At 41.2% G+C, this 43,394-nt stretch carries 64 protein-coding genes and 1 pseudogene; 50 read left to right on the forward strand and 15 right to left on the reverse strand.

All coding sequences use genetic code 11. From position 1 onward, the window contains the following. Positions 1 to 164, forward strand: a pseudogene (locus tag PSF31_RS18445) (isocitrate/isopropylmalate family dehydrogenase); the annotation flags it as partial. A 122-nt stretch (positions 165 to 286) separates the two neighbouring features. Here the strand turns inward: PSF31_RS18445 and PSF31_RS18450 are convergent. From PSF31_RS18450 to PSF31_RS18500, 11 genes are all read right to left on the reverse strand, one after another. Further along, positions 287 to 1,420, reverse strand: a complete 1,134-nt coding sequence (locus tag PSF31_RS18450; RefSeq protein WP_272683234.1) for a phage integrase Arm DNA-binding domain-containing protein — start codon at positions 1,418 to 1,420, stop codon at positions 287 to 289. Continuing rightward, on the reverse strand, positions 1,395 to 1,646 hold the full coding sequence (locus PSF31_RS18455) for an excisionase (protein ID WP_181468559.1): 252 nt from the start codon (positions 1,644 to 1,646) through the stop codon (positions 1,395 to 1,397). The genes PSF31_RS18450 and PSF31_RS18455 overlap by 26 nt, the downstream gene beginning before the upstream one ends. Next, complete coding sequence (locus tag PSF31_RS18460) at positions 1,646 to 1,852, reverse strand: hypothetical protein (protein ID WP_129466058.1); 207 nt, start codon at positions 1,850 to 1,852, stop codon at positions 1,646 to 1,648. The genes PSF31_RS18455 and PSF31_RS18460 overlap by 1 nt, the downstream gene beginning before the upstream one ends. A 72-nt stretch (positions 1,853 to 1,924) precedes the next feature. Continuing rightward, positions 1,925 to 2,098, reverse strand: coding sequence for a hypothetical protein (locus tag PSF31_RS18465; RefSeq protein WP_219339415.1), 174 nt, complete (start codon positions 2,096 to 2,098; stop codon positions 1,925 to 1,927). Continuing rightward, the gene (locus PSF31_RS18470) at positions 2,095 to 2,265 is read right to left on the reverse strand and encodes a hypothetical protein (RefSeq protein ID WP_180737767.1); all 171 of its coding nucleotides are present in this window, start codon (positions 2,263 to 2,265) and stop codon (positions 2,095 to 2,097) included. The genes PSF31_RS18465 and PSF31_RS18470 overlap by 4 nt, the downstream gene beginning before the upstream one ends. Next, positions 2,259 to 2,861 carry an HNH endonuclease signature motif containing protein gene (locus tag PSF31_RS18475; RefSeq protein WP_272683235.1) on the reverse strand — a complete coding sequence of 201 codons (603 nt, stop codon included), beginning with the start codon at positions 2,859 to 2,861 and terminating at the stop codon, positions 2,259 to 2,261. The genes PSF31_RS18470 and PSF31_RS18475 overlap by 7 nt, the downstream gene beginning before the upstream one ends. Beyond that, the gene (locus PSF31_RS18480) at positions 2,858 to 3,088 is read right to left on the reverse strand and encodes a hypothetical protein (protein ID WP_105881089.1); all 231 of its coding nucleotides are present in this window, start codon (positions 3,086 to 3,088) and stop codon (positions 2,858 to 2,860) included. The genes PSF31_RS18475 and PSF31_RS18480 overlap by 4 nt, the downstream gene beginning before the upstream one ends. 25 nt (positions 3,089 to 3,113) lie before the next feature. Beyond that, complete coding sequence (locus tag PSF31_RS18485; protein ID WP_272683236.1) at positions 3,114 to 3,293, reverse strand: hypothetical protein; 180 nt, start codon at positions 3,291 to 3,293, stop codon at positions 3,114 to 3,116. 45 nt (positions 3,294 to 3,338) lie between these two features. Next, positions 3,339 to 3,839 carry a siphovirus Gp157 family protein gene (locus PSF31_RS18490; RefSeq protein WP_004912098.1) on the reverse strand — a complete coding sequence of 167 codons (501 nt, stop codon included), beginning with the start codon at positions 3,837 to 3,839 and terminating at the stop codon, positions 3,339 to 3,341. After that, on the reverse strand, positions 3,839 to 5,878 hold the full coding sequence (locus PSF31_RS18495) for a hypothetical protein (RefSeq protein ID WP_272683237.1): 2,040 nt from the start codon (positions 5,876 to 5,878) through the stop codon (positions 3,839 to 3,841). The genes PSF31_RS18490 and PSF31_RS18495 overlap by 1 nt, the downstream gene beginning before the upstream one ends. A 12-nt stretch (positions 5,879 to 5,890) precedes the next feature. Further along, positions 5,891 to 6,223 (reverse strand): hypothetical protein, encoded by a 333-nt coding sequence (locus PSF31_RS18500; protein WP_272683238.1) that lies wholly within the window; start codon positions 6,221 to 6,223, stop codon positions 5,891 to 5,893. A 535-nt stretch (positions 6,224 to 6,758) separates the two neighbouring features. Between PSF31_RS18500 and PSF31_RS18505 the strand changes: the two genes are divergently transcribed. Continuing rightward, entirely contained in the window at positions 6,759 to 6,959 is a 201-nt protein-coding gene (locus tag PSF31_RS18505; RefSeq protein ID WP_272683239.1) for a hypothetical protein, read from the forward strand. 49 nt (positions 6,960 to 7,008) lie between these two features. Here the strand turns inward: PSF31_RS18505 and PSF31_RS18510 are convergent, their stop codons facing one another. After that, on the reverse strand, positions 7,009 to 7,683 hold the full coding sequence (locus PSF31_RS18510; protein ID WP_272683240.1) for an XRE family transcriptional regulator: 675 nt from the start codon (positions 7,681 to 7,683) through the stop codon (positions 7,009 to 7,011). 101 nt (positions 7,684 to 7,784) lie between these two features. On the opposite strand from PSF31_RS18510, the gene PSF31_RS18515 reads away from it, so the two are divergent. The 18 genes from PSF31_RS18515 to PSF31_RS18600 all read left to right on the forward strand — a co-directional run bounded on the left by PSF31_RS18515 (position 7,785) and on the right by PSF31_RS18600 (position 17,264). Next, positions 7,785 to 7,994, forward strand: a complete 210-nt coding sequence (locus PSF31_RS18515) for a helix-turn-helix domain-containing protein (protein ID WP_272683241.1) — start codon at positions 7,785 to 7,787, stop codon at positions 7,992 to 7,994. A gap of 67 nt (positions 7,995 to 8,061) precedes the next feature. Next, the gene (locus PSF31_RS18520; protein WP_004912077.1) at positions 8,062 to 8,517 is read left to right on the forward strand and encodes a toxin YdaT family protein; all 456 of its coding nucleotides are present in this window, start codon (positions 8,062 to 8,064) and stop codon (positions 8,515 to 8,517) included. Between the two features lie 17 nt (positions 8,518 to 8,534). Beyond that, complete coding sequence (locus tag PSF31_RS18525) at positions 8,535 to 8,759, forward strand: hypothetical protein (RefSeq protein ID WP_272683242.1); 225 nt, start codon at positions 8,535 to 8,537, stop codon at positions 8,757 to 8,759. Position 8,760: 1 nt separating this feature from the next. Further along, positions 8,761 to 9,573 (forward strand): helix-turn-helix domain-containing protein, encoded by an 813-nt coding sequence (locus PSF31_RS18530; RefSeq protein WP_272683243.1) that lies wholly within the window; start codon positions 8,761 to 8,763, stop codon positions 9,571 to 9,573. Further along, complete coding sequence (locus tag PSF31_RS18535; protein ID WP_272683244.1) at positions 9,566 to 10,156, forward strand: ATP-binding protein; 591 nt, start codon at positions 9,566 to 9,568, stop codon at positions 10,154 to 10,156. The genes PSF31_RS18530 and PSF31_RS18535 overlap by 8 nt, the downstream gene beginning before the upstream one ends. Next, positions 10,153 to 11,523 (forward strand): replicative DNA helicase, encoded by a 1,371-nt coding sequence (locus tag PSF31_RS18540; RefSeq protein ID WP_272683245.1) that lies wholly within the window; start codon positions 10,153 to 10,155, stop codon positions 11,521 to 11,523. The genes PSF31_RS18535 and PSF31_RS18540 overlap by 4 nt, the downstream gene beginning before the upstream one ends. Positions 11,524 to 11,545: 22 nt before the next feature. Further along, positions 11,546 to 11,719, forward strand: coding sequence for a palmdelphin (locus tag PSF31_RS18545; RefSeq protein ID WP_181468551.1), 174 nt, complete (start codon positions 11,546 to 11,548; stop codon positions 11,717 to 11,719). A 2-nt stretch (positions 11,720 to 11,721) separates the two neighbouring features. Further along, a complete protein-coding gene (locus PSF31_RS18550; protein WP_272683246.1) occupies positions 11,722 to 11,952 on the forward strand; it encodes a hypothetical protein in 231 nt (76 codons plus the stop codon). 113 nt (positions 11,953 to 12,065) lie between these two features. Then, on the forward strand, positions 12,066 to 12,236 hold the full coding sequence (locus tag PSF31_RS18555) for a hypothetical protein (protein WP_165119672.1): 171 nt from the start codon (positions 12,066 to 12,068) through the stop codon (positions 12,234 to 12,236). 27 nt (positions 12,237 to 12,263) lie between these two features. Continuing rightward, positions 12,264 to 12,602 (forward strand): hypothetical protein, encoded by a 339-nt coding sequence (locus PSF31_RS18560; RefSeq protein ID WP_272683247.1) that lies wholly within the window; start codon positions 12,264 to 12,266, stop codon positions 12,600 to 12,602. A 76-nt stretch (positions 12,603 to 12,678) separates the two neighbouring features. Beyond that, positions 12,679 to 13,272 carry a DUF1367 family protein gene (locus PSF31_RS18565; RefSeq protein ID WP_196718782.1) on the forward strand — a complete coding sequence of 198 codons (594 nt, stop codon included), beginning with the start codon at positions 12,679 to 12,681 and terminating at the stop codon, positions 13,270 to 13,272. A gap of 11 nt (positions 13,273 to 13,283) precedes the next feature. Further along, positions 13,284 to 13,598 carry a Ref family recombination enhancement nuclease gene (locus PSF31_RS18570; RefSeq protein ID WP_272683248.1) on the forward strand — a complete coding sequence of 105 codons (315 nt, stop codon included), beginning with the start codon at positions 13,284 to 13,286 and terminating at the stop codon, positions 13,596 to 13,598. Next, complete coding sequence (locus PSF31_RS18575) at positions 13,586 to 14,119, forward strand: antiterminator Q family protein (RefSeq protein WP_272683249.1); 534 nt, start codon at positions 13,586 to 13,588, stop codon at positions 14,117 to 14,119. The genes PSF31_RS18570 and PSF31_RS18575 overlap by 13 nt, the downstream gene beginning before the upstream one ends. 238 nt (positions 14,120 to 14,357) lie before the next feature. Next, complete coding sequence (locus tag PSF31_RS18580; RefSeq protein WP_272683250.1) at positions 14,358 to 15,245, forward strand: hypothetical protein; 888 nt, start codon at positions 14,358 to 14,360, stop codon at positions 15,243 to 15,245. A gap of 248 nt (positions 15,246 to 15,493) precedes the next feature. Continuing rightward, on the forward strand, positions 15,494 to 15,883 hold the full coding sequence (locus tag PSF31_RS18585; RefSeq protein WP_272683251.1) for a hypothetical protein: 390 nt from the start codon (positions 15,494 to 15,496) through the stop codon (positions 15,881 to 15,883). A gap of 101 nt (positions 15,884 to 15,984) precedes the next feature. After that, entirely contained in the window at positions 15,985 to 16,341 is a 357-nt protein-coding gene (locus PSF31_RS18590; protein ID WP_272683252.1) for a phage holin, lambda family, read from the forward strand. Next, positions 16,341 to 16,733, forward strand: a complete 393-nt coding sequence (locus PSF31_RS18595) for a M15 family metallopeptidase (protein ID WP_272683253.1) — start codon at positions 16,341 to 16,343, stop codon at positions 16,731 to 16,733. Before PSF31_RS18590 ends, PSF31_RS18595 begins: the two co-directional genes overlap by 1 nt. An 18-nt stretch (positions 16,734 to 16,751) precedes the next feature. Then, the gene (locus PSF31_RS18600) at positions 16,752 to 17,264 is read left to right on the forward strand and encodes a hypothetical protein (protein ID WP_272683254.1); all 513 of its coding nucleotides are present in this window, start codon (positions 16,752 to 16,754) and stop codon (positions 17,262 to 17,264) included. Positions 17,265 to 17,353: 89 nt separating this feature from the next. Here PSF31_RS18600 and PSF31_RS18605 read toward each other — a convergent pair whose 3' ends face one another. Further along, complete coding sequence (locus PSF31_RS18605; protein WP_272683255.1) at positions 17,354 to 17,692, reverse strand: hypothetical protein; 339 nt, start codon at positions 17,690 to 17,692, stop codon at positions 17,354 to 17,356. Positions 17,693 to 17,890: 198 nt separating this feature from the next. Between PSF31_RS18605 and PSF31_RS18610 the strand changes: the two genes are divergently transcribed. From PSF31_RS18610 to PSF31_RS18755, 30 genes are all read left to right on the forward strand, one after another. Further along, positions 17,891 to 18,901: a terminase small subunit gene (locus tag PSF31_RS18610; RefSeq protein WP_272683256.1), complete on the forward strand. Its 1,011-nt coding sequence runs from the start codon at positions 17,891 to 17,893 to the stop codon at positions 18,899 to 18,901. Between the two features lie 206 nt (positions 18,902 to 19,107). After that, entirely contained in the window at positions 19,108 to 20,721 is a 1,614-nt protein-coding gene (locus PSF31_RS18615; protein ID WP_272683257.1) for a TerL protein, read from the forward strand. After that, on the forward strand, positions 20,722 to 22,251 hold the full coding sequence (locus PSF31_RS18620) for a DUF1073 domain-containing protein (RefSeq protein ID WP_272683258.1): 1,530 nt from the start codon (positions 20,722 to 20,724) through the stop codon (positions 22,249 to 22,251). Further along, a complete protein-coding gene (locus PSF31_RS18625) occupies positions 22,220 to 23,014 on the forward strand; it encodes a phage head morphogenesis protein (protein WP_272683259.1) in 795 nt (264 codons plus the stop codon). The genes PSF31_RS18620 and PSF31_RS18625 overlap by 32 nt, the downstream gene beginning before the upstream one ends. A 12-nt stretch (positions 23,015 to 23,026) precedes the next feature. Continuing rightward, the gene (locus PSF31_RS18630; RefSeq protein WP_272683260.1) at positions 23,027 to 24,211 is read left to right on the forward strand and encodes a DUF2213 domain-containing protein; all 1,185 of its coding nucleotides are present in this window, start codon (positions 23,027 to 23,029) and stop codon (positions 24,209 to 24,211) included. A gap of 9 nt (positions 24,212 to 24,220) precedes the next feature. Beyond that, a complete protein-coding gene (locus PSF31_RS18635) occupies positions 24,221 to 24,706 on the forward strand; it encodes a structural cement protein Gp24 (RefSeq protein ID WP_272683261.1) in 486 nt (161 codons plus the stop codon). 9 nt (positions 24,707 to 24,715) lie between these two features. Next, the gene (locus PSF31_RS18640) at positions 24,716 to 25,711 is read left to right on the forward strand and encodes a DUF2184 domain-containing protein (RefSeq protein ID WP_272683262.1); all 996 of its coding nucleotides are present in this window, start codon (positions 24,716 to 24,718) and stop codon (positions 25,709 to 25,711) included. Positions 25,712 to 25,777: 66 nt separating this feature from the next. Next, positions 25,778 to 26,092, forward strand: a complete 315-nt coding sequence (locus PSF31_RS18645; RefSeq protein ID WP_272683263.1) for a hypothetical protein — start codon at positions 25,778 to 25,780, stop codon at positions 26,090 to 26,092. 9 nt (positions 26,093 to 26,101) lie between these two features. Further along, positions 26,102 to 26,578, forward strand: coding sequence for a DUF4054 domain-containing protein (locus tag PSF31_RS18650; RefSeq protein WP_272683264.1), 477 nt, complete (start codon positions 26,102 to 26,104; stop codon positions 26,576 to 26,578). Next, the gene (locus PSF31_RS18655; RefSeq protein ID WP_272683265.1) at positions 26,571 to 27,122 is read left to right on the forward strand and encodes a hypothetical protein; all 552 of its coding nucleotides are present in this window, start codon (positions 26,571 to 26,573) and stop codon (positions 27,120 to 27,122) included. The genes PSF31_RS18650 and PSF31_RS18655 overlap by 8 nt, the downstream gene beginning before the upstream one ends. Continuing rightward, entirely contained in the window at positions 27,115 to 27,495 is a 381-nt protein-coding gene (locus PSF31_RS18660) for a hypothetical protein (RefSeq protein WP_272683266.1), read from the forward strand. Before PSF31_RS18655 ends, PSF31_RS18660 begins: the two co-directional genes overlap by 8 nt. Further along, complete coding sequence (locus PSF31_RS18665) at positions 27,483 to 27,968, forward strand: phage neck terminator protein (protein WP_272683267.1); 486 nt, start codon at positions 27,483 to 27,485, stop codon at positions 27,966 to 27,968. The genes PSF31_RS18660 and PSF31_RS18665 overlap by 13 nt, the downstream gene beginning before the upstream one ends. A gap of 9 nt (positions 27,969 to 27,977) precedes the next feature. Further along, positions 27,978 to 29,498 (forward strand): DUF3383 domain-containing protein, encoded by a 1,521-nt coding sequence (locus tag PSF31_RS18670; protein ID WP_272683268.1) that lies wholly within the window; start codon positions 27,978 to 27,980, stop codon positions 29,496 to 29,498. Between the two features lie 13 nt (positions 29,499 to 29,511). Beyond that, positions 29,512 to 29,958, forward strand: coding sequence for a phage tail fiber protein (locus tag PSF31_RS18675; protein ID WP_272683269.1), 447 nt, complete (start codon positions 29,512 to 29,514; stop codon positions 29,956 to 29,958). Beyond that, positions 29,958 to 30,368 carry a hypothetical protein gene (locus tag PSF31_RS18680; protein ID WP_272683270.1) on the forward strand — a complete coding sequence of 137 codons (411 nt, stop codon included), beginning with the start codon at positions 29,958 to 29,960 and terminating at the stop codon, positions 30,366 to 30,368. Before PSF31_RS18675 ends, PSF31_RS18680 begins: the two co-directional genes overlap by 1 nt. A gap of 26 nt (positions 30,369 to 30,394) precedes the next feature. Then, entirely contained in the window at positions 30,395 to 30,574 is a 180-nt protein-coding gene (locus tag PSF31_RS18685) for a hypothetical protein (RefSeq protein WP_272683271.1), read from the forward strand. Positions 30,575 to 30,614: 40 nt separating this feature from the next. Further along, positions 30,615 to 33,005, forward strand: a complete 2,391-nt coding sequence (locus PSF31_RS18690; protein WP_272683272.1) for a hypothetical protein — start codon at positions 30,615 to 30,617, stop codon at positions 33,003 to 33,005. A gap of 59 nt (positions 33,006 to 33,064) precedes the next feature. Further along, the gene (locus PSF31_RS18695) at positions 33,065 to 33,529 is read left to right on the forward strand and encodes a hypothetical protein (protein ID WP_272683273.1); all 465 of its coding nucleotides are present in this window, start codon (positions 33,065 to 33,067) and stop codon (positions 33,527 to 33,529) included. A 130-nt stretch (positions 33,530 to 33,659) separates the two neighbouring features. Then, entirely contained in the window at positions 33,660 to 34,106 is a 447-nt protein-coding gene (locus PSF31_RS18700; RefSeq protein ID WP_272683274.1) for a hypothetical protein, read from the forward strand. 243 nt (positions 34,107 to 34,349) lie between these two features. Next, the gene (locus tag PSF31_RS18705; RefSeq protein WP_140182658.1) at positions 34,350 to 35,423 is read left to right on the forward strand and encodes an N-acetyltransferase; all 1,074 of its coding nucleotides are present in this window, start codon (positions 34,350 to 34,352) and stop codon (positions 35,421 to 35,423) included. Then, a complete protein-coding gene (locus PSF31_RS18710) occupies positions 35,401 to 35,790 on the forward strand; it encodes an ASCH domain-containing protein (RefSeq protein ID WP_272683275.1) in 390 nt (129 codons plus the stop codon). Before PSF31_RS18705 ends, PSF31_RS18710 begins: the two co-directional genes overlap by 23 nt. Before the next feature lie 59 nt (positions 35,791 to 35,849). Beyond that, complete coding sequence (locus PSF31_RS18715) at positions 35,850 to 36,593, forward strand: phage baseplate protein (protein ID WP_272683276.1); 744 nt, start codon at positions 35,850 to 35,852, stop codon at positions 36,591 to 36,593. After that, positions 36,590 to 36,862, forward strand: coding sequence for a phage baseplate plug family protein (locus PSF31_RS18720; RefSeq protein ID WP_272683277.1), 273 nt, complete (start codon positions 36,590 to 36,592; stop codon positions 36,860 to 36,862). The genes PSF31_RS18715 and PSF31_RS18720 overlap by 4 nt, the downstream gene beginning before the upstream one ends. Further along, positions 36,852 to 37,739, forward strand: a complete 888-nt coding sequence (locus tag PSF31_RS18725; RefSeq protein ID WP_272683278.1) for a baseplate hub protein — start codon at positions 36,852 to 36,854, stop codon at positions 37,737 to 37,739. Before PSF31_RS18720 ends, PSF31_RS18725 begins: the two co-directional genes overlap by 11 nt. Further along, positions 37,726 to 38,412, forward strand: a complete 687-nt coding sequence (locus tag PSF31_RS18730; protein ID WP_272683279.1) for a Gp138 family membrane-puncturing spike protein — start codon at positions 37,726 to 37,728, stop codon at positions 38,410 to 38,412. The genes PSF31_RS18725 and PSF31_RS18730 overlap by 14 nt, the downstream gene beginning before the upstream one ends. Position 38,413: 1 nt before the next feature. After that, the gene (locus tag PSF31_RS18735; RefSeq protein WP_163762028.1) at positions 38,414 to 38,767 is read left to right on the forward strand and encodes a hypothetical protein; all 354 of its coding nucleotides are present in this window, start codon (positions 38,414 to 38,416) and stop codon (positions 38,765 to 38,767) included. Further along, complete coding sequence (locus PSF31_RS18740; protein ID WP_272683280.1) at positions 38,764 to 39,954, forward strand: baseplate J/gp47 family protein; 1,191 nt, start codon at positions 38,764 to 38,766, stop codon at positions 39,952 to 39,954. The genes PSF31_RS18735 and PSF31_RS18740 overlap by 4 nt, the downstream gene beginning before the upstream one ends. After that, a complete protein-coding gene (locus tag PSF31_RS18745) occupies positions 39,954 to 40,586 on the forward strand; it encodes a DUF2612 domain-containing protein (protein WP_272683281.1) in 633 nt (210 codons plus the stop codon). Before PSF31_RS18740 ends, PSF31_RS18745 begins: the two co-directional genes overlap by 1 nt. A 7-nt stretch (positions 40,587 to 40,593) precedes the next feature. Further along, the gene (locus PSF31_RS18750; protein WP_272683282.1) at positions 40,594 to 42,000 is read left to right on the forward strand and encodes a hypothetical protein; all 1,407 of its coding nucleotides are present in this window, start codon (positions 40,594 to 40,596) and stop codon (positions 41,998 to 42,000) included. After that, complete coding sequence (locus PSF31_RS18755) at positions 41,997 to 42,614, forward strand: tail fiber assembly protein (RefSeq protein ID WP_272683283.1); 618 nt, start codon at positions 41,997 to 41,999, stop codon at positions 42,612 to 42,614. The genes PSF31_RS18750 and PSF31_RS18755 overlap by 4 nt, the downstream gene beginning before the upstream one ends. A gap of 40 nt (positions 42,615 to 42,654) precedes the next feature. Here the strand turns inward: PSF31_RS18755 and PSF31_RS18760 are convergent, their stop codons facing one another. Both PSF31_RS18760 and PSF31_RS18765 read right to left on the reverse strand, forming a co-directional pair. Continuing rightward, complete coding sequence (locus tag PSF31_RS18760; protein ID WP_272683284.1) at positions 42,655 to 42,933, reverse strand: hypothetical protein; 279 nt, start codon at positions 42,931 to 42,933, stop codon at positions 42,655 to 42,657. After that, on the reverse strand, positions 42,930 to 43,175 hold the full coding sequence (locus PSF31_RS18765) for a DinI-like family protein (RefSeq protein ID WP_272518197.1): 246 nt from the start codon (positions 43,173 to 43,175) through the stop codon (positions 42,930 to 42,932). The genes PSF31_RS18760 and PSF31_RS18765 overlap by 4 nt, the downstream gene beginning before the upstream one ends. Positions 43,176 to 43,394: the final 219 nt, after the last annotated feature.

Here is a 43,394-nt window from a genome sequence, read left to right on the forward strand (position 1 = left end):
TGCTGCGCCATATGGGTTGGACTGAAGCGGCTGACTTAATCGTTAAAGGTATGGAAGGCGCAATCGCGGCTAAGACTGTAACTTACGATTTCGAACGTCAGTTAGAAGGCGCTAAATTATTGAAATGTAGCGAATTCGGCGATGCAATGATTAAACACATGTAATTTATTACGTGGTGTGATTAATAACGGGAGCCTAAAAACTCCCGTTTATTTTTTGTTCAATTAAAATCTTCCCCAAAACTCCCCCAAAATCCCTCCCCAAAACGGTTCAAAAAATAGGCTATTCAGATCGCGATAATTTGCCATTCTTTACCTCGGTCATCATTATATTTATCAGTCATTTTCTGTGACTTATGGCCAAGAAGTTTCTGAGTATTGATGCCTTGTTCTCGATAGAGTCTTTCCGATAAAGAACGTTGTTCATGAAATGAAGGTGCTGATCTTTCTGGCCATGTTAACCCGCATTTATCCCTCGCTTTTTTAAAGGTTGTGGTTAATGTGTTTGCTGTAACTTGTTCACCTCGCTGTGCTTGAGAGGTCGTATGGCGATAGTGCACGAGGTATTGACTAAGAACGGCATCACGACATTTTGAAATGACTTGTTTAAGTGTCATATCAATCGCGTCACACTTAATCGACAGAGGAATGGCTAATTTAGAACCAGTCTTTTCCTGCTCTATATGCAACATATCATCCCAAATATCTGAAAATTTCATTTTGGCTATATCACCGATACGCTGACCAGTGACAACAGCCAGCAACATACCACACTGTAAGTAAGGTGGGTGATTTTCAGCTTGTTCATAAATAACCTTCCATTCTTCGAACGTTAGGCGTTCACGTTTAACTCTATTACGCGGCTGTTTTGTTGCTAGTGCAGGGTTATAACCAGGAGGAACGTGGCCTGCATGTTGCGCTTCCTTAAATACGTCGATTAAAACCATACGTACTACTTGAGCCATTCGATCATGGCCTAATGCTTTAACTGAATCAGTTATTTTTGCTATTTCTAACGCGGTGATGTCTTTTAGTGAAAATAACCCGCAATGTTGTTTAAACAAATTAACAGGCTTAATTTTTTGCTTGTATGAATTAAGCTTTAATTCGCCGAGGTCAACGCGCTCTTGTTGTATTTCTAAGTATTTATCTACCCAATTAGAAACGCTGATCCCTACTTTTTTATTTTTGATATTTGATAGGCGATCATTAATGCTTAAAATTTGTTTTGTTTGTTGTTCTGCAATAATTGTGTTTGCCTGTGATGCAACAAGAGCTGCTTCATCGGCATCCGTACCGAGGCTGTGAAATACGCCAGTTAAAGGGTGTTTGTACTGCCAGTATGTTTTTCCATTTCGCTTATCTAATTTTCGGTATAGATTTGGAATGGTGATTTTATGAGAACGTGGTCTTGCTGCCATCTGATAAAATCCTTATTAATTTTTCATTTGCCTGTGTTGGTAATTGAGGTTTAGAAACTAAACCTACGTACCTTGAATCACGATCAATCATCCAACGTTTTCCAACCTTTAAAGCAGGAGGGATCATCATGTTGGCTTTGGCGTATTTAATCAAGACTTGCTGGGTTGGGGCACTATCGCCAAATTCTAATTGCGCCCATGCCTCTAGCTTAATCATTCGAGACATCATAGCCTCCTGTGATATTTTTTCTCATCCTGGTCTTGCCTCATCATAGATAAAATAATTTTATCTGCAGTATCACAAGCATGTTTTATTTCAGCTTCAGTGCATGGTCTATTTTTTACACTTGCAGCTAACTTGCCTAACTTAATATCAAACTCAGTTAATAATTTATCCTCAGGTACCCAAGGGGTTAATTGTGGTTCTTTCATGGTGGTTACTCATTGGTTTTGAATAAACCACCATGCTAATAATAAATATAAAATAAAACTGATTATGCTTAATCAATTATTGGCTCGAATAATTGTATCAACTGGGTAACACTCAGACAGAATACCTTGTTGGGTTAGAGTGTCTTTATCAATCAAACAGTTTTGCTCATCGGGGTATGTATAGCCGTATGGTTTATACAAACAGTCCGCACCGCTGCAAATTAACAGGAACAAGGCATAAATCATGATACTTTCCCTTTAGGCTGAGATTCTTTTACTGGTTCAATTTTGATGTTTTTGGGTAAGTCATAAACGACATAGCAGCGGTCACTTGTTGTTATAAAGCCTACAGAACCATCAGGCATAGTTAATTTAATAGTCGGTCGTTGGTTACTATGAAAATGTCTTAGCATTGGTCTTGCCTCTGTTTGGTCTTTCTAGTTCGGCTAGAAATAGCTAATTTAATTCTGGCCAATTGAACAGTAGTTTGTTTATATTCCGCAGTAGCTCCTGAATAATGTCGATTAATAATTGCATGCTCTTTCATTGTGATAATCATTAAATTTTCAATATCACAATTTTGCTTATCATCATCAATGAATTTAATAACATGATCTTTGGGTACGGGGCCGTTATGTTTTTCCCATATTAGCCGGTGTTTTAACTCCCATTTATTTGGCTCGGCAATTTTTACTTTTATATAGCCATCTTTAGTTAGCGCCTCAGCCCCGATCTGTTGATGATTATGTGGTTTGTGTCCTTTTTGAAAAGAGCCGCTATTTCCAGAAATTAGCCCCTTTTTACCTTTGTTAAAAGGAACATTACCCTTAGAAAACTTACCAGAACGGCCAACACTGAGACCTAACCTTTTTCGAAAGCCATTAATTGCTTCGCGCGAACGTTCAGCTTTAAATTCGCAATTAAAAGCGTCCGTGAGGTGGTCTAGGCGTAACATATAGTTTTTTTTCATCCAAGAAGCCATCGGTACTGTATAAATGAATCTAGTCATTCATTGACCTCCAAATACTTAGGTGCTGTTCTTATTTCGTTATCGCCAAGCATCCTCTTAACAGTAATAGCCAATTTCCCATTCTCTACAATTGATGATGCAATATCAGATACTGCTTTAGCTCGATTGATTTCTTCTTTAAGGTCATCACCTTTTAGATCTTCATCTGATAATCGTTCTAACTGTGCAAATAAATGATTATGTAAATCTTCTAAATTATTTTTCATAATTAATCGCCCGTGACATGTCGCACTAGTGAATAACGGATATTGATGTTGGGTAACCAAGTTGCAGTAAGACTGCTTTTTTAACCATAGATAACGTTTTTTCTTCTTGGCTGGTGGTGTGTTCGGTTGTATCAACAGACCACTCAACGCTACATTTATTGTTAGTTTCATCGTGAGTAATGATGACTTCTAATTTCATGGCCATAAAAATATCTCCTGATAATGCGCCCATTACTGGGCGCTATAGTTATTAACGAACCATTAATGAACGGTCACCAATTTCTAAGTGAGCACCAGGCACTTCAACGCCGTTTTCAATTGCTTCTTTAATGCGTTTTTTATCAGGTGCAGTAATAGTTTGAACATCAACTAATTCGTTAGGGAGAGCATCTTCGTTATCAATAATGACCCGAACCACGCCAGCACGAGCTGTGAATGTATTTTTCGTGGTTTTAAGTTTATCCAAGCCCGATGTTAATAAACAATCTAATGCGTATTTTTTCAGGTTTTTAACTTGGTTTTCGAATGATTTTTTACGGTCAGCCAAGCGTTTAGATTCTTCATCTAACGTTTTTGCTTGTCCTTCCAAATTACGAGCGTAAAGCATGATTGCATCAAGTTTATCGCCTAGCTCACCTTCAATGCCCTCTAGTGTGTCGGCGATATCTTCAGCGGTAAATTCTCCATTTTCGACGAGTAATTGTAATTTGCTGTAGTCAGCAGCCATTGCAATAGCAGTTGTCTTGGTCATTAGATTGCCTCTTCTTTTTGTTTCAGTTGGTCTAAACACTCATTTTCAATTTCTTTTAATCGACGCAGACGGCCGTTTAAATACTTTTCATATTCACTGTCGCCACGTTCTTTGGCTAATTTTGCATGCGTTGCAATTTCACGGGTAAGGGTTGATGCGATACCGCGCAATTCATTCTGTGTAACAGCGCTGCGCATGGTTTCGGTGTGCTTAGTGAATTTCTCATCTAGCTCTTTACGAATGCGTGTCACATCTTCAGCACTATCTGTTGCGGCTTTAATTTCATACTCAAGTTTATTGCTGGCAACATATTCAGGGTTATCATGCATTCCCATGAACACATCAGAACTAAAGCCAAGCATAGATAAGGCTTTTTTGATTGCATCAGTGAGAGATTTTTTAATAGCTTCACCGTCAACTTTCATTCCATAGTTAGTTTGGTACCGATAAGGTGTTGCGCCATAGCTTTCGAATTCGCCACGAGTTTCACACTCAATGATGTACCAAAAGCGAATCTTGATTGAATGGTTTTGTTCACAGAATAATGAGCCATCACCATCACGCAAAAAGCGAGTGGCAACCTGTTTGTTTTGTTCATTTAGGACTGGCTCAATAAGTGGTTTACCATCGATAAACTTTTCTTCGAGTACTTCATAGCCCCAGCCTTCACCTATTGGGCCGAATATTTCAGTGGCACGCATGAACATGTAATTACTGTTTATGCTAGTACCAGCGAATCCCATACCTTCTAAAGGCTTGGTAAAACGTGCGTCAGTGCGTTGTACACGTTTCCAGATGCTGAGATTATCACTATCGCCTTTATTAAGAACTTCATCTAATACAGAGGCGCGGTGTTGGAAATCATCTTGTTGAACATTGGCAATCTCAACTACCGGCTCAACTGGATGGTTAACAACAGGCGCTTGAGCTTGTTCGGTTTCTACAACAACTTCCTTCACTGGCTCTTTTTCTGTTTTAGCCGGCGAATCTTTTTTCTTACTCGTGCGTTTTTGTTTTTCTGGTTTAACGGGGTCAGCTTCTTCTTTTGTTGTTTCATCATTAGCTGGCTTAGCATCTAAATTATCAACAGCAAAACGACCACTACCGAGTGAGGTTACTTTAGGGCTATTGGTACCAAGTTTTGAATCAATAAACGCTTTACGGGCATTAGCATCATCAAATAGCTCTGGTTTCTCTCTTGCTTCGGTCACTAGTGCAAATATGTTTTCACGGGGGATATCTAGAACGCTAGGGAATGTGCGTAAATCCATTGATAAGCGTTTCCATGCTTTTTCATCACTGCTAATTAGCTCTTTAGCTTTGCGGATATCAGCGCTACGGATTGCATCAAAATCTACACCACCAATTAACGCAAGGGCGATTTCGGTATCAAGCATTGCGTAATCACGCTTTAGTATTGGTTCTTCTGGTGTCGTTTCTATTTCAATAGTTTCGACTTTTGGCTCATCCTTCAACCAACTCTCACCGAGTGCGGTAGCTTCTTCGACGGTGACATTATCATCAGCATACTCATAAACTGCCTGCGCAATTTCCATTGTTTCATCGGCATCCATTAATGAAACTTTGGTGATTTCAGCAAGGCCCGTAGCGATGTGTCGAATTTTTGGCGCTTCTTCACTTTCATTGAGATATTTCAATGTCGACGTGTATTCTTTATCAGTAATTTGAGTTTTACCGAACATCAGTAAAGCAGCTACGCGAGGTTTAGTTGCAAGCTTTTTAAATTCTTTATATTTAATGGGGTGCCATTTTTCACCGTCAAATTCATTTTCAACAGCAAATTTTTCATCGAATTGATCGAGTGCAGGGCGGGGGGAGCCTACGGCGTCTTCACAAATGATTGGTTCATCAACGTTGAAGCTATCCATCGAATCAGGAAAAACCTCAGATAGCTTAATCATTGCAGTTGCAGCAGCAATTTTAGCATTTGCAGCATTGAGAGCTATTGTTAACGGTACTGCACCGTTGTTAGTGCGAGCCTCGGTCGTAGGCTCAAATACACAGATAAAAGTTGTCATTGGTCTTGCCTCTTAATAAGGGATTTGTTTGTCAGTTTTAGAAATGGGTTTGCCTTCTAAGCACAGCAGCATTTGGATCTGGTCTTCCAATAAACTTGATTGAACTTGTGCGTCAGCAATAATTTTGTTTTGCTCAGCTTTGAGTGCGTCAATTTCTAACTGAACAAGTTCTGCATTGGTTGGTTCTGTAAAAGGAATTTCTATAACGTGTTCAGCAATAACAAAGCCAAAACCTGACTTCACATCAGATTTAAATGCGTATGTATTATATTGATAAGAACCGTCAAATTGCTTTTGTGCGTGGATATACAGAGTAACGCTTAGGGTTTTAGGTTGTGCTTTCATAGCAGCTCCTTTAAAATAGTGGTGATCAGTGATTTATCATTGGTCTTGCCTCTTCTAGCGTTTGGTCGCGCTAGTAGAACTCTCGGTTAGCTTTGGTCGGCGACCCGAGGTAAAGGAACCCACTTCGGTGGGTTTTTTTACGTCTATAATTTGTTACCCGTCTTTCCGAGCTGTCAGGTCTTGCCTCGAGCGTTGGTCAAAAAGTTTCCCTGGTACTGCTAAAAATTGCCGTTATACCTCGGTAATCACATGAGGGTGACGGTTCCCCTACGACATAACAGCAAACTAAATTTGGTTTGAACACCTATCAAAACACTTACTGTATTTGTTTTGATGCATGCAATGATATGCATTAAGCGCATATGCGTCAAGCGCATATTTGCGTATAAGGCATAATAAATGAGAGATTCATTAGTATCGATATGATTTTCATATAAAAATATTTTCCTTTTAAACGGCTAATATTGTATTTTTACTATTAATTGAACAAAAACTAATCTTAAATAACCAACGAAAAATGTAATCGGAGAAGTGTATGAACTTGGATGAAGAGAGAATAAGGCATGTAGTATCTGAAATAGGTCAGGCAACTATTAAGCTATTAATGAATAGTGAGACTATAAATAAAGAAATGTTAATTGATGAGCTAGAGCGATATAGAAAAGAAGTGACCAACACCTTGCATAAAGGTGCTTTGCGTGATGCGGCTCAGGTAATTAGGGGAATCAAACCATAATGGATAAAATAAAGCCCTCGGTACTATATGCACGGAGGGCGGAAACATCTTACTTCACTAGAGGGGGAACAAGGCTCAACGGTTGTTCTCTATCACATTTGTCTATATATTTTGTAGGCTTAACTATGGCTGAAACATAGTGCATTTTATCTATCAAACTAGGGTCTAGTGTTATTGGTTTATGTGCATTATTAATGCTAGTGAATTGATAGTCACCGTCTCTTGTTTTATTGAAAATTTTGATCATGTTATGACCTTCGGTGGTTCGAACAAATACTTCATCACCAGCTCTGACATTTGTATTCGGCTCAACAACGACATATTCACCAGATTGTATTCTTGGCCACATGCTATCGCCTTTGACTTTCAGCCCATAAGCTTCTTTATCATCGCTGTATATCTTCAACCAGCCATTATGGGATTCAATCATATCTACAGCACCATCAACACCAAGAAACGCCTCACCTATAACTTGAACCATCCCTGACGGAATTTTACCAATATATTCAATATCATCTGACTTAATTGGAGTTTCAGAAAAAAGGTCTGAAACAGTAACGCCTAATGCTGTTGCAATTTTTATTAAGGTGCTTTCGCTATATCCTTGAACATTTCTTTCAAGCCGAGAGATATTGCCCACATCGCTATTAACTGCAGTGGCTAAATCAAGGATTGTCATCCCTTTGCTTTTGCGAATTTCTCTGATCTTTGTTCCGATTTTCATTCTGTTATTCAACTTTATTTATGCGTATCACACAAAGCGTATTGCGCATATTTGATTGTGTGATAATATGCGTAATACGCATTAAAAATTAAGGAGCGTTTATGCAAACACCATTAAGAAGAATTCGCATTGAAAAGCAGCTGACTATTTCTGAGGTTGCAAATGCAATTAATTGCGACGTTGGAAATTTAAGTCGATTAGAACGAGGTACCCAAGCTGCTTCATTAGAATTGGCGGAAAAACTTGTAAAATTTTACGGCGAAAAAATCACAGAAATGCAAATTCTATATCCTAAACGGTACATGAAATGACATTACCAAATAACGATTTTAAAAACTGATTCTTAATAATCAATTTTGCGACAGGAGACGCGAGTAGATGAATTTTGATATCGATATTGTCCGATCCGAAATTGAGGACTGGGCGGCGGAGCAAGGTCAAGAGCATGTAGCTATTGAAGTTAGCCGTGCTTATTTACGCATTGTAAAAAACAGGTCACAAGGGCGTTTGCATGTGATTGAAGACGAATCGGGTAGGGCTGATTGGAAAGCTATTAATAATAACCGGCAACAGATATTTCGTTGGTTGCGTGGTGATTCCCCAGCATCTATCAGAAAAATAGCTGAGTTAATGCCGGCAATAGAAATTGCATTACCGGCTTCACGACTCGCCCGGGTTCGAGGTGATACGAAAAATTACTTAGCTTCAATTGCAATACAGCGATTTGCCGAGGCAATTAGCGAGATTTTATTAGAGGGTCGTGACATGTCACACCATATTAATAATGCAGTCATTGCGTTAAATGCGATACCACGCCAGACCAGCGTACATTAATTCAAGAGGCAAGACCAATGCTAAGAACAATTGAGAAGATAACCTATCGCAATGGTTTTTTGTTGAACGGAGAACCAGCGGATAGAGAGAAAATCGAAGACGTTTTCGAAGGTAGAAGAGCAGCTGCGCTAAGCGTTTGGGAGCAGTATGAAGAACAAAAACAAAAGCTGCTTTCAAAGAAACTCACGCCGGAACAGTACCAGAACGCCTGCCGTGATATAGCTAAAGCACTGGGGGTATGAAATGAGTATGACATTAATGGCTAAAGCCATGTCAATTCGGGTGGGGAATCCATTGCGAAAACTGGTACTTATCAAACTAGCTGATAATGCGAATGATAAAGGGGAATGTTGGCCTTCTTATCAACATATCGCTGATCATTGCGAATGTAGTAAAAGTGCAGTACGTAGTCATATTGAGGCTTTAATCGACATGGGTTTCTTGGTAAAAGAAAATCGATTAGGGGTTAATAATGGTAAAGGTAATACATCAAATATTTACTATTTAGATTTAACTACCCCTGTGTCATCAGAAAGCATAGCCCCTATGCCGCCAAAAAACATAGCTATATCAGGTGGTGATAGCCCTATGCCACCAAAAAGCATAGCTATGCCGTCAGATGACAGACCCCCTATGCCGTCAGATGGCACCAGAACCAGTCACTCTTTTGAACCAGTCAATGAACCTATCATTGAACCTAGTAAATCCCCCCTTACCCCCAAAGTGGAGAAGGGAGATAAAAAAGTAAAATTCGATCCATTGCCAGCTAAACCAGAAAATGTGAGCGAGGAAGTTTGGCAAGATTGGATTAATTTCCGAAAAGAAATCAGGAAACCGCTGACAGAAACCACCTGTAAACAACTGGCTAAAAAACTGGCGGGCTGTAGCGATGCTGATGCAGTGTTGTGTAATTCAATCGCTAATGGTTGGCAGGGTGTATTTCCGGAACGTATTGGAACACCTCCAAAAAAATTAAATTCGCATGTTGGGTTTGCGGATAAACAATACGGCACTCAAGAAATACCTCACTGGCTAACAGGGGGTAAAAATGCCTGAACAAAATTTATTATCTAGCGTGAATATACCCCCGCGTTTTGCTAATGAAACTTTCGAAACATTCAAAGCGACTACGCAGCCGGCTAAACATAATCTCACAGTCTGTCAGCAGTATGTGAATACGTGGGAAGACCGAAAGAATGCGGGTGAGGGGCTTATATTTTGTGGAATACCGGGAACAGGGAAAACACACCTTGCAGTGTCAATCGCTCGTGAGATCGCTGAAGATTTACAAGAATCAGTATTTATCACAACCGCAGCACGCATCATCCGGGCATTTCGTAGAACGTGGTCAGGAAATTCAGAATTTAGTGAACTAGATGTACTAGCGAAATATTGTGATCCTGATTTGTTGATTATCGATGAAATTGGTGTGCAGTACGGTACCGACTCGGAACGCAATATTTTATTTGAAGTGATTAATGATCGTTACGAGTATTTATTACCCACTATTTTAGTTAGCAATTTACCTCTGAATGAACTGGAAGAAATGCTAGGTGAACGTGTTGTAGACCGATTATTACAGGGGGGCACAGTGTTAACGTTCAACTGGCCAACCTATCGCAGAGGTAATCATTCATGATGGATGAACGTGATTTAGAAGGCGCGGTAATCAGTGGTTTTCTTGCTGGAGGGGCTTCTCAAGATGCTTATGAGGTATTGGCCACATTACCTGAAGAAGCATTTAGCTCTGGTTATTACCAACGTGTTTACAAAGAGATTAAAAAACAAGCGTTAAGTAGTTCGCTGATAGATCCTTTTTTTATTGCTGATGCATTAGGTGACAAAGGTGATTTAGCCAACCTGCTAGAGCTGGCCAACTCACCTGTTTGGAAAGCAAATTTAAAAGGGTATGCAGAGAAAGTTCATAGTTACTTTCGTGTGCGTCAAGTGTTGCAGCTCATGAGTAAGTATCAAGGCGCTATTGCGGGGGCGGGTAATCATGAGCAAGCAGAGGAGCTTATAAGCCAGTTTGCAAATCAAGTGGGGCTACTTACCGCAGGTAGCCAAAACCTGTTACCCGTTCATCTAAATACACTCATTGAGGGATATGTCGAAGTCCTCGAGCGCAGAAATTTAGGTGAAGATATCAGCGGTGTGATCAAAACAGGCATAGAGGCCTTAGATGATAAAATCGGGGGTTTTAACCCAACTGATTTGGTATTTATCGGCGGTAGACCAGGAATGGGTAAAACTGAATTAGCGCTAACCATGATAGAGGGAATGACTCGTGATGGCGGTGGGGCATTGTTGTTTTCCATGGAAATGGCTAATCAGCAAATTGCTGAGCGCATGATCGCTGGCTCATCTCAATTATCAGTATCAACATTGAGAAAAGCGCAATTACATGATGAAGATTGGGCGCGGTTAAGTTCAGGTCTAGCACATTTAATGGATCGGGATATTCACATCATTGATGCGAACAATTTAACGGTTGAGCAAATATGCGCAATTAGCGAAAACCATAAACGACAATATCCCAATTTGAAAGGGGTTTTTGTTGATTACTTAGGTTTAATTAAAAAGCCAAAAGCAGAGCGTAACGACCTTGCGATAGCGGCAATTTCTGCGGGGCTAAAAGGGTTAGCCAAGCGACTACACACACCAACAATCGCACTAAGCCAGCTCTCACGTGATGTTGATAAACGTCCATTAAACCAACGTAGACCAGTCGCAGCTGACTTACGAGACTCAGGAAGTTTAGAGCAAGACGCAGATTATATTTTATTTACTTATCGTGATGTTGTTTATAACCCCAATAGCCCTGCTAAAAATTATGCAGAAGTTATTGTAGATAAAAACCGTCACGGTGAAACAGGTACTATTTACCAAGAATTCAAGAAAGGCCACTACATGCCAACCGACCAAATCACAGCGGCTGAAGTGTCCAGAATGCAACAACAATCGCAAAGCACTAAATCAAGGCGCTATGCGGAAAAAGCGTTTTAAAAGACCAAAAGAGGCAGACCAAATGACAATCAAAGACCCAATCACCGGCGAGTCACTCGTCCGGAGTAATCACCCCATATTACCCGATGATGGTTTAGACCATTCTCCGTGCCACATTGAACGCTTTAATTCTGCTGCAAGGGCAAGAACTAAAGCACCTTATCAACCAGAGCCGAAACCTCAAAAGCAGAGGTAATTATGTCGGGTAAATATTTACCTGATGGATTACCGCATAACCGTGCTTTATGGCCAGAGGAATATCGCAAACTGGAGCAACTTGATTTATTCGCTAGCCGGCTAATTCGGCAACTGAAAAATCGAAAAATTCATAGGGAACGAATACTGGTTGAAATTGAAAAAGTACCTGAGGTACATCGGGAATTTTTTAGAGATAGGTTAAATCATTGGCGTGAGGTGATGAAGGTATGAAACGCACACACTTGGAAAAAATAAAATCGTTCCCATCATATAACTACAAGCTTTACAACGGATATAAGGCCGTTTAGTCATAAGGTTATTAAATGTAGTTAGTTGGGGTAAAAATGAAAAAATCGGTTTATAAAGCAAGTGGTTTATGGAACCAAACGTCTTTCATAACTCTTTTTGTCGCAACAAGCGAAAAAGATGTACTTTCAACAATAGCATTTTGGGCAAATCTAGGTGGCGCTAGAGTAGATGAGTTATCTATTGAGCGTTATTGCTCAGTGCATTAACCGAGTTGATATGAAGAGGCAAGACCAATGGCAAAAACAGCAGCAGAACGCAAAGCCGAACAGCGTAAGCGTCAAAAGGAATCAGGTGTTACTAAAATAGAGTTATTTCTTGATGAGCAAGAGTTAGAAATGCTTCAAAGAAATTGCGCATTACGTAGACCAGGAAGAGAGCCATATGATGTCGCTGAATATCTCTCAATGTTGATTAGAATTGATGACCGTTCAGTTATATCGTTAATTACAGAACTAAATAAAAGGTGCTGTAAAAAGTGCAATGAACAACTACCGGTGGCTGAGTGTTGCCTCAATGGTAGCTCTGAATGTTGGACTACACAAGGCTGGCATGAATTGAAACTGGTTATATAACCATGCTTGTTATATAATTTACTTATTGGTCTGAACACCCAATCTTAACACTTGCTGTGTCTACTGAGAGAAACGTATGGCACAGCATAGCTTTATCAAAATGTCTAACGATACTCTTGTACCGGCTAATCCCGCTGCGAGAGATTTTTTGCATTCCAAAATCAAGTGTGGTGATGTGCTTTCGGCTGATTTCAAGAAAGCTCGTAACCCACGTTTTCACCGTAAATACTTCGCTTTACTCAATCTAGGGTATGAATACTGGGAACCAACCGGCGGTACCATTTCGCCTGAAGAAAAAGAATTGGTGCGTGGTTACGTCAAATTCCTCGCTCACTACACCGATAACGATGATGCCCTCCAATCTGCTGCAGATGTTTACCTCAATGAGATAGCACAGAAACGCGCTCACAATATATCAGCAACCAAGTCCTTTGATGCCTTTCGCTACTGGGTAGTTGAACAATCTGGCCATTATGAAACATTTGAAATGCCAGACGGTAGCCTACGCCGTGTAGCCAAATCAATCAGCTTTGCCAAAATGGATGACCTAGCCTTTGGCGAACTCTATAAATCAACCCTCGATGTGCTCTGGAACTTCATTCTATTCCGTAAATTTCCCACTCAAGAAGCTGCTGAAAATGCGGCTGCTCAGTTATTAGATTTTACCTAGAGGCAAGACCAATGACCAAAAAATCAAAGACCAAAGAAGATAAACAGTGGCTATCAGATGTAGCCGAACTAGGTTGTATTTGCTGCCGAAATATGGGGTATGGAGCATCGCCAGCGGAAATTCATCATACGCGAGCAGGGCAGGGTATGGCTCAACGAGCTAGCCACAAAGATGTATTGCCGTTATGTCCACCTCATCACCGCGCTAGCTATGATACTGGCTTTCATGCAGCGCCTAAAACATGGCAAAAAATTCACGGTACTGAAACCGAACTACTTGAGCAAACTAAAAGAGAAGTTATGGAGCTGCGCGCATGTCGAGTATAAAAAATATTTCTGACGGATTAGTATTAGATAAAAATCGTGAAATATGGCTTCAAAATTGGCTGTCTCTATTTGGTGCTTGGGTTTACAGCGGGCGACTAGAAAAGAGACAAGGGAGTATGATCGCCCAGTTTATGGCTACAGTAGAACGAAGAAGTTATCCAGACAGGCCGATGTGTAGTGATGATGATGGGTTATTGATAAATAATGTTTTCAGCATCATTTATCATCTTGATATAGAAGCTTTCAAAATGCTGATTAGTCGTTATGTTTACTGTGCGTCAGATCGGGCGATAGCTAAATGCAGGCATGATAATTATGAGCTTAGAGTTATGGCCCGTCGAAATGGGTTACCAAGAGAAAGAAAACCCTCAATGTCTACCTGTCGACGAGAAGTGAAGGAAATATTAAATGCAGCTGAATATTTATTATACCAACCGCTGGTGGATGCATTTAAAAATAGAGAGAAAGAGGCGATATTGAAGCGAAATAGCAAAAACGTGTTGACTTCTTTGAATCAATGAGCCACTATTTCAGGGTAAGTTGCCTTTTTAGTAACTTCACCAACTAACCCAGCCAATGCGCTGGGTTTTTTGTTGAACAAATCTGATGTTTTTTAAATATTTTTATTTGCATCAAAAAAATATTTTATAGAAAAATTCTTTATTGGCTCCACAAAACCAATTTATATTGATTGCTTGAATACAACTACTTTTATAAAATCCATAAAATTTTTTTGTGATTTAACTTAAGGAAGCTGTAATGCAAGAGAGCAATAGCGTAGCTCCATTAGAAATGGAACGATTTAGTATTTCATACGATGCCGATGATGATGAGCTATCTGTTCATAAAATGGATGCATTCTATCTTGGGCAAGCTATCCAGCAAGTTGCTACAATGGTTAAGCAAGCTGGAAAACTCCTCAATGAAGAAGAGCCAGAAGTTAAAGTAACTACTCCTGCAGGGGAGGGGTCCTTCATTGTTGAGTTTGCTGTTTACGCGGCATCACATCCTAGAGAATTACTAACGACGCTGGGGCTTTTAGGTAGTGGAGCTTTGGCAGTTGCTCATCATATTCGCAATAAAAAAGTCATAAACGTTAACACATCTGATGATAGTGATGAAGCCGTGATTACAGTTGAATCAAGGGGGCGAACTGAAGAGGTGCGTTGCGGTAAGGATGAGGCTCTTTTGGCTACAGACTCTATTATTAGAAAAAGCTACAATGAAATTATTACTCAACCATTATCTAATAAAGATGCTCCTGTTTTTAAAGTTGTGGTAGACGGTGTAGATACACTCCGATTAGATGGTAATGAAAATATTGAATTTTCACCATTACCCAGAAAATCAATGACATTTGAGAATACTGAACATATTGATGCCACTATTTCTTTGACTCAAGTAAATTTTACATCCGTTAGTGGATGGAAAATGACCTACCAAGGAGAAGAGCACTCAGTAAAAATGGAGGATGCTGTATTTATGGAGAAGGTTTTAAGTAATCAGCAATCTTTTGAAAAGGGTGATCTATTCAGTGTTAAGCTGAGAATCAAAACAATAGAAAAACCAGATGCAAGGCCTAATATTACTTATGCAATTGAATATGTTTATCGTCATTTAGCCGATGAGAGCAGGCGTATACAATAGGCACATTAAACTATGACAGATAAAATCATTCATATATTTCAAGAGGTTAGTTGGTGGGTGCTGACTGGCATGTGTATGATATTAATTTATACTGTTATCCGATGGATGTTGAACACTTATTTCCCTCATAGATTTGTAGTTATTAATCATTTTCACAATCAAAAGTTGGTCGTTAGCCATAAGATTGATCTAAAAAGTTCAGAACTACTTGTTAATCAATTAAAGAACAATAAGAATGAGGCAGGCAAATGACTGAACGTTCACCTCCTCAAGCTGGCGTCGGTACTGGAACTACGGTGACAACCACTTTAATTGGTGTGTTAACCAGTATGATTCCACTTTTACCTGATAACTTACAAGAATCATCAAGGCAGCTCATTCCTTACATTAGTCCATTTTTAGGATGGGCACTGGTCTGGATTTATAATAGATATGCAGTTCCTCCAGGAATGGCAAGTGTTGAAGGTAAGCTGAAGAGAGATATTAAATATCTAAAAAAATGTTTGAAAGATAAACATTTATCTGATGAAGAGAAAAATTCATTTAAAGATGACTATATTGAGACAAAGAAAAAACTAGCTAGACTTGGGCGTGATTACAGTGATGGAGTTTATGTCAAAGCAGATGAGTCAATATAGCTAAAAAATTAAACCAACCCTCTAAGGCCGCCATTCAACTGAGCGGCCTTTTTTATTTTCATTTATTTCAAATTAATTCGGACACTCCAATGGGGGTGCGTATGCGTATGCCTGATAAAAATTTCGATATCTGGGCGCAAATCTTGCGCTGGGTGCAAATCAACTTGCCTTTTTTAAGTGGTGTAACGCTAGCGACCTTCATTGCATTTGTTCGTGAGCGCCGTGAAGGAAATACCACACGCCAATCATTTGCTGAAGCTGTTCTATGTGGGGCAATAACAGTTGGTGCAATTCGAGCCCTTGAATGGGGACTGTTATATATGGGCTTCTCTGATGGTTGGTCATCACTAGCTGAGTTTTGCGGCGCCATGGTTGGTTTTCTTGGTACTAAAAAGTTAAGTCGGATCATCGATGCCGTATTCATGTTTATTAAAAACAAGTTTGGAGTAAATAAGTAATGTCGAAATATGTATTCAGTAAACGTAGTGAAGAGAACTTGCGCGGTGTTCATCCTGATTTAGTAAAAGTGACTCGTCGGGCGCTCGAATTAACGACCATTGATTTTATGGTTATCGAAGGTAAGCGAACTGAAGCCCGACAACGTCAATTAGTGAAAAATGGCGCTAGCCAGACCATGAATAGCCGGCATTTAACTGGACACGCTGTAGATTGTGCCCCGTTAGTTGATCGCGAAATACCTTGGAATGATTGGTCTAAGTTCAAGTTAGTTGCTGATGCAATGCTTCAAGCAGCCAAAGAGCTAGGTATTGATCTCGAATGGGGTGGTAACTGGAAAAGTTTTAAAGATGGTCCTCATTTCCAGTTAACACATAAATCTTATCCAGCTTAATGCTTATTGGGGTTTGTAATGAAATTCGATAAGTCATTTTGGCTATTTATCATGGTGGTGGGCTTGGGGTGGTGGGTTGTTACTGTTCACGATGATAATAAGCTGCTGAAAAAAGATAATGACAGGCTTCAAGTCGATAATGACAAACAAAGCAAGTTAATTGCTGAGCAGTCCTTTGAATTCAATCGTATAAATCAAATAACGGGTACCGCTTATCGAAACGGCATTGTGTCTAAAGCAGAGTCACAGGAGAAAATCATTGAATACAGAACGATTCTTAAGAAAGAGCCGACTTGTGATCTTATTGTTCCCCAGTCTTTTACTGATGGGGTGCTCGACGACACATACCGTTTACGAGCCAGCACTTTGTCCGGCGATCCCAAGCGAGTTGACGCAACAGGTGTTGGTTTCACTCCCTCCCGACAATTAACTTATTGTCAGGCTATCGAATGGATACCTTATTTATTAGCAGACCTAAAGCAGGCCAATATTCAATTAGATGCACTCGACCAAATAAGGCAACAAAGATAACTTTCTACAAACGTCATTCTCAGAGTGGCGTTGATAGAACCTCCTCTAAATTACTCGAGCGCGACCACATTTAGAGGAGGGGTAAAAAGCTAGATAGTAAACTCGAATGAATTGTCAATTGTCCCAGCAGTAACTACGCAACTGACAGTAATTGCTGATGATGGAATTTCCAATTCATCCATCAAACCCGAAAAAACAGATTTGATAAGTTTTTTGGCATTCTTTTTCCTTTCATCACTATTGCTACCAGAAGGGCTAAACGTTCCAGTGATATTTGTATCTACTTCATCTGATTTAACGATGTCAGAAAAATTTTTGGAATCGTCTTTAAATGCTTGCTCAATACCACTTCTTAAACTAGCGGCTTGATCATTAAAACGTTTGTTTTCAACGTTGACTGTATAAGATAAATGAAAGTAAGTACTCATAAGTTTAAGTTTTCCTTGGTGATATGAAAAATAACAGCCTGAACAGGCTAATTAGTGATAGGTGCATGACTCTCCTAGCACAGTTTTACTTAATTGGGGCTACATGCTAGTAGTTAAAGGTTGATGCGTTAATTTAATTCAAAAATAAGACATAGATCACTATTTTATGTTGTTAGTGGACAGTGGGAGATAAACACGATGGCTAAACCGGATTGGGGGACGCTACAACAACAGTTCCTCGCCGCTCATGCTATATCAGGAATATCCCCGAAAGAGTGGTGCGAAGACCAAGGACTTAATTACGCAACTGCGCGACGATACATTAAAAGGCCAGCTGCGCAATCTGCGCAAAAAACTGCGCAAAAGAAATTGCGCAATGCGCACGATAAAGAATGCGCAAAAGAGCCAGTGCGCAAAAGTGATATACCAACTGCGCAGAGTAGAGAGCAAGATAATGCGCACAATGATGAAAATACCTTTGATGTGCGCAACTACGGGCTTAACGATATGCAAGCACGTTTCGTAACTGAGTACTTAATTGACTTAAACCGAACTGCAGCATACAAAAGAGCCGGCTATAAATGTGAGGGGAATAATGCGTATATCGCAGCATCAATCCTTTATAGAAATTTTAAGGTTTCAAGAGCAATCGCGGACGCGCTAGCAGAACGAGAGCGCAGAACCGAGATAACCCAAGATGCCGTATTAAAAATGTGGTGGGATATTGCGACTGCAGATGTAAATGAGCTAACTGAATATCGCCGGTTATGCTGTCGCCATTGTTGGGGGGTTGGTTTCAATTATCAGTACCGCGATGCGATAGAGTTTGAAGATGCTGTTACTGAGGCTAGGGCTAAAAAGAAAAAGATACCAAATGACAATGGTGGTTACGGTTATGACAATTCGCTTGACCCTAATCCTGACTGCCCTCGCTGTAGTGGTTTTGGTATTGGCCGTGCGCATTTTCACGATACGCGTGACCTAACCGGCTCAGCTCGTCGCTTATTTGCGGGGGTGAAAGAGGGGAAGTTTGGTGTCGAGGTGATTACTCGTAATCAAGATGATGCGCTTAAGATGGTTGCGCAGCATTTAGGGATGGTGAAAACCCGAACTGAATTAACCGGCAAAGATGGCGAACCTATCAAAACCGAAGTTGCAAACATGACTTCTCAAGAAGCCGCAGACGCTTATAAAAAGCTAATGGGTTAATTGTTAAAAATAACCATTTGAGCGAAAAAATAGGCTATGCAAAATCACACCTATTTTATGCATGATTTATTCACTCTAATTTTCACTAATCCAAGTAGATAACTATGATAAATACCCCATTGAGTGACATTTCTATATTGGTGTAATAATCGCAGGGCACATAAGAGCTCTTATGTTAAATAGCCCTCAAATTTAAGAAATTTACTATGCCTATTCCATTTCCATTTGATTTTAAAAATCCTGACTATACGCAGGTGTTTGAATGGCGAATGGAACGATTAACGCGTATTCGCCAAAATCCCGAAGCTATACCAGTGCTCAATGCATATTACAAAGATAATCCAGCCCAATTCATTATTGATTGGGGTATGACTTATGACCCGCGAAACCCTGAGCGCGGTTTACCTTCTTATATTCCATTTCTGCTATTTCCACGACAAGAGGAGTGGGCCGAATGGTTTATGGAACGATGGAAATCACAAGAACCAGGCATTACGGAAAAAACCCGTGATATGGGGATGAGTTGGTTAACTGTAGGCTTGGCTTGCACAGTATGTAATTTTAATCGCGGTATCAGCGTAGGTATCGGTAGCCGTAAAGAAGAGTACGTCGATAAAATTGGCGTGCCTAAATCGTTGTTAGAAAAAGCCCGTATCTTTATGTCTTATCTACCGGCTGAATTTCGTTTCGGTTGGGATAGGACCAAAGATGCACCACACATGAGAATGAAATTCCCTCATACTGATTCAATTATATCAGGAGAGTGTGGTGATGGTATCGGGCGTGGTGACCGTGCCAGTTTTTATATTGTAGATGAAGCTGCTTTCCTTGAGCGACCCACTTTAGTTGATGCGTCATTGTCAGCGACAACCAACTGCCGACAAGATATTTCAACGCCTAATGGTAACGCTAATAGTTTTGCTATCCGTAGGCACAGCGGAAAAATACCCGTATTTACGTTCCATTGGCGTGATGACCCGCGCAAAGATCAGCAGTGGTACGACAAACAAGTCGAATTGCTAGACCCTGTCACGGTAGCTCAAGAGATTGATATTGATTATAACGCTTCGGTTGAAGGGGTGATCATTCCTTCGGCATGGGTTCAGGCTGCAATAGATGCGCACGTTAAATTGGGTATTGAGCCAACGGGTAAACGCACTGGCGCACTTGACGTTGCCGATGAAGGGATAGATAAAAACGCCTTTGCATCGAGAAAAGGCATTCTGGTGGATGTTTGTGAAGAGTGGAGCGGTAAAGGCTCAGATATCTATCAGACTGTCGTCAAAGCTATCAATATTGCCGATGATTATGGCTGCAATGATGTTCTCTATGATGCGGATGGTATTGGCGCTGGTTGTCGTGGTGACTCTAAGCAGATTAATGATGAACGTAAAAAAGCTGGGAAGAATACAGTTGCCTTCAATGCATACAAGGGTAGCGCGGGGGTATTGAACCCTGACAAAGCTATAATGAGAGATGCGAACGGGCGGGAAATCACGAATAAAGATTTCTTCCAAAACTTCAAATCGCAATCATGGTGGCATCTGCGTAATTTATTTTTAAATACCTATCGTGCAGTAAATGGCATGAAGTACGACCCTGATGAAATCATTTCACTATCATCAAAAATGAAAGCGTTAGCAAGGCTAACCTCTGAATTGAGCCAGCCAACCTATTCTAAAAATCAAACAGGTAAGATTGTGGTGGATAAGAAACCTGATGGCGCATTGTCACCAAACTGTGCCGATAGTGTCGTCATTCTCATGTCGCCATCAAGAAAACCTCTGTATATCGACCCATCAGTATTTTCGGAATTCTAAATGAAACTATTCAAATGGAGAAAACGCCTGTCTGAGCGAGAGGCGGCGCTTGCTATTGAGCGGGAAAAAACAAAGCAGCTTGAACTTGAAGCCAGAAAAGCAGATGCGCAAGAACGTTTAATGCAAATGCTGATGATGGAAGAGAAACAGGAAAAACAACCTGTTATCGTTTCCCCTCCTGTAATCCATCCTAGTGTTGTGCCCGAGGGGCAAATAGCCCCCGTTGCAATGGATAGTGATTGCGCGGGTTCTTATGCCTACGTGAATATGGACCCACAATTTTATTCCAGTTTTATTGGGTATCCGACGCTGGCGGTTATGTCACAGTCTAGTGACTATCGTAGCGTGCCTGAAACCACCGCAAAAGAAATGACGCGCGAATGGGGTAAGGTGAAATCACGCAATAATGGTAAAGATAACAAGGATAAAACAGATAAGGTTGCGCTCATCACCTCTGAATTAGAACGCTTTAAAATTTGCGATTTAATGCGTCAGCATATCGAAATTGAAATGATTTTCGGTCGCTCTCAGTTGGCCATTAATATTCGAGGGCAAGAAGATAAGCGTGATTTACCCTTATTACTTAATAGTAAAAGTATTAAACAGGGTGATTTAGAGGGATTCGCGGTCATTGAGCCGATTTGGTCAACACCTAGCACTTATAACTCTACAGACCCAAGCCGTGAAGATTTTTTCAAACCGTCAAAATGGTTTGTGTTGGGTAAAGAGGTTCATAGCGACCGGTTGTTAACTTTAATCATGCGGCCAGTGAGTGATATTTTAAAACCCGCTTATAACTTCTCTGGTATATCGATACTGCAATTGATGAAGCCTTATGTTGAACGCTGGCAACGCACGGCTGATTCTATTAGTGATTTAATTGTTGCCTTTTCTTTAACTGGTTTAGCGACAAGTATGCAAGATGTACTCGAAGGTGGGAGCGCAGTTAATATCGCTACACGAGCTAAATTATTTTCACAAATCCGTGACAACCGAGGGTTGATGTTAACGGACAAGGATAAGGAAGAGTTTTTCCAGTTTAACACCCCGCTATCAGGACTGGACGCGCTACAGCGACAAGCACAAGAGCAAATGGCCGCACCCAGTCATACACCAATGGTTAAGTTACTTGGGATTACGCCCAATGGCCTGAATGCAAACAGTGATGGGGAAATTCGCGTTTACTATGATTACATTTCATCGTTACAAAATGCGCATTTGTTACCGCAAATAAACGCCATTATTAAGCTCATTCAACTTAATTTGTTTGGTGAGGTAGATGAAGGGATTTATTTCGAGTTTACACCGCTTTATCAACTGGATGAGAAAGAGATAGCCGAAGTTAACAGTACAAATGCTGAAACAACGGAAAGGCTCTTTAATATTGGCGCGATTGATGGTGAAGAGGTCAGGCAGTCGTTATCAACAGATGAATCCAGTAAATTTAGTTTTATTGACCCTGACAAAATAATACCGCCGCCATTTGGAGTGCCTGACTATGAAAGTGATCACAAGGAAGAAACCGAGTGATGCGGTCATGCCAGCAATTAGGGCTTCGGTTGTTATTGAGGGTGAATATTATCAAGCCCTAATGCGCATTGTTGAGGATATTCGTAAAGAGCTCGATAACGCCTTGGTGAGTGAATATCACGATAAAGCCAAACGGGAGCTAGCCAATGACGGTATAGCGGATTGGATTGCTCACGTTGCCGATTACTTGCTGGATAAATGGAACAGGAATCTTAACGGTTTAAGCCAAGAAATTGCCAAACAGTTTGTTGATAAAACTGTTGGCAACTATGACACGCGACTAGCTGGATTACTTAGAAAACGAGGTTTTACGGTGAGAATGCAAAACAGCGAACAAACGCTGGATGCATTACGAGCCGTGATGGGTGAAAACATTGGTTTAATTAAATCCATCGGCACTGAGTATTTAAGTAAGGTTCAAATGCACGTTTGGCAATCCGTTGCTGGCGGTTATGACCTTAAAACGTTAACTGATAATCTTGAACATGATTTTCACATTGCCCGAAATCGAGCGGCATTAATCGCCAGTGACCAAACTAATAAGGCTCATGCGGTTATTGAACAGGCTAGGCGTAAAGAGCTTGGTATCAAAAAAGCTATCTGGCTTCACTCACACGCGGGTAAACAGCCTCGACAACCTCACTTAAAAGCTCACGGCAAAGAGTTTGATATCGAGAAGGGTATGTACCTTGATGGTAAGTGGGTATTACCAGGAGAAGAAATCAATTGTAAGTGCGGCAGTAAGGCCATTCTTCCATTCTAAATAGGGGCAGTCATGACCATGACAGAACGCCTCGCTTTTGACAGATCAATGCGTAGTAAAGACGGTAACGGCCACTTAATTGTGGAGCGGACTGTTTTATCTAAAGCAGCGGTAAATCCGTATCGGGGAAAAGAAATCCCCAATTACGAGCACTTAGGGCTAGACCCTGAAAAAATTTACTACCTACTTCGTGATCCTGTCGAACTTGAGCGGGCAGCAAAGACATTTAGCAAAAAGCAGTTACTGATTAAGCACATTCCTGTAGATGCTGATGAACCTGAAATGGAATACACCATCGGCACAACGGGTTCAGATATTGCTTTTGAGGGTGGGCGGCTATACGGCGATTTAAGTGTATGGGATGGCAATGCAATAGCGATCATCGAAGCAAAGAAGATGGAAGAGTTATCTGCAGGTTACGCCTACATCGCTGATATGACATCAGGTGAGTTCAACGGTGAACACTATGATGGTGTCATGCGCAACATTCACGGAAACCACATTGCGTTAGTTTATCGCGGTCGTATCGGGCGTGACGCAATTATTTCAGACCATCAGACAGTCGATTTGGAGACAGAGATGAAATTAAAAAAAGGCGCACTTCCAGTATTGGCTGCGCAAATCAAAAAGGCGTTGGGGATGGATGCGGATATTCCAGAAAACCAACTTCGTGACATTTTAACTGCAGTCAAGTTAGGGATGGATGTTTCACCCGAAGAGCTCGACGGTGCAAAGGATGAGGAGCAAAAAGCTGCGGAGGCAGCAAAAGCCGCTCAAGATGAAGAAGAGGCACAGAAAAAAGCCACTGACGAAGAAGAGGCCGAAAAGAAAGCCAAAGATGAGGAAGAGGCTAAAAAACAGGCTAATGATAATGAAGAAGCCAATAAAAAGGCGATGGATTCAGCACTCACGGCAACAAAAGATGCCACCATTAAACAAATGACGGCGATGTTTGGCGCATTGCGTGACGTTGAACCGCTGGTGGGAGTCATTGCAATGGATGGCTTTACCAGTGCCGATGATGTTTATGCTTACGCGCTTAAACAAAAGGGCATTGCTTGCGATGGCGTTAATGGTGCTGGTTTGGCTCATATGGTCAGAATGGCAAAAGATAATGCAAGTGCAGTCAAGCAACCTAAGTTTGCGATGGATGCGGATACTTTCGCTGAAGATGAACACACAGCACGTTTTAAATAAGGGGAAATCATGAGCGGTTTTCAAACAAAAATGAATAATGACCTGCCGGTGGGTGTGGCGGGTGACTTTGCTTCGCTGAATCCACACTTCACGATGCTGGCGGGTGAAGGTCAATTAAAAGTTGGTGAAAAGGGTGTTGAGGTTGGTTTATTCGCTTGGGCTGACGAAAAAGGCTTAGTGTCGAATATAAAAATGGATGGCGGGCTAATCGGCTTTGTACATCGTAATAACCAAGCCATTATCGATACCTATATGGCAGAAGCCACAATGAAAATCCCAAAAGGTCGTGAAGTAACCTTAATGACCAGTGGCGACTTTCGTGTCGTACTTAAAGAAGGTGGTAAACGTGGCCAGTTTGTTGTTGCTGATGTGGCAACGGGGGAAGCGAAAGCCGTTGATACTATCGATCCCAATGACACCACCGTAGAAGCAACACCATTTCGAGTTGCTAAAACTGTCACTGCGGGTTTAACCACTATGTCCGCGTCTCTGTAAGGAAAAACCATGCCACTGAATTTTAATGCGTTAGCAAATCGCGCTGGTGTCGTATTTGCAGCAGGTTATCAGCCACAGGAATTGACTGCACAAGTTCGAGCAGCGATTGCGATGGATAGTGAACTTGTTACTGCCCCAAATGCGGGTATCCTGTCCATTTTCACCACCTACGTTGATCCTAAAGTTATTGAAGCCGTTGTTACTCCGATGCGAATGGCCGAAATTTTTGGTGAAAAGAAACAAGGGGATTGGACCACACAAACAGCTGCCTTTCCTATGATGGAAGCAACGGGTGAAGTTTCTACCTATGGAGACTTCAATAACAACGGTCAAACGGGTGTCAACGTTAACTGGCCACAACGCCAACCCTACCATTATCAAACGTTTGTGCGTGTAGGGGAGCGTGAAATGGAGTTAGCCGGCGCGGCTAAACTCGATTGGGCTTCAATGAAACAGCGTGCCGCTGTATTAACGTTGAATAAGTACCAAAATAAATCTTATCTCTATGGGATTGAAGGGCTCGAAAACTACGGTTTATTAAACGACCCGGGCATGTTGCCAAACATGACGTCAGCGGCGTGGGATAATCTGGATGGTGAGGCGGTCTATGAATCCATTCGTAAACTGTTTTCTCAACTGGTTAAACAGACCAATGGCTTAGTTGATCGTCATGAAAAAATGGTGTTAGTGCTATCACCAGAAATGGAGACAAATTTAACCAAAACCAACCAGTATAACGTTAACGTTTCTGACCAGTTGGCGAAAAATTTCCCGAACTTAACTGTGAAAAGCATTCCTGAGTTTTCAACGTCAGCGGGTGAAGTTGTTAAGTTAATTGTGGAAAGTTATGAAGGACAGCCAACGTTAGATCTTGGCTTTACCGAAAAAATGCGCGTTCACGCAATGCTACAAAAAGCCTCGTCATGGGAGCAAAAACGCTCACAAGGTACATTTGGTTGCGTGGTGTATCGCCCACTGTTTATTGCATCGATGTTAGTGTCTTAACGATATTCGATTGCTCACATTAACCGCCTCCGGGCGGTTTTCTCGTTTATAAAAAGGTGATGATTTATGTCTACAGTCACAATCGCATGCAAACTGTCCAACGGTATTTATTTGGACGTTGGCGAACAACGCGAAGAAATTAAAGGTTTCGCAAATGGTATTAATGATGGGAATGGCTTTGGCTTGACCTATGGTGTCGATAAGTCGCTATGGGATGCTTGGTATGCGGAAAATAAAGAGCGTGCTTTAGTGAAAAACGGGCTTATCTTTGCACACGAAAAAGTGAAAGAAACTAAGGCAGAAGCCAAAGATAAAAAAGAGCTGCAATCTAAAACCGAACCTTTACAGCAAAAAGCCGATGGTGTTGAAGCCGCTAAGTAAGGAGCCGTCATGAACAGAATGGCAATGCTTCATTATCGTAGCCAACAGTCTCAGAGTGAACCAACCGGTATTGTGGAGTTAGACACTGCTAGGTTTAAAGACGCTTATCCGCAATTTAGTGCGCTTAATGATATGCAGCTGCAGATGCTCTTTGTGAAAGCGTGTTCTTTACTGAATAACACAAAGTGCAGTTATGTAAAGGATTTGGCTGAACGTGAAATGCTGCTGTTTTTGTTGATGGCCCACATGGCATATATCCAAAGCCAAATTGCGGAGGGCAACAGTGCGGTAGGTCGCGCATCGAGTGCGAGTGAAGGGAGTGTATCGGTTTCTCTGGATTATGGTCAGACAACTAATGCTGAAAAGTGGTACACGCAAACCCCGTATGGTGCTGAGTATTGGCAGATGACCAGTAAGTACCGTTCGTTCCTTTATGTACTCGGTGTCATGCCGATGCCCGTTTGGCGAGGGAGCTATTATGAGTAGTAAACTTGAAGCGGCATTGAGTAAATATTTAGGCGGTAACTTAGAGTTACGCGCGGGGATTCTGGAGGGCTCGACATATGAAGATGGCACCTCGGTAGCACAAATTGGCTATATCCAAGAGTACGGAGCAACGATCAATCAACCGGCAAGAACGGGTACCATTTATCGGCGGATCCGCAAAGATGGCACACTTAGCCGAGGTGGACGGTTTGTTAAGGCCAAAAGCGCTAACTTTGCCACTGACCATCATATTCCAGCACACACCATCAACATTCCACCTCGACCCTTCTTTCGTACTGTTGTAGCTAATGGTAGAACCACATGGCCTACCATTCTTGCGCAGTCTATTGAGCGATACGGAAGTGTTAGAAAAGGCATGGAGTCGTTAGGCAGAGCGATAAAGAATGAGCTGGAAGTATCGGTTTTAACATGGGAAACGCCACCTAATGCTAAATCGACAATAGCGAAGAAAAAATCAGCGAGTCCTTTAGTTGAAACTGGCAAATTACATCACTCATTCAGTTTCGAGGTGAACGATGATTAATGTTCGATCTCTGGCCAATACCGCGATTCAAATCGTTAATAAAAATATTCCTGCTGTTTTGATGGCCAACGAAGGTTACCAAACAGACGATGCGGGTGTGAATACAGCAAAATTTGTTAATTACGATATTTCAGTACAACTGCAAAGCTTGAGTACACAAGACCTCGAACACCTTGGCGTGATTAACCAGCAAGGACAATTTATTTATGGTTATGCAAGAGGGCAGATATCTGCACTGAGGCGACCTAAAGAAAAAGGGGCAGATAAGATGATGTTTAAAGCCTATGGCGAAGATGAAAAGTCTGAATGGCTAGTGACGCAAGTTATCGAGTCTTATCCAACGTGGGTGAAGGTGCTGCTATGGCGACAATAAGCGTTACTGAACGCGATATTTTTGTAGAGCTCAGAAAGTACCTGATTGAGCTATTTGATTGTCCAGTTCAGCAAGGCTATCAAAACAACACACCTGTACCTGAAAACGGTATCGTCATGCACATGTTATTTGAACATGATTTGGATTACACCGCTGAATATTGGGATGCTGTACAAGAAGAAGTGACGGCGCAGCGCTCAGTTAAGGCGACATTTCAATTGGATTTTTATGGTGTTGAAGCTAATAACCGTTCTCGCGTGGTGGCCAACCTTTGGAAGTCATCATACACCACTGAACGATTAGTAAAATGCCAACCACTGGACAGCGGGCAACCGAAGAAAGATGTGCTGGTGGATCAGGCCAATCAGTACGAAAACCGCATGATGTTAGAAATTACCCTGCAATATAACCCTGAAACCTCGTATCACGTCGATGGTGTCGACGAAATCTCAATTACTACCACAAATATCTAAGGTAAAAATATGAAATCTATTCCGGCAAGCGATATCGTCCAGATATTGCCCGGTGTCGTTGGCACTGGTGGCAACCCTCTGGCGTTAAACGCGTTGTTTATTACCAAAAGTCAGCCTGAATCCATGCTAGGTGTAAAAGCCTTTGGCTCAGCGGATCTGGTTGGTGAAGTGTTTGGTATCGATTCGAAAGAATATGAATCGGCTCAAGTCTATTTTAAGGGCTTTGAAAACTGTACGATATTGCCTGATACACTTTATATCGCTTCTATGTCATCCAACGCACAAGCTGCAAAGTTGGTCGGCTCAAAAGTGCCTAATCGTACACAAGGCGAATTCACACCACTGCCAACCGGTTTTGTGATTACCATCGATGGCAAACAAATTTCTGCAGAAGTGGATGCAAGCGCTGCACTGGGTTTTAGTGGTTCAGGTAGTCAGCCGTTTGATAGCGGCGCGTTCTACAATGCGTCAAGTTATTCCGCTTTGGCTGAGTTGGTCACTGCTGCTTTAAATGGCGCGGGAACCTGTAAGTATGATACTGGTGCGAAAACGTTCATCATCGAGGGGAAAACCAAAGGCGCGGTAGGCAATATCTCGACCGCTGAAGGGGGGCTTGCTAAATTCATGTGCTTGACTGAAAGCGCGGGCGCCCAAACTAACGATGGTATTAATGCCGATACGGTTGAAGATTTACTTCCACGTATTACTAAAGAAACGACTAATTTTGTCTCAATCATGACCATTGGTTTTAACGCCGAGGAAATGATTAAAATCTCTCGTTGGGTATCGTTGCAAAAAGACCGTTATTTGCATGTGCTATACCAAAAAGATAATGCAAATGGTGAGCTAGAAACGCTTTCAAGCGCAATTAAAGAATCTGATATGGGCGGTACGTTCTTAATGTACGGCGACCATACCCATGCCTCCTTTATTTGTAGTTACCCTGCGTGTTTGAACTTTGATGAGCGTAACGGCCGCACAAATTTAGCGTTTAGAAAACAAGAGGGCCTAAAACCGACAGTTACCGACAAAGCGCTAGCGGACGAACTATTAGACTTAGGTTTTAATTTCTATGGTGCTTACGGTACCGCCAATGACCGCTTTATCTTTGTGAACCCAGGTTCAATCTCAGGCAAATTTAAATGGATGGATAGCTACGTTATCCAAGTGTTTTTCAATAGCCAGTTGCAGCTTGCATTGATGACAATGTTAACAAGCTTCAAGAGCATCCCTTATAACGATGCAGGTCGTGCTATGCACCGTGCTGCCATCCAAGACCCTATTAATCAAATGCTGAACTTTGGCGGCATTCAAGCGGGTGTTGAGCTGTCAGAGCAACAAAAAACACAAATTAATAGTGAGGCGGGTTTTGATGCCGCAACGCAACTTAACGTGACGGGCTGGTGCTTGAAGATAGAGAAAACCTCCGCGCAAACACGCGGCTTGCGCAAATCGATGCCATTGAAATTATGGTATGCCGATGGCGGTAGTGTTCAATCCGTTAATTTACCGTCTATCAATGTTCAGTAAGGAGTAACACGCTATGTCAATGGGTCATAATGAAAAAACGATTACAGCCGCTAACTCGGTCATGATGCTGCGTTGTGAGGGCGTTTATGATAACTGGGTGCGGATACTTGGCTTCCAAGCAGATAATGCGTGGGAATTTGGTGACGCGAATATTGGTGAAACTCGCATGGGTGTGGATGGACGACAGTCCATTGGCTATACACCTCACGAAACGCCGTGGACGCTTTACCTTGAAGCGAACAGTCCTTCAACACAAATTATGGAGAACATCCGCAAAGACTTTAACGCCAACATGGAAACGCGCTTTATTGAGGTGATCATTGAAATGCCATCCATTGGTAAACGTTACACAGGCAAAGGCGGTATGACGTCGATGAAAGGCGGTGCGAGTGGTAAGAAAATGCTCGAAGGTACCGCGTATAACTTCAACATGGTCACTAACGGAGCGGATGAAATCTAATGTCATTAAAAACAAAAACGGTTGTTATTGAAAAAGGGCGCGATGCAGGTAAAACCTTTGTTGTGACTGAAATGCCTGTCACTAAAGCCGACAGTTGGGCGATGCGAGCGATTTTTGCCTTAGCTAATGCTGGTATCGATATCGGCGATGTAAAACCAGAAATGGGGATGATGGGCTTTGGTCAGGTTGCTATTAAAGCGCTATCCAGTATCAAAGCCGAAGTTGGGATCCCGCTTCTGAATGAATTACTCGACTGTGTCCAAATTGTCCCTACAGGCGGTAATGCGCGCAATATGGAAATTGATTCAGATATTTTTGATGTCATGACCTTGTTTATATTACGCAAAGAAGCACTGGCCATTCACATTGATTTTTTAGTTCAAGGCGGTTTGTCCAGTTCAAACAACTAAGGGCTGGCTTACCGCTTCGTGAAGGTGTGCTTGTCGAAACAAAGAATGTGTCGAGTGTGGTCAGAGAGATAGCGTGCTCTGGCCTAGCAACATATACCGAGTTAACGACAACACTGGGGCTAGAAGATGCAATGAACTTGCTCGAAATACACCATGTGAATGAGTACAACAAGCAAGTGATGAAAGAATTGAGTCAACAACAATAAGCCGCTCTTGCGGTTTTTTTTATTTGCCGCAGGAGTGCTTATGGCGACGATCATCGATGCCTTAATTGTTACGTTAAGATTGGACAATACAGGGTTTAAAGAAGAAACCCGAAAATCAACGGCTGAAAGTGATCGCTTATCGGCTTCACTGGATAATGTGAATGAGTCCTCTGCGGATTTAACCATCACTATTAAAAATCAGGCCGATGAAACCAAAAAAGCCAAAGAGAAAACAGAGGACTTTACACGCTCAATGTATAACGGTGTGAAAGCCTTAACCGCATTTTTTGGTACCATCATGGTTTCATCGGGTTTGGCAAAGCTGATTACAGACGTTAACCAGGCTAACGATAAACTTAATTTTCTGAGTAAAAACTTAGGCATGAATGCCACTGAAGTTAAAAAGTGGCAGAACATGGCTGAAATGGCAGGTGGTACTGCTGATGGGATGACAGCCAGCTTATCTAACCTGAGTAAATCGTTGTGGGATTTAGTGACTATTGGTGATGCGTCAGTACTGCCGTATTTCAACGCGCTTAACGTGGGTGTGGTGGACTCTACAGGCAACATCCGAAATCTTGATGATATCTTGCTTGATGTCGCAGATAGTTTATCAAAAATGTCACGGCCGCAAGCCTACAATATTGCTAAAAATATGGGCTTTGATGAAGGAACCATTAACACGTTACTTCAAGGTCGTGATGCCATGGAACGGCAACTCATTGCTCAAAAAAATATTGTTATTTCATCCCAAGAAGAGCTTGAAATTAGCCGCAAATTGAACGAGCAAAACGCGTTAGTCAGTCAGCAATGGGAAGGGCTTAAAACACTTATCGCTAATTACTTAATTCCTTATTTTCTTAAATTCTCAGAACGGCTCACCGCTTGGCTTGATTACCTTAATCGAAACCGTGATGGGGCTATTTTGATATTTAAAGGCATCGCGGCCATTATTGGGCTAACACTTATTCCATTGGCGCTAAAAGCGGCAATAGCCTTCGCGGGGATGTTTGCACCGCTGCTTACTGGTGTTGGTTTAATTCTTGCGCTAGGTGCTGCGATTATTGGGCTATCCAATGATTATGAGGTTTGGAAGCGTGGCGGTAAATCGATGTTTGATTGGTCGGAATGGTCCGCATCAATTGAAACGGTTTTAGGCTGGTTAGATCAGATTTCCAAATGGTTTAAAGATACTAAAATTGGTAAGTGGTTTACTGACCAAGAAGGAAATCTTAATAAATGGGAACTGGCACTTGCCGCTTTCGCGACTTACTTTGGCGGTAAATGGGTTGTCGGCATTCTCAGCGGGTTCGGTAAATTGTCGTTAGGATTCGCAAGATTATTAGGCTGGCCTGGTCTATTAGTTGCAGCGTTTGTTACTGCTATACCTATTATCAAATCCTATATTGATGAGGCCGCTGAACATTTCGGTGATGTGATGGCTAAAGCGGGGGAAAAAGCCTCTTTAGTTGTTGCGGCAGTACACAAGTTTAATGATCCGAATGCAACAACGGAGGATAAAGTGATTGCTGGGGCTAAAGCACTTGATGGAGTCATACCAGGAGCTGGGGTTTTAGCTTTAGGAAAAGATGGAGTTAAAAATGTTATAGAAAACTTGTCAAAGCCATTTCTTAACAGTGGCTCGTCTTCTGGCTTTACCGCTTCAGGTGTCGAAGTTCCAAATGAAGATAAGCGTATATATAAAACCGAAAATGGAGATGTTATTCGTGAAGGTGGGTCAAGAGCTTGGCGTAATAATAACCCTAGCAATATGATTTGGGGTAAAGCAGCGCAGAGCCTTGGTGCAATCGGTCATGATACTAACGCACAGGGACATACGATGGCGATTTTCCCAAATAAGGAAATGGGAGATAAGGCTAGACAATGGATGCTTTTTGAAAGCAATTGGGCTAAGCAATTAAGTACGAAAGGTGATTATGGCGCAGGTCTTGGGTATAAAGATAAAACAGTATCACAGGCGATCACAAGTCACTCCCCACCTGAATACAACAACACTGCTGCTTATATCAGTGAGGCCCTAGCGGCAATTGGTGGGCAAGATAAACGCATGGGTGACTTAACTACTGATGAAAGGAAACAGTTAATTGCGGTTATTGATAAAAAAGAGGGGTGGGATGTTGGCAAGGAGTATAGCTTAAACGCTAAAAAAACGCTTGATTATATAAAGTCGCTTGATGATCAAATGACTAACAAACCAGTGCCACATAGTGTTGCTATAGATATAAACAGGACACTTGCAACATCGGATAATTTAAGAAGTAATTCTCAGTTAGCCACAAACAATAGAGTGGAGGCTACTTTTGGAGACATCAACATTACAACTAGCTCACCAACGGTACAGGGGAGTTTATCTGATGTGTTGGAAACCACAAATGAGATGATGTTTCAGCTTATAGCTCCTATGTCCTAATTTGCTTTAATTTGTATTAAGGCAGTGGCACAATAGATTAAATAATATTCATGAGGTAAATGATGATTAAGTATATCTGCGCTTTGCCTATTTTGTTTTCTAGTTTTGCATTTTCGGCGGTAAATAATAATGACATGGGGCTATATAGAGATAATAGCTATAACATTTTAGCATTAGCTGGGGAGTACACTTGTAGTGTTCAGTCAGTACCTGATAATCTGAACGATTCTGATAAATTTAATAATGTGCAGATAGGAACTGCAAAACTAGAGGTGACACCTTATTCTGGCGATAACTCTGCTATGATAAATATAAATTTTGATACCGGGGTTAATATCACATCCCCTAAACTTCAAGTCACCATGAAAGGATCTGATTTGACAGCATATCATTATGAAGCTAAAGATTTTATTTTCGTTTATGGGATAAGGGAAGATATTGGAATTATGCTTGTTGTACAAAATAAAAGAAAGGGCGAGGAGATAGCTGTTTCACTAGCTAACTGTAAGTACGACAAAAAATAATGTCGTATAGTAGAAGTGATGGGCTTAAATATAGGTGCTGTTTCGCTGGGCTAATATCTTGATTGTCCGGCTTTAAATTGCGGTGATCCAGTGGCACAATGACCTTAATTAAATTAATCAAGGACAGAAAATGATTAAGAAATTTACTGCTGGATTGTTGTTTCTGCCGTGGTTTGTTTTCGGTGCTGCAGACCCACTATCAATAAAAATAGATAGTAATGGTAATGTTCAACTTATTGATGGTAATTATCAGTGTTCTTATTCGGAAATCGAACAGAATAGCTCAAGGGATGAGAAGTTAAAAGGTGCCGAAATTTACATTGAGAAAGGGGAGAATGACACAGCCTTATTTATCGTGTCTTTCCCCGGAGGAATATCAATGAATCCACCAATTGCCAAAAAAGCAGAACAAACAAAAGACACCGTGACATATCAATCCACTGATGAGCTCGGAAATGTTTTTTTTGTTGGTTTGACAACTAAAGATGGAGTTGTATCTGCATTAGGTTCTAAAAATACGATTCTTCACGCAAGCACTTTTATATCGGACTGCAAGCTAATCCGTAACCTAGAATAGCAGTACACCTTGCTTACTGTATAGGTGCTCTTAAACGTAAAATTTAATCAAGATAGGTGTGGATTTCATTACATGAAAAACGCTTTAGAATTAATTAATAAAGTTTCCTTACTTTGTGAACTCTGACAATAAAAGTTAGTTACCATAGTTGATTTTAATTGATATTCTTACCGTTCTTGAGTAAGAAAAACTTATCTATAAATATTATTATTTAATAAATGTACATTAGACAAGGTATTAGCTATGGATAACTTGCAGTATTTACCTTTTGGTAGAATTGATTTAAATGATGATTTTTTTTCAACATTAAAAACTGATTATAAGCATGGATTTATTGATTGGTTTAATAAAAAAGCGTTATCACTGGATGAAAAAGCATACGTTCTTTACGAAGATTCAGGTGATATTGATGGGTTTATGTACTTAAAAATAGAAGACGGATCCGTAGACGACGTATCACCACCAATATCTCATGGAAAACATTTGAAAGTTGGGACTTTTAAATTTAGTCCTAAAGGAACGCTAAGAGGTCAACGCTTTTTAAAGAAAATTTTTGATAATGCGTTGTCATATAATGTAGATGATATTTATGTAACAGTTTTTGAAAAGCACGATTATCTAATTAGACTATTTAAAATGTATGGATTTAATGAATGCGGAGTAAAAGAGTCTAAAAATGGTAATGAGATAGTGTTGTTGAAAGATATGAAACCTGATGAATCAACAGGTGATATTTTATCTGATTACCCACTATTCCCTATTGAACTGACACAGAATAAATATTTGTTAGGGATTCGTCCTGAGTTTCATACGGATCTTTTTCCTGATTCTATATTAGTAACGGAATCGCCTGATATACTAAGAGATATTTCACATACGAACAGCATTAGGAAAGTGTATATTTGCAAAATGAAGCAAGCTTTATCCTTTAAACCATACGATATACTCGTAATATACCGTATGGGTGATGGTAAGGGGCCAGCTCACTATCGCTCAGTTGCGACGTCGGTATGCATTGTTGAAAATATAAAGAAAATGAGTGATTTTGAATCAGAGGAATTATTTGTAGATTATTGCATTAAATACTCTGTGTTTACTAAGGAGCAGCTACAAGAGTTTTATCGGGATAAAGTGTATCCTTACATAATCACTTTTACATATAATTTAGCGTTCCCAAGAAGGCCAAATAGAGCATCGTTAATTGAAAACGTTGGTCTTGATCCTGATGAGCGCTGGGGTATACTCAAACTCACAGATGAACAATTCAACAGAATTTTAAGCTTAAGTGGCGCAGATGAAAGTATTATTATCAATTAAACCTGAATTTGTTAGTAAGATATTGGAAGGAACAAAAAAATATGAATTCAGGAAAGGAATGTTTAAGAATTCATCAGTTACTTCGGTCGTTATTTACTCTACGTTACCAGTTGGTCAAATTGTTGGCGAATTTAGTATAGAGCATGTTTTAGAGGATACGCCTCCATCAATTTGGAAAATTACCGAGGAATACTCAGGGATAAGTAAAAGCTTTTTTGATGAATACTTCCAAGAGAAAAGTAAAGCCTTTGCTATACAGATAGGTAACGTTCATGAATATGATGAGCCCATATCTTTAGCTGAACTTAGCGAGAAACTTGGGAAAAAAATTACAGCCCCTCAGTCCTATTGTTATTTACCAGCCTAAATAATAACCCTCTTCGGAGGGTTTTTTATTACCTAAAATTCGAGGTTCTTATGTTCGGAATGCCAGATATCCCTAACTGGAAGGGCATCCCCAATGCCGCGCTTGACGCTGGCATTAGCTTTGGCGGTGCTGCGTTAATTAATAAGCTGTTTGGTAACTACTGGGGGATCTTTAATCAATACGGAGTACCGTTGCTTTTAGCTGATAATGTTATCTCCCTGCAGTATCAAAACCAAAGCCGTGTTACTAATGCTCCTATTGAAAAGGGTTCTTTTGCCAGTTACAACAAAGTTGCTGACCCATGGAAAGCGACAGTTCAATTAAGTAAAGGCAGCGGCGGAACATTCGAGCGCGGGGCCTTTTTAGCGCAACTGGAAGTGCTCTCTAAAAGTACGCTTAAGTTCATCATTATCACCCCTGAGTTTGTTTATAAATTTGCAAATATCACGGGTTATGACTTAGCTCGTGAAGCTAAAGACGGTGCAACACTGATTAAGGTTAATGTGCATCTTGATGAGGTTCGTGAGGTTACAGTCAAATATGATGAAGAAGAGGTTAAGCAGCCAGATGATGCCAAAACGAAAGACGGTGGAGATAAGACGCAAGCCGCCGATAATGGTTCTTTTGAGACAAATTTAAAAGAATTGGCTGAAATTTTTAATGATCCTGATAAGTCATACCTCGTAAAAGGAAGTGAAGCGGCTCAGTTGGTTATTAAAGTTATGGGCAATATGTATAAAGACATACAGCAAGTCAAGGACGCAGCCGGTATGATGGAAATGCAGGTTGGAGGTGGATTTTGATAACAGAAATACCACTTTCGGCAGTACCTAATCAAGTCCTTACCGTTACCCTCGAACAAATCACTTACGAAATCATCCTCGAAACTCGGTTAGATAATTTATTCGCCACTGTAAAACAAAATGGTGAATATCTGGTATGCAATCGAATTTGTCGAAACCTAACGTATATTTGCCAGTGGCTGTTATTTATGGATACCACAGGCAATACCGACCCTGTTTATACGGGGCTTAACTCTCGTTACAAATTGGTGTGGCTCAATGGCATTTAATCGGAAAGTTATCAAAATAACGTTGGTGTTAGGCGGTAAAGAGGAAGCATTTACTTCTGACAATAAAAACAAACTGTCTGCTACTGGTTTAAGAATTAGTGCAGAGATCACAAATGGGAATGGGGCACCATCGCCATCAGCAAGGGTGAGAGTTTACGGTTTACCCATCGAAACCATGTCAAAATTACTACGTATTAAATGGCGAGAAGTCACTGCGCTAAAAAACTCAATTACGATAGAGGCGGGGGAACAAGGTGGGGACTTGGTAACGGTATTTAAAGGCGGTATCACTTTTGCCTATCCAGATTTAGCCGAAGCGCCTAATGTTTCTCTCGTGATCACTGCGCAAACAGCCGTGCTAGAAAATATGCAATCAACGGCAGCTGAGAGCTATGAGGGACCTCAAGACGTTATCAATATCATGGGTAACATTTGCCAGAGAATGGGGTATACGCTTGAAGGTAATGGTGTTAGCCAAAAACTAGATAATGTTTACTTATGTAATTCGGACATCAAAAAGATCCAGTGGTTAGCTGAAAGCGCCAACCTTGATTTATATATTGAAAGTAATCACATAGCAGTGACAAACAAGGGGCAACCTCGGAAAATAAAAATTCCTGTCATATCACCTGAAACCGGTTTAATAGGCTATCCAACGCCTACTATGCAAGGTATTCAATTTCAATGCTTCTATGATCCATTGGTGCGCTTTGGTGGCTTAGTTCGCATCAATGATAGTTTGATTGATATTTGCAATGGTGATTGGTTGATATATGGAGTGAGGGCCATGCTAGAAACCGAGAGTGATTCCGCACGCTGGTTTATGGATGTCGCTGCATCATTAAAAGGGGATAACGTTACTTATGTCCAAAGATAACAGCGCACTTCCTTTTGATTTACGTGATTTAGCCGGTGGCGCCAGAACACAAGAATACATCATCAATAGTTTAATTGGTCGCATCGGTACGGTTACGGTTTGTCGCATCGTCAAAGTGAAAAGTGATGGAGTAGGTCCTGTTGGCTTGGTTGATATTAAGCCAATGGTTCTGCAGGTTGATGGTGCTGGTAATGTTTACGATACCGCGACTATTTTTAACGTGCCTTACATGCGCTACCAGGGGGGCGCTAATGCTGTAATTATCGACCCCAAAGTCGGCGATATTGGTATTTGCTTAGTCGCCACGCGTGATATCTCGAAAGTAAAGCGCACTAAAAAAGATGCGCCACCAGATAGTAAACGTAAATTCGATTGGGCAGATAGTTTGTATATCGGTGGTGTTTTGAATGGCACTCCTGCGCAGTATATCCATTTCTTAGAAAGCGGGATTGATATTGTTGCGACAGGGGTGATTAAAGCCAAGGGCACCAAAATCATACTCGATGCGCCAGTCGAAACCACAAGCACGGTTCAATCAGCTGGTGATATCACTGATAACACCGCAGCCGGCAACAGCCAAACAATGGCAAGTATGCGTGTTACGTATAACGGGCATAATCACAAAGCTAACGCAGAATACGCGAACACGAATAAGCCAAACCAGCAGGTTTAATATGAAAACACTATTTCTTCACCCTAACACATGGGACTTAACCCTTGATGTGTCGGGGAACCTTGCTATTGCATCAGACCAATATGCTCGAGCGCAATCTGTTGCAAATAAGTGTCGGGTTTTTATGAAAGACATGTATTACGCACAGCAAGAGGGAATTCCTTATTTAGAGGAAATTCTTGGTAAGAATCGTTTCTCACTTTCGCTTTATCGTCAGTATTTACAAGATGCTGCGCTGTCCGTTGAAGGCGTAGTATCGGCAAAAGTGGAGCTTAGCACTGCAAATGACCGTGTTGTGCGAGGGCGAATTACATTCACAGACAAAGACGGCCGAGAGGGGGCGATAGAACTATGATCCCACCCATTGAAGTAACATCCGAGGGTATATTGGCACCCACGTCACAGCAAGTTATCGACGGTCTGTGGCAATTAATGCGTAATTGCTTCGGGGACACTATATCGACGGAGATGGATACACCACAGGGCCAACTGGTCACCACGCTGTCAGCGATTATTACTGATGAACGTAATTTCATGATCAACCTGCTTAACAGTTTTGACCCTCGATACGCGTCAGGAATGATGCAGGACGCCATTGGCTATATCTATTTCTTACAACGAAAGCCAGCGACTAGCTCAGTCGTTGAGTTAACCTTTACAGGGCTAGTGGGTGCTACCGTTCCTGAGAGTTTTCAAGCTCAAGATGTAACGGGGCGAATTTGGCAAACTGAAAAACAAACGGTAATTGGCAATACAGGGACAGTGATCGTTAATGCTTTTTGTTCTGAGGTTGGTTCGATACCAGCACAACCAGACTCAATCACTAAAATTATCCGTAGTGTTCCTGGTGTAGATTCGGTGACAAATTTAAAAGCCGCCATTGTTGGCCAGAACGAAGAGAGCCGGCAAGAGTTCGAATTGCGTCGATACAATTCTGTGTCAGCCAATGCCAAAAATATGAACTCGTCGACCTATGGCGCTGTATCAAATATTAAAGATGTCATTGATTGTTATGTCATCGATAACCCCTCAGATGCGACGGTAACTGTGGGTAAAACTAATTATCCGCTAATACGTAACTCAATCGCGGTTTCTGTCGTCGGTGGTGATGACCAGGAGATAGCGAAAAAAATTCTAACTAAAGCAGGGACGGGGTGTGCGTTTGTGGGTAATACCTCAGTGACTTATGAAGATGCTGAAAATTTCCCCTACATGCCGCCTAAATACGAAGTCAAATTTATCCGGCCAACGCATATCCCTGTTGAATTCACTGTCTCGTTTGAAGATAAAAATCTCTTAACGTTTCAAGAAAAAGATGCGGTTAAAAACGCAATATTGGAAGAGTTTAAAACAGGGCGAGGGAAAGGCCAGATAGCCAAACGGTTGATTGCCAGTGATTATATTTGCACGGTGGCTCAGTCAACCGTTAACCGGCTGTTGTCTGTCCAAGTCAGTAGAAAAGGAGGCACGGCAGGGAATTATGTTGATTTTGGAATAGATGAGTTTCCGGTATTGTCGGTCGATGACATAAGGATAACGTGATGATTGATATTAGAGAAACCCTACTCAGTCAATACGCAAACTCCCCTTGCATCACCTCAATCCTTAAATCAGTCAACGAAGCCATAGACCCCCGACAAAGTTCTGATGAATTCTATCATTTAGCTATTAACGTGCTAACGGCTCAAGGCTTCGGCTTAGATATTTGGGGCCGAATTGTTGGCATTAATCGGGGCCTGACAATACCGGATCCTGATGCCGATTACTTTGGCTTCGATGGAACCGAGAAATATTTACCATTTAACCAAGCACCATTTTTTGGGGATTTTAAAAACGAAAGCTCTTACTTGATGACTGACCCCACGTTCCGTGAAGTTATCATCATGAAAGCGTACGCCAATATTATTAATGCAACCGCACCTAATATTAACGCCTTTTTAAAAACCTCTTTTACGCGCGGAAAAGCGTATTTTTTGATTACTGGGCACATGAAAGGGGGATATGTTTTTGAATATCGACTTTCCGAATTAGAAAAAAACCTCATCTTTAATCACAGCATATTGCCGAGACCCAGCGGCGTCGAAATAACAATCCGCGAACTACCTTATTCCGATTATTTCGGTTTCTTCGGTTCAGGATTCCAAACCTTCAATCAGGCACCTTTCATTAAATAGGTACGTAATGAAAAATCCAAAACTCATCACTAAGCCATTTGCACAGAATGGCCAGAAGAACGCTATACCCGAAAACTACTCATCGAGCATGGAAAGCAACCAAGCTACATGGGATACCGGTTTCGGGCAAATCACGATGATCCCCGTCGCTGCTGGTGGAATGCCACCAAAAGGGCAGGACTTTAACGGTATTTTTAACCAAATCTCAGAAAACATTGTTTACTTATCAAAAGGAGGAAAGTTTAAGTTTTCTGCTGATTATGCTGCGTCAATCGGCGGTTATCCCAAAGGCGCTATTCTTCAGTCAGACGACGAAAAAAAAGAGTACCAAAGCATTGTTGATAACAACAAAGTTGACTTTAATACAGCGCCTCAATCACAGGTTAGTTCATCATGGAAGTTGATCAGCACAGATGACATGCTGTCACAAATTGCAGGTAAACAGCCTTCTGGTGACTATGCAACCAATGAAGCACTGAAAACAGGCTTATCAGGTAAACAACCAACTGGTGATTACGCTACAAACCCGACATTAAATGCTGAGCTTGGTAAGAAACTTGACAAAACAAGTGTTGCACAAGGGACTGGTTCATCAACAACGCAGGTCATGAGTCAATATGCCGCCACAAAGTTCTTTTTAAAGCCCGGTGATTTTGGTTTCGGTGGTGAAGCGGTAACGGTACCAGAAAGCACTGGATATAATGGCATTTCGCAAACAAGCGTTATCCGTGGCTCTGGTGTTCCGGGGTCTCCACCGGATTCATTAGCGTGGGGTGCGGTATTGCATTTGCAACGTTCTCCAGATAGATCTGTGCAAATTGGTTTTTGGAAAGGCAATATTGGTTCACGCAGTCAGCTTGCTGGCGTTTGGGATGACGATTGGCTTCTTGCCTATACCGAAGCCAATACATCAAAAGATAGAAATGGATACCTACGCACATCAACCACCACTGAAGATATGCAAAGTGTGCCTATCGGTGCATCAATTATTTGGAACTCATCAGCACCCATTCCTAATAATTTTTGGCCAAATGAGGGGCGTTCGTTCTCCGCAAGTGAATATCCAGAATTAGCAAAAATATTTACCAATTTAAAGCTCCCAGATGATCGTGGTTATGCTATTCGTGCAGCCGATAATGGTAGAGGCATTGATACTGGACGAACTGTTGGCACTTATCAAGAAGATGCGATGCAAGAAATATCAGGCTCTATCACGAATTTAGCATCAACAACAGGTGCATTAGCGCTAACGGGCGCATTTAGTGGCGCAAATGCCAAGCCAATAGAAAGAGCAGTTGGTAACGAAAATTCGCAATATACAACTATTGAATTTAAAGCATCTAGAGTTGCGAAAACCGCAAACGAAACTCGCATGAAAAACGTGGCTAAAATTTTAATAACGAGAGTGAAATGATGAAATACACAATTGAAGTTCAGCAAGCGCAGTTTGATGATAATGGCTTAGCTACTGTAGCAGGATGGGTAGGGGTTTACCTTTGTGACCCGATGACGCGCGAATATGTTCGTGCTTCATTGGATAATGTTCCGCTGGGGGGCTCTGTTGTCGCTGATGCTTATTTAGATAAACCAGAAATTCCTGCAGAATTAGGTATTGCAATTATCCGTAGTGAAGATGAGAAAACATGGCTTCATGTTGCTGACTACCGCGGTAAAACAGCGTATAGCGCTGAAACAGGTCAGCCAGTGGTAGTAGATTTTATTGGTGATTTGCCCGCTACACTTACACTCTTAGAACCCCAGACCGAGTTTGACAAGTGGAATGGAAAAAAATGGGTTACTGATAAAGAAGCGCAAAAAGCATCATTTGTCGCACAAGCTGAAAGCGAAAAAGCACAGCGATTAGGTGAAGCAAATAAACAAATTTCTGATTTGCAAGACGCTATTGATGTAGGGCTCGCTTTAGATGGTGATGAAGAAAAGCTGCAAGCGTGGAAAAAATACCGTGTACTTCTAAATCGTGTTGATATTTCTACTGCTCCAAGTATCGATTGGCCAGAAAAGCCTTAACACCTACCAAAATAAAGCCGCTGTAAAAAGCGGCTTCTCATCACATCAAGTATTTTTTAACGGGTTCAGGATAGTCATCACCCGTTTTTTCCAAATACTCTCCAATCTTAGCGTACATATGCTCTGCAATATCACGAGATAAATAGGTGCGCTGTGCTGGCCTATCAACATCTTCCCATTTGTGCGTTTCTTTGTTGATAGAGCCATCAGCAAAGGTGATTTCCAGTACTAAAACCTCATAAGGGCTATTAACGCCTACCTTCACTTCTGTGATTCGAGGAACAATATCAATGTTACTTTCACCGCGATCATTTTTCATGCTGGTACCCACGAATCATCAAGCCATATATTTTCGATAATTTCATTTATTTCTTTAGTCGCATCGTCACTTTTAGCACCGCTAACCACTAAAGATGTTGATGAGCTTAAAGCTACCCTGACGTTAAGTGGGCCGTACTTGTCACCAATCTTGTGTATCACTTGTTCACGTAGCGCATTGCGTACTTTTTCAGATGGCTTGTTGCTATTTTCTTTATCGAAGAGAATTTCAATACGAGGCATAATGTAATCTCCTGTTTAACTGTTAATTTATACAGTGTATTTATATACAGTAAATTATCAAATTGCAAATCTTAATTGAGACAAAATCATTCCCCAAAACTATTTATCACTACAATATAAATCAACAGGTTATATGTATAATTGAAACACTTAAATTCATCAGGAATGGAAAATAAATACTTTTAAAATCAATGTGATAATGCTTAATTGGGAATATAC

The sequence above is a fragment of the Providencia sp. PROV156 genome (assembly GCF_028480905.1).
GTDB classification, from domain to species: Bacteria; Pseudomonadota; Gammaproteobacteria; order Enterobacterales; family Enterobacteriaceae; genus Providencia; species Providencia hangzhouensis.

What these genes read in the sequence shown, in the direction of transcription:
- PSF31_RS18450 (WP_272683234.1), bottom strand. Translation starts at nt 1,420, where the DNA reads ATGGCAGCAAGACCACGTTCTCATAAAATCACCATTCCAAATCTATAC.
- PSF31_RS18455 (WP_181468559.1), bottom strand. Translation starts at nt 1,646, where the DNA reads ATGTCTCGAATGATTAAGCTAGAGGCATGGGCGCAATTAGAATTTGGC.
- PSF31_RS18460 (WP_129466058.1), bottom strand. Translation starts at nt 1,852, where the DNA reads ATGAAAGAACCACAATTAACCCCTTGGGTACCTGAGGATAAATTATTA.
- PSF31_RS18465 (WP_219339415.1), bottom strand. Translation starts at nt 2,098, where the DNA reads ATGATTTATGCCTTGTTCCTGTTAATTTGCAGCGGTGCGGACTGTTTG.
- PSF31_RS18470 (WP_180737767.1), bottom strand. Translation starts at nt 2,265, where the DNA reads ATGCTAAGACATTTTCATAGTAACCAACGACCGACTATTAAATTAACT.
- PSF31_RS18475 (WP_272683235.1), bottom strand. Translation starts at nt 2,861, where the DNA reads ATGACTAGATTCATTTATACAGTACCGATGGCTTCTTGGATGAAAAAA.
- PSF31_RS18480 (WP_105881089.1), bottom strand. Translation starts at nt 3,088, where the DNA reads ATGAAAAATAATTTAGAAGATTTACATAATCATTTATTTGCACAGTTA.
- PSF31_RS18485 (WP_272683236.1), bottom strand. Translation starts at nt 3,293, where the DNA reads ATGGCCATGAAATTAGAAGTCATCATTACTCACGATGAAACTAACAAT.
- PSF31_RS18490 (WP_004912098.1), bottom strand. Translation starts at nt 3,839, where the DNA reads ATGACCAAGACAACTGCTATTGCAATGGCTGCTGACTACAGCAAATTA.
- PSF31_RS18495 (WP_272683237.1), bottom strand. Translation starts at nt 5,878, where the DNA reads ATGACAACTTTTATCTGTGTATTTGAGCCTACGACCGAGGCTCGCACT.
- PSF31_RS18500 (WP_272683238.1), bottom strand. Translation starts at nt 6,223, where the DNA reads ATGAAAGCACAACCTAAAACCCTAAGCGTTACTCTGTATATCCACGCA.
- PSF31_RS18505 (WP_272683239.1), top strand. Translation starts at nt 6,759, where the DNA reads ATGAACTTGGATGAAGAGAGAATAAGGCATGTAGTATCTGAAATAGGT.
- PSF31_RS18510 (WP_272683240.1), bottom strand. Translation starts at nt 7,683, where the DNA reads ATGAAAATCGGAACAAAGATCAGAGAAATTCGCAAAAGCAAAGGGATG.
- PSF31_RS18515 (WP_272683241.1), top strand. Translation starts at nt 7,785, where the DNA reads ATGCAAACACCATTAAGAAGAATTCGCATTGAAAAGCAGCTGACTATT.
- PSF31_RS18520 (WP_004912077.1), top strand. Translation starts at nt 8,062, where the DNA reads ATGAATTTTGATATCGATATTGTCCGATCCGAAATTGAGGACTGGGCG.
- PSF31_RS18525 (WP_272683242.1), top strand. Translation starts at nt 8,535, where the DNA reads ATGCTAAGAACAATTGAGAAGATAACCTATCGCAATGGTTTTTTGTTG.
- PSF31_RS18530 (WP_272683243.1), top strand. Translation starts at nt 8,761, where the DNA reads ATGAGTATGACATTAATGGCTAAAGCCATGTCAATTCGGGTGGGGAAT.
- PSF31_RS18535 (WP_272683244.1), top strand. Translation starts at nt 9,566, where the DNA reads ATGCCTGAACAAAATTTATTATCTAGCGTGAATATACCCCCGCGTTTT.
- PSF31_RS18540 (WP_272683245.1), top strand. Translation starts at nt 10,153, where the DNA reads ATGATGGATGAACGTGATTTAGAAGGCGCGGTAATCAGTGGTTTTCTT.
- PSF31_RS18545 (WP_181468551.1), top strand. Translation starts at nt 11,546, where the DNA reads ATGACAATCAAAGACCCAATCACCGGCGAGTCACTCGTCCGGAGTAAT.
- PSF31_RS18550 (WP_272683246.1), top strand. Translation starts at nt 11,722, where the DNA reads ATGTCGGGTAAATATTTACCTGATGGATTACCGCATAACCGTGCTTTA.
- PSF31_RS18555 (WP_165119672.1), top strand. Translation starts at nt 12,066, where the DNA reads ATGAAAAAATCGGTTTATAAAGCAAGTGGTTTATGGAACCAAACGTCT.
- PSF31_RS18560 (WP_272683247.1), top strand. Translation starts at nt 12,264, where the DNA reads ATGGCAAAAACAGCAGCAGAACGCAAAGCCGAACAGCGTAAGCGTCAA.
- PSF31_RS18565 (WP_196718782.1), top strand. Translation starts at nt 12,679, where the DNA reads ATGGCACAGCATAGCTTTATCAAAATGTCTAACGATACTCTTGTACCG.
- PSF31_RS18570 (WP_272683248.1), top strand. Translation starts at nt 13,284, where the DNA reads ATGACCAAAAAATCAAAGACCAAAGAAGATAAACAGTGGCTATCAGAT.
- PSF31_RS18575 (WP_272683249.1), top strand. Translation starts at nt 13,586, where the DNA reads ATGTCGAGTATAAAAAATATTTCTGACGGATTAGTATTAGATAAAAAT.
- PSF31_RS18580 (WP_272683250.1), top strand. Translation starts at nt 14,358, where the DNA reads ATGCAAGAGAGCAATAGCGTAGCTCCATTAGAAATGGAACGATTTAGT.
- PSF31_RS18585 (WP_272683251.1), top strand. Translation starts at nt 15,494, where the DNA reads ATGACTGAACGTTCACCTCCTCAAGCTGGCGTCGGTACTGGAACTACG.
- PSF31_RS18590 (WP_272683252.1), top strand. Translation starts at nt 15,985, where the DNA reads ATGCGTATGCCTGATAAAAATTTCGATATCTGGGCGCAAATCTTGCGC.
- PSF31_RS18595 (WP_272683253.1), top strand. Translation starts at nt 16,341, where the DNA reads ATGTCGAAATATGTATTCAGTAAACGTAGTGAAGAGAACTTGCGCGGT.
- PSF31_RS18600 (WP_272683254.1), top strand. Translation starts at nt 16,752, where the DNA reads ATGAAATTCGATAAGTCATTTTGGCTATTTATCATGGTGGTGGGCTTG.
- PSF31_RS18605 (WP_272683255.1), bottom strand. Translation starts at nt 17,692, where the DNA reads ATGAGTACTTACTTTCATTTATCTTATACAGTCAACGTTGAAAACAAA.
- PSF31_RS18610 (WP_272683256.1), top strand. Translation starts at nt 17,891, where the DNA reads ATGGCTAAACCGGATTGGGGGACGCTACAACAACAGTTCCTCGCCGCT.
- PSF31_RS18615 (WP_272683257.1), top strand. Translation starts at nt 19,108, where the DNA reads ATGCCTATTCCATTTCCATTTGATTTTAAAAATCCTGACTATACGCAG.
- PSF31_RS18620 (WP_272683258.1), top strand. Translation starts at nt 20,722, where the DNA reads ATGAAACTATTCAAATGGAGAAAACGCCTGTCTGAGCGAGAGGCGGCG.
- PSF31_RS18625 (WP_272683259.1), top strand. Translation starts at nt 22,220, where the DNA reads ATGAAAGTGATCACAAGGAAGAAACCGAGTGATGCGGTCATGCCAGCA.
- PSF31_RS18630 (WP_272683260.1), top strand. Translation starts at nt 23,027, where the DNA reads ATGACCATGACAGAACGCCTCGCTTTTGACAGATCAATGCGTAGTAAA.
- PSF31_RS18635 (WP_272683261.1), top strand. Translation starts at nt 24,221, where the DNA reads ATGAGCGGTTTTCAAACAAAAATGAATAATGACCTGCCGGTGGGTGTG.
- PSF31_RS18640 (WP_272683262.1), top strand. Translation starts at nt 24,716, where the DNA reads ATGCCACTGAATTTTAATGCGTTAGCAAATCGCGCTGGTGTCGTATTT.
- PSF31_RS18645 (WP_272683263.1), top strand. Translation starts at nt 25,778, where the DNA reads ATGTCTACAGTCACAATCGCATGCAAACTGTCCAACGGTATTTATTTG.
- PSF31_RS18650 (WP_272683264.1), top strand. Translation starts at nt 26,102, where the DNA reads ATGAACAGAATGGCAATGCTTCATTATCGTAGCCAACAGTCTCAGAGT.
- PSF31_RS18655 (WP_272683265.1), top strand. Translation starts at nt 26,571, where the DNA reads ATGAGTAGTAAACTTGAAGCGGCATTGAGTAAATATTTAGGCGGTAAC.
- PSF31_RS18660 (WP_272683266.1), top strand. Translation starts at nt 27,115, where the DNA reads ATGATTAATGTTCGATCTCTGGCCAATACCGCGATTCAAATCGTTAAT.
- PSF31_RS18665 (WP_272683267.1), top strand. Translation starts at nt 27,483, where the DNA reads ATGGCGACAATAAGCGTTACTGAACGCGATATTTTTGTAGAGCTCAGA.
- PSF31_RS18670 (WP_272683268.1), top strand. Translation starts at nt 27,978, where the DNA reads ATGAAATCTATTCCGGCAAGCGATATCGTCCAGATATTGCCCGGTGTC.
- PSF31_RS18675 (WP_272683269.1), top strand. Translation starts at nt 29,512, where the DNA reads ATGTCAATGGGTCATAATGAAAAAACGATTACAGCCGCTAACTCGGTC.
- PSF31_RS18680 (WP_272683270.1), top strand. Translation starts at nt 29,958, where the DNA reads ATGTCATTAAAAACAAAAACGGTTGTTATTGAAAAAGGGCGCGATGCA.
- PSF31_RS18690 (WP_272683272.1), top strand. Translation starts at nt 30,615, where the DNA reads ATGGCGACGATCATCGATGCCTTAATTGTTACGTTAAGATTGGACAAT.
- PSF31_RS18695 (WP_272683273.1), top strand. Translation starts at nt 33,065, where the DNA reads ATGATGATTAAGTATATCTGCGCTTTGCCTATTTTGTTTTCTAGTTTT.
- PSF31_RS18700 (WP_272683274.1), top strand. Translation starts at nt 33,660, where the DNA reads ATGATTAAGAAATTTACTGCTGGATTGTTGTTTCTGCCGTGGTTTGTT.
- PSF31_RS18705 (WP_140182658.1), top strand. Translation starts at nt 34,350, where the DNA reads ATGGATAACTTGCAGTATTTACCTTTTGGTAGAATTGATTTAAATGAT.
- PSF31_RS18710 (WP_272683275.1), top strand. Translation starts at nt 35,401, where the DNA reads ATGAAAGTATTATTATCAATTAAACCTGAATTTGTTAGTAAGATATTG.
- PSF31_RS18715 (WP_272683276.1), top strand. Translation starts at nt 35,850, where the DNA reads ATGCCAGATATCCCTAACTGGAAGGGCATCCCCAATGCCGCGCTTGAC.
- PSF31_RS18725 (WP_272683278.1), top strand. Translation starts at nt 36,852, where the DNA reads ATGGCATTTAATCGGAAAGTTATCAAAATAACGTTGGTGTTAGGCGGT.
- PSF31_RS18730 (WP_272683279.1), top strand. Translation starts at nt 37,726, where the DNA reads ATGTCCAAAGATAACAGCGCACTTCCTTTTGATTTACGTGATTTAGCC.
- PSF31_RS18735 (WP_163762028.1), top strand. Translation starts at nt 38,414, where the DNA reads ATGAAAACACTATTTCTTCACCCTAACACATGGGACTTAACCCTTGAT.
- PSF31_RS18740 (WP_272683280.1), top strand. Translation starts at nt 38,764, where the DNA reads ATGATCCCACCCATTGAAGTAACATCCGAGGGTATATTGGCACCCACG.
- PSF31_RS18745 (WP_272683281.1), top strand. Translation starts at nt 39,954, where the DNA reads ATGATTGATATTAGAGAAACCCTACTCAGTCAATACGCAAACTCCCCT.
- PSF31_RS18750 (WP_272683282.1), top strand. Translation starts at nt 40,594, where the DNA reads ATGAAAAATCCAAAACTCATCACTAAGCCATTTGCACAGAATGGCCAG.
- PSF31_RS18755 (WP_272683283.1), top strand. Translation starts at nt 41,997, where the DNA reads ATGATGAAATACACAATTGAAGTTCAGCAAGCGCAGTTTGATGATAAT.
- PSF31_RS18760 (WP_272683284.1), bottom strand. Translation starts at nt 42,933, where the DNA reads ATGAAAAATGATCGCGGTGAAAGTAACATTGATATTGTTCCTCGAATC.
- PSF31_RS18765 (WP_272518197.1), bottom strand. Translation starts at nt 43,175, where the DNA reads ATGCCTCGTATTGAAATTCTCTTCGATAAAGAAAATAGCAACAAGCCA.